Source organism: Wolbachia endosymbiont (group B) of Longitarsus flavicornis (assembly GCF_964028135.1).
GTDB lineage: Bacteria > Pseudomonadota > Alphaproteobacteria > Rickettsiales > Anaplasmataceae > Wolbachia.
In genome coordinates this window covers 1,672,246-1,729,916 of the sequence record NZ_OZ034758.1, presented here as the reverse complement: position 1 = coordinate 1,729,916, position 57,671 = coordinate 1,672,246, and the positions used below count along the sequence as shown (strand labels likewise).

Annotated in this window: 50 protein-coding genes, 1 tRNA gene and 12 pseudogenes (2 of these 63 only partly in view); 38 read left to right on the top strand and 25 right to left on the bottom strand. The window is 34.4% G+C overall.

Annotation, left to right across the window (positions count from 1 at the left end; genetic code table 11):
• From ABWU45_RS08290 to tnpC, 3 genes are all read left to right on the top strand, one after another.
• A protein-coding gene (locus tag ABWU45_RS08290; protein WP_353278508.1) for an alanine/glycine:cation symporter family protein crosses the window boundary here: on the top strand, window positions 1-1,345 show its 3' portion. The gene continues 122 nt to the left of window position 1, outside the view; only the last 1,345 of its 1,467 coding nucleotides appear in the window; its start codon lies beyond the left edge, outside the window; its stop codon occupies window positions 1,343-1,345.
• A gap of 12 nt (window positions 1,346-1,357) precedes the next feature.
• Complete coding sequence (gene plsY, locus ABWU45_RS08285; RefSeq protein WP_052264701.1) at window positions 1,358-1,933, top strand: glycerol-3-phosphate 1-O-acyltransferase PlsY; 576 nt, start codon at window positions 1,358-1,360, stop codon at window positions 1,931-1,933.
• A gap of 118 nt (window positions 1,934-2,051) precedes the next feature.
• Window positions 2,052-3,404, top strand: a complete 1,353-nt coding sequence (tnpC, locus tag ABWU45_RS08280) for an IS66 family transposase (RefSeq protein WP_353279066.1) — start codon at window positions 2,052-2,054, stop codon at window positions 3,402-3,404.
• A 181-nt stretch (window positions 3,405-3,585) separates the two neighbouring features.
• On the opposite strand, the gene ABWU45_RS08275 is transcribed toward tnpC, so the two are convergent.
• The gene (locus ABWU45_RS08275) at window positions 3,586-3,711 is read right to left on the bottom strand and encodes a hypothetical protein (protein ID WP_019236432.1); all 126 of its coding nucleotides are present in this window, start codon (window positions 3,709-3,711) and stop codon (window positions 3,586-3,588) included.
• 76 nt (window positions 3,712-3,787) lie between these two features.
• Between ABWU45_RS08275 and ABWU45_RS08270 the strand changes: the two genes are divergently transcribed.
• Window positions 3,788-3,925, top strand: coding sequence for a hypothetical protein (locus ABWU45_RS08270; protein WP_019236431.1), 138 nt, complete (start codon window positions 3,788-3,790; stop codon window positions 3,923-3,925).
• 406 nt (window positions 3,926-4,331) lie between these two features.
• On the opposite strand, the gene ABWU45_RS08265 is transcribed toward ABWU45_RS08270, so the two are convergent.
• Window positions 4,332-5,354: a virulence RhuM family protein gene (locus ABWU45_RS08265; RefSeq protein ID WP_353278506.1), complete on the bottom strand. Its 1,023-nt coding sequence runs from the start codon at window positions 5,352-5,354 to the stop codon at window positions 4,332-4,334.
• Between the two features lie 514 nt (window positions 5,355-5,868).
• Between ABWU45_RS08265 and ABWU45_RS08260 the strand changes: the two genes are divergently transcribed.
• The 10 genes and pseudogenes from ABWU45_RS08260 to ABWU45_RS08215 form a co-directional block, all read left to right on the top strand.
• A complete protein-coding gene (locus ABWU45_RS08260; RefSeq protein ID WP_353278505.1) occupies window positions 5,869-6,327 on the top strand; it encodes a crossover junction endodeoxyribonuclease RuvC in 459 nt (152 codons plus the stop codon).
• 103 nt (window positions 6,328-6,430) lie between these two features.
• Window positions 6,431-7,669, top strand: a complete 1,239-nt coding sequence (locus tag ABWU45_RS08255) for a DNA modification methylase (protein ID WP_353278504.1) — start codon at window positions 6,431-6,433, stop codon at window positions 7,667-7,669.
• Between the two features lie 28 nt (window positions 7,670-7,697).
• Window positions 7,698-8,182 (top strand): annotated as a pseudogene (locus ABWU45_RS08250) (hypothetical protein).
• A 19-nt stretch (window positions 8,183-8,201) separates the two neighbouring features.
• On the top strand, window positions 8,202-9,668 hold the full coding sequence (locus ABWU45_RS08245; protein WP_353278503.1) for an ankyrin repeat domain-containing protein: 1,467 nt from the start codon (window positions 8,202-8,204) through the stop codon (window positions 9,666-9,668).
• On the top strand, window positions 9,665-11,494 hold the full coding sequence (locus ABWU45_RS08240) for a phage terminase large subunit family protein (RefSeq protein ID WP_353278502.1): 1,830 nt from the start codon (window positions 9,665-9,667) through the stop codon (window positions 11,492-11,494). Before ABWU45_RS08245 ends, ABWU45_RS08240 begins: the two co-directional genes overlap by 4 nt.
• A complete protein-coding gene (locus ABWU45_RS08235) occupies window positions 11,487-11,711 on the top strand; it encodes a gpW family head-tail joining protein (RefSeq protein WP_353278500.1) in 225 nt (74 codons plus the stop codon). The genes ABWU45_RS08240 and ABWU45_RS08235 overlap by 8 nt, the downstream gene beginning before the upstream one ends.
• Window positions 11,712-13,110: pseudogene (locus ABWU45_RS08230) on the top strand (phage portal protein). It begins immediately after the preceding gene.
• Window positions 13,110-14,144, top strand: coding sequence for a S49 family peptidase (locus ABWU45_RS08225; RefSeq protein ID WP_353279070.1), 1,035 nt, complete (start codon window positions 13,110-13,112; stop codon window positions 14,142-14,144). Before ABWU45_RS08230 ends, ABWU45_RS08225 begins: the two are co-directional and overlap by 1 nt.
• A gap of 141 nt (window positions 14,145-14,285) precedes the next feature.
• Window positions 14,286-14,660 (top strand): head decoration protein, encoded by a 375-nt coding sequence (locus tag ABWU45_RS08220; protein WP_353278498.1) that lies wholly within the window; start codon window positions 14,286-14,288, stop codon window positions 14,658-14,660.
• 25 nt (window positions 14,661-14,685) lie between these two features.
• Window positions 14,686-15,210: pseudogene (locus ABWU45_RS08215) on the top strand (major capsid protein); the annotation flags it as partial.
• A gap of 20 nt (window positions 15,211-15,230) precedes the next feature.
• Here the strand turns inward: ABWU45_RS08215 and ABWU45_RS08210 are convergent.
• The 3 pseudogenes from ABWU45_RS08210 to ABWU45_RS08200 all read right to left on the bottom strand — a co-directional run.
• Window positions 15,231-15,683, bottom strand: a pseudogene (locus tag ABWU45_RS08210) (IS66 family transposase); the annotation flags it as partial.
• Window positions 15,684-15,923: 240 nt separating this feature from the next.
• Window positions 15,924-16,846: pseudogene (locus tag ABWU45_RS08205) on the bottom strand (IS110 family transposase).
• Between the two features lie 150 nt (window positions 16,847-16,996).
• Window positions 16,997-17,974, bottom strand: a pseudogene (locus ABWU45_RS08200) (IS66 family transposase); the annotation flags it as partial.
• A gap of 106 nt (window positions 17,975-18,080) precedes the next feature.
• Between ABWU45_RS08200 and ABWU45_RS08195 the strand changes: the two are divergent.
• The 12 genes and pseudogenes from ABWU45_RS08195 to ABWU45_RS08140 all read left to right on the top strand — a co-directional run.
• Window positions 18,081-18,569, top strand: a pseudogene (locus tag ABWU45_RS08195) (major capsid protein); the annotation flags it as partial.
• Between the two features lie 85 nt (window positions 18,570-18,654).
• On the top strand, window positions 18,655-18,960 hold the full coding sequence (locus tag ABWU45_RS08190; RefSeq protein WP_143688821.1) for a hypothetical protein: 306 nt from the start codon (window positions 18,655-18,657) through the stop codon (window positions 18,958-18,960).
• A 1-nt stretch (window position 18,961) separates the two neighbouring features.
• Window positions 18,962-19,462, top strand: coding sequence for a phage tail protein (locus ABWU45_RS08185; protein ID WP_353279101.1), 501 nt, complete (start codon window positions 18,962-18,964; stop codon window positions 19,460-19,462).
• Between the two features lie 9 nt (window positions 19,463-19,471).
• Window positions 19,472-19,678 carry a PAAR domain-containing protein gene (locus ABWU45_RS08180; protein WP_353278496.1) on the top strand — a complete coding sequence of 69 codons (207 nt, stop codon included), beginning with the start codon at window positions 19,472-19,474 and terminating at the stop codon, window positions 19,676-19,678.
• A 2-nt stretch (window positions 19,679-19,680) separates the two neighbouring features.
• On the top strand, window positions 19,681-20,016 hold the full coding sequence (locus tag ABWU45_RS08175) for a GPW/gp25 family protein (RefSeq protein WP_264375260.1): 336 nt from the start codon (window positions 19,681-19,683) through the stop codon (window positions 20,014-20,016).
• A 2-nt stretch (window positions 20,017-20,018) separates the two neighbouring features.
• A complete protein-coding gene (locus ABWU45_RS08170; protein ID WP_353278494.1) occupies window positions 20,019-20,795 on the top strand; it encodes a baseplate J/gp47 family protein in 777 nt (258 codons plus the stop codon).
• Window positions 20,795-21,954 (top strand): annotated as a pseudogene (locus ABWU45_RS08165) (phage tail protein). The gene ABWU45_RS08170 and the pseudogene ABWU45_RS08165 overlap by 1 nt, the downstream one beginning before the upstream one ends.
• Before the next feature lie 168 nt (window positions 21,955-22,122).
• Window positions 22,123-22,833 carry an ankyrin repeat domain-containing protein gene (locus tag ABWU45_RS08160; protein WP_353278492.1) on the top strand — a complete coding sequence of 237 codons (711 nt, stop codon included), beginning with the start codon at window positions 22,123-22,125 and terminating at the stop codon, window positions 22,831-22,833.
• Between the two features lie 38 nt (window positions 22,834-22,871).
• The gene (locus ABWU45_RS08155; RefSeq protein WP_341823839.1) at window positions 22,872-23,345 is read left to right on the top strand and encodes an ankyrin repeat domain-containing protein; all 474 of its coding nucleotides are present in this window, start codon (window positions 22,872-22,874) and stop codon (window positions 23,343-23,345) included.
• Window positions 23,346-23,349: 4 nt separating this feature from the next.
• Window positions 23,350-23,781 carry a DUF2924 domain-containing protein gene (locus tag ABWU45_RS08150; RefSeq protein WP_341823838.1) on the top strand — a complete coding sequence of 144 codons (432 nt, stop codon included), beginning with the start codon at window positions 23,350-23,352 and terminating at the stop codon, window positions 23,779-23,781.
• Window positions 23,782-23,791: 10 nt separating this feature from the next.
• On the top strand, window positions 23,792-25,267 hold the full coding sequence (locus ABWU45_RS08145) for a recombinase family protein (protein ID WP_338406612.1): 1,476 nt from the start codon (window positions 23,792-23,794) through the stop codon (window positions 25,265-25,267).
• 238 nt (window positions 25,268-25,505) lie between these two features.
• Window positions 25,506-25,637 (top strand): hypothetical protein, encoded by a 132-nt coding sequence (locus ABWU45_RS08140; RefSeq protein WP_264731795.1) that lies wholly within the window; start codon window positions 25,506-25,508, stop codon window positions 25,635-25,637.
• Window positions 25,638-25,659: 22 nt separating this feature from the next.
• Here the strand turns inward: ABWU45_RS08140 and ABWU45_RS08135 are convergent, their stop codons facing one another.
• Window positions 25,660-27,591: an ankyrin repeat domain-containing protein gene (locus tag ABWU45_RS08135; RefSeq protein WP_353278489.1), complete on the bottom strand. Its 1,932-nt coding sequence runs from the start codon at window positions 27,589-27,591 to the stop codon at window positions 25,660-25,662.
• 963 nt (window positions 27,592-28,554) lie between these two features.
• Here ABWU45_RS08135 and ABWU45_RS08130 point away from each other — a divergent pair.
• The 3 genes and pseudogenes from ABWU45_RS08130 to ABWU45_RS08120 all read left to right on the top strand — a co-directional run.
• Window positions 28,555-29,862, top strand: coding sequence for a hypothetical protein (locus ABWU45_RS08130; protein WP_338406631.1), 1,308 nt, complete (start codon window positions 28,555-28,557; stop codon window positions 29,860-29,862).
• A 28-nt stretch (window positions 29,863-29,890) separates the two neighbouring features.
• Window positions 29,891-31,240 (top strand): hypothetical protein, encoded by a 1,350-nt coding sequence (locus tag ABWU45_RS08125; protein ID WP_353278487.1) that lies wholly within the window; start codon window positions 29,891-29,893, stop codon window positions 31,238-31,240.
• 53 nt (window positions 31,241-31,293) lie between these two features.
• A pseudogene (locus tag ABWU45_RS08120) lies at window positions 31,294-31,833 on the top strand (IS4 family transposase); the annotation flags it as partial.
• 197 nt (window positions 31,834-32,030) lie between these two features.
• Here the strand turns inward: ABWU45_RS08120 and ABWU45_RS08115 are convergent.
• The 4 genes from ABWU45_RS08115 to ABWU45_RS08100 all read right to left on the bottom strand — a co-directional run bounded on the left by ABWU45_RS08115 (window position 32,031) and on the right by ABWU45_RS08100 (window position 35,678).
• On the bottom strand, window positions 32,031-33,308 hold the full coding sequence (locus ABWU45_RS08115; RefSeq protein ID WP_353277926.1) for an IS4 family transposase: 1,278 nt from the start codon (window positions 33,306-33,308) through the stop codon (window positions 32,031-32,033).
• A gap of 307 nt (window positions 33,309-33,615) precedes the next feature.
• The gene (locus ABWU45_RS08110) at window positions 33,616-34,893 is read right to left on the bottom strand and encodes an IS4 family transposase (RefSeq protein WP_353277926.1); all 1,278 of its coding nucleotides are present in this window, start codon (window positions 34,891-34,893) and stop codon (window positions 33,616-33,618) included.
• Between the two features lie 159 nt (window positions 34,894-35,052).
• The gene (locus tag ABWU45_RS08105; RefSeq protein WP_125855783.1) at window positions 35,053-35,418 is read right to left on the bottom strand and encodes a histidine phosphotransferase family protein; all 366 of its coding nucleotides are present in this window, start codon (window positions 35,416-35,418) and stop codon (window positions 35,053-35,055) included.
• The gene (locus ABWU45_RS08100; RefSeq protein ID WP_012481935.1) at window positions 35,403-35,678 is read right to left on the bottom strand and encodes a hypothetical protein; all 276 of its coding nucleotides are present in this window, start codon (window positions 35,676-35,678) and stop codon (window positions 35,403-35,405) included. Before ABWU45_RS08100 ends, ABWU45_RS08105 begins: the two co-directional genes overlap by 16 nt.
• Before the next feature lie 137 nt (window positions 35,679-35,815).
• Here ABWU45_RS08100 and purM point away from each other — a divergent pair, with 137 nt between their 5' ends.
• Complete coding sequence (gene purM, locus ABWU45_RS08095) at window positions 35,816-36,853, top strand: phosphoribosylformylglycinamidine cyclo-ligase (protein ID WP_264730070.1); 1,038 nt, start codon at window positions 35,816-35,818, stop codon at window positions 36,851-36,853.
• Here the strand turns inward: purM and purC are convergent.
• Window positions 36,850-37,572, bottom strand: coding sequence for a phosphoribosylaminoimidazolesuccinocarboxamide synthase (gene purC, locus ABWU45_RS08090; RefSeq protein ID WP_264377528.1), 723 nt, complete (start codon window positions 37,570-37,572; stop codon window positions 36,850-36,852). The genes purM and purC overlap by 4 nt on opposite strands.
• 65 nt (window positions 37,573-37,637) lie before the next feature.
• Here purC and trmD point away from each other — a divergent pair, with 65 nt between their 5' ends.
• From trmD to ABWU45_RS08070, 4 genes are all read left to right on the top strand, one after another.
• The gene (gene trmD / locus ABWU45_RS08085) at window positions 37,638-38,336 is read left to right on the top strand and encodes a tRNA (guanosine(37)-N1)-methyltransferase TrmD (protein ID WP_353278485.1); all 699 of its coding nucleotides are present in this window, start codon (window positions 37,638-37,640) and stop codon (window positions 38,334-38,336) included.
• On the top strand, window positions 38,333-38,725 hold the full coding sequence (gene rplS, locus ABWU45_RS08080) for a 50S ribosomal protein L19 (RefSeq protein ID WP_353278484.1): 393 nt from the start codon (window positions 38,333-38,335) through the stop codon (window positions 38,723-38,725). The genes trmD and rplS overlap by 4 nt, the downstream gene beginning before the upstream one ends.
• 237 nt (window positions 38,726-38,962) lie before the next feature.
• The gene (locus ABWU45_RS08075) at window positions 38,963-40,213 is read left to right on the top strand and encodes a PstA family ABC transporter permease (RefSeq protein WP_353278483.1); all 1,251 of its coding nucleotides are present in this window, start codon (window positions 38,963-38,965) and stop codon (window positions 40,211-40,213) included.
• Window positions 40,210-41,007, top strand: a complete 798-nt coding sequence (locus ABWU45_RS08070) for a phosphoribosylformylglycinamidine synthase subunit PurQ (RefSeq protein WP_064085770.1) — start codon at window positions 40,210-40,212, stop codon at window positions 41,005-41,007. The genes ABWU45_RS08075 and ABWU45_RS08070 overlap by 4 nt, the downstream gene beginning before the upstream one ends.
• Window positions 41,008-41,106: 99 nt before the next feature.
• On the opposite strand, the gene pdxH is transcribed toward ABWU45_RS08070, so the two are convergent.
• A complete protein-coding gene (gene pdxH, locus ABWU45_RS08065) occupies window positions 41,107-41,700 on the bottom strand; it encodes a pyridoxamine 5'-phosphate oxidase (protein ID WP_353278481.1) in 594 nt (197 codons plus the stop codon).
• Window positions 41,701-41,715: 15 nt separating this feature from the next.
• Window positions 41,716-42,522, bottom strand: a complete 807-nt coding sequence (gene mutM, locus ABWU45_RS08060) for a bifunctional DNA-formamidopyrimidine glycosylase/DNA-(apurinic or apyrimidinic site) lyase (RefSeq protein ID WP_353278480.1) — start codon at window positions 42,520-42,522, stop codon at window positions 41,716-41,718.
• Between the two features lie 128 nt (window positions 42,523-42,650).
• On the opposite strand from mutM, the gene ABWU45_RS08055 reads away from it, so the two are divergent.
• Window positions 42,651-42,723, top strand: a tRNA-Thr gene (locus ABWU45_RS08055).
• 141 nt (window positions 42,724-42,864) lie between these two features.
• On the opposite strand, the gene ABWU45_RS08050 is transcribed toward ABWU45_RS08055, so the two are convergent.
• Window positions 42,865-43,296, bottom strand: a complete 432-nt coding sequence (locus ABWU45_RS08050; RefSeq protein ID WP_353278478.1) for a hypothetical protein — start codon at window positions 43,294-43,296, stop codon at window positions 42,865-42,867.
• 244 nt (window positions 43,297-43,540) lie between these two features.
• Window positions 43,541-44,818, bottom strand: coding sequence for an IS4 family transposase (locus tag ABWU45_RS08045; protein WP_353277926.1), 1,278 nt, complete (start codon window positions 44,816-44,818; stop codon window positions 43,541-43,543).
• 83 nt (window positions 44,819-44,901) lie between these two features.
• Between ABWU45_RS08045 and ABWU45_RS08040 the strand changes: the two are divergent.
• Window positions 44,902-45,726, top strand: a pseudogene (locus tag ABWU45_RS08040) (IS4 family transposase); the annotation flags it as partial.
• A gap of 204 nt (window positions 45,727-45,930) precedes the next feature.
• Here the strand turns inward: ABWU45_RS08040 and mlaD are convergent.
• Entirely contained in the window at window positions 45,931-46,386 is a 456-nt protein-coding gene (mlaD, locus tag ABWU45_RS08035; protein ID WP_264682820.1) for an outer membrane lipid asymmetry maintenance protein MlaD, read from the bottom strand.
• A gap of 2 nt (window positions 46,387-46,388) precedes the next feature.
• Complete coding sequence (locus tag ABWU45_RS08030; protein WP_264682819.1) at window positions 46,389-46,694, bottom strand: NADH-ubiquinone oxidoreductase subunit NDUFA12 family protein; 306 nt, start codon at window positions 46,692-46,694, stop codon at window positions 46,389-46,391.
• A 64-nt stretch (window positions 46,695-46,758) separates the two neighbouring features.
• Here ABWU45_RS08030 and ABWU45_RS08025 point away from each other — a divergent pair, with 64 nt between their 5' ends.
• A complete protein-coding gene (locus ABWU45_RS08025; protein WP_353278476.1) occupies window positions 46,759-48,207 on the top strand; it encodes a proton-conducting transporter membrane subunit in 1,449 nt (482 codons plus the stop codon).
• Window positions 48,208-48,252: 45 nt separating this feature from the next.
• Window positions 48,253-49,356 carry a rod shape-determining protein RodA gene (rodA, locus tag ABWU45_RS08020; protein WP_353278474.1) on the top strand — a complete coding sequence of 368 codons (1,104 nt, stop codon included), beginning with the start codon at window positions 48,253-48,255 and terminating at the stop codon, window positions 49,354-49,356.
• A gap of 48 nt (window positions 49,357-49,404) precedes the next feature.
• Here the strand turns inward: rodA and ABWU45_RS08015 are convergent, their stop codons facing one another.
• From ABWU45_RS08015 to ABWU45_RS07980, 8 genes and pseudogenes are all read right to left on the bottom strand, one after another.
• Entirely contained in the window at window positions 49,405-50,652 is a 1,248-nt protein-coding gene (locus ABWU45_RS08015; protein WP_353278472.1) for an IscS subfamily cysteine desulfurase, read from the bottom strand.
• 216 nt (window positions 50,653-50,868) lie between these two features.
• A pseudogene (terL, locus tag ABWU45_RS08010) lies at window positions 50,869-51,207 on the bottom strand (phage terminase large subunit); the annotation flags it as partial.
• Window positions 51,208-51,439: 232 nt separating this feature from the next.
• The gene (locus tag ABWU45_RS08005) at window positions 51,440-51,832 is read right to left on the bottom strand and encodes a hypothetical protein (RefSeq protein ID WP_353278470.1); all 393 of its coding nucleotides are present in this window, start codon (window positions 51,830-51,832) and stop codon (window positions 51,440-51,442) included.
• Window positions 51,833-51,939: 107 nt separating this feature from the next.
• Window positions 51,940-52,587, bottom strand: a pseudogene (gene terL, locus ABWU45_RS08000) (phage terminase large subunit); the annotation flags it as partial.
• A 197-nt stretch (window positions 52,588-52,784) separates the two neighbouring features.
• Window positions 52,785-54,062 (bottom strand): IS4 family transposase, encoded by a 1,278-nt coding sequence (locus tag ABWU45_RS07995; protein ID WP_353277994.1) that lies wholly within the window; start codon window positions 54,060-54,062, stop codon window positions 52,785-52,787.
• Between the two features lie 49 nt (window positions 54,063-54,111).
• On the bottom strand, window positions 54,112-54,345 hold the full coding sequence (locus tag ABWU45_RS07990; RefSeq protein ID WP_353278469.1) for a hypothetical protein: 234 nt from the start codon (window positions 54,343-54,345) through the stop codon (window positions 54,112-54,114).
• 65 nt (window positions 54,346-54,410) lie between these two features.
• Window positions 54,411-55,637 (bottom strand): hypothetical protein, encoded by a 1,227-nt coding sequence (locus ABWU45_RS07985; RefSeq protein WP_353278467.1) that lies wholly within the window; start codon window positions 55,635-55,637, stop codon window positions 54,411-54,413.
• Between the two features lie 663 nt (window positions 55,638-56,300).
• Window positions 56,301-57,671, bottom strand: partial view of an acyl-CoA carboxylase subunit beta gene (locus ABWU45_RS07980; RefSeq protein ID WP_353278465.1) — the 3' portion only. Its footprint extends 156 nt past the window's final position; the window shows 1,371 of its 1,527 coding nt (coding positions 157-1,527); its start codon lies beyond the right edge, outside the window; it ends in the stop codon at window positions 56,301-56,303.

The following is a 57,671-nucleotide window of genomic DNA, read 5'->3' as shown; positions in this document are numbered from 1 at the left end:
AGTGTTGTTTTTCAAGATCTTTCACGTACCATTTATAATTCTTCTATTGGCTTTTGGTTATATATTTCTAACACTACGTTTTAAATTTCTCAACATAAGGATGTTTAAGCATGCATTCGCTATTTTATGTGGAAAATATGACACAGATCATCACGATGGTCACATTACTCATTTTCAGGCATTTGTAACCGCGCTATCAAGCACAGTAGGTCTTGGAACTGTTGCCGGTGTTGCAATTGCAGTTTCAATGGGAGGACCAGGAGCGGTACCTTGGATGATGATTACAGGCTTTTTTGGTATGTCAGCAAAATTCGCTGAAGTGACTTTAGCATTCAGGCACAGAACAGAAGGTCAAGAGCAGTTATTTAGTGGTCCTTTTCAATATATAAGAAATGGGCTAGAGGAATTTGGATTTAAAAAACTTGGTATCGTACTGGCTGCAATATATGCAGCGGTTTTTGTATTATCAGGTCTTGGTGGAAGTGTAGCGTTTCAAACTAACCAAATGGTTTCAATATTATCTGGTTATTCAAATTGGATAGATGGTCATCCTTGGTTTCTCTCTTCCATAATTTCTACGTTACTTGCTCTGGTGATTATCGGTGGAATCAGGAGAATAGCTAAAGTCTCTTCTGCGCTGGTGCCTATTATGTCACTCATATATATTTTGAGTTGTTTCACGATTATTGCATTCAATATTCACAATTTTAGCAATACATTAAAAATATTGTTTTCCAGTATGATAGACTTCAATGCTGTTGGTGGTGGAGTAGTAGGAGCATTTGTCGCTGGGATTCAAAGGGCAATTTTTGCCAGTGAAGCAGGTGTTGGTTCTGCTGCAATTACTCACGCTGTAGCTAAAGATGAGGAGCCGGTTAGGACTGGTCTAGTTGCTATGATAGAACCATGCTTCGATACAATGTTAATTTGTTGTTTGACAGGAATAACAATAGTAATAACAGGCGCATACCAGACTGGCATTGGCGAGGGAATATTGATCACCCAAAAAGCATTTGAAACAGTTTCTTCTTGGTTTCCTATACTTTTAACCATCGCTGCGCCTTTGTTTGCGTTTTCCTCAGTAATTTCATTTGTATATTGTTGTGAAATGGGATGGCTGTATTTGTTTGGTGTAAAAAGTGTAGTAATATATCGTATAGCGGTAGTGGTAGTTGCATTTTTGTCAGGTTTGTCTAAAGATATAATGGCTATTGCTAATATTGGTGGGGCTTTATTCTCTTGTTTAGCACTCATCAATATGACAGCACTTATACTGTTTAGCAATCAGATTAATGATGAAGTTCAATGCTATCTAAAAAGACTGAGGAATAACAAGATCAACTAGATTTTTAGTATAATGGAGAAATATATAATTCTTATATTATCTTACGTAATCGGTTCAATACCGTTTAGCTTAATTATTGCAAAAATAAATGGTATAAATTTAAGAGAAGTAGGTTCAGGAAACATTGGTGCTACAAATGTTGCAAGAACAGGAAATAAGAGACTTGCTGTCCTCGCATTATTTTTAGACTCTTTGAAAGGATTTGTCGCGGTTTATACAGCACAACAATTTTGTGATAATAACGATTTTTATATATATGTATCTGCAATTTTAGCAGTTCTAGGGCATATGTTTCCTATTTGGCTAAGGTTCAATGGAGGAAAAGGGGTTGCAACAACTTTGGGAGTTTTGATAGCACTTAACATTTCTATAGCATTAGCATTTGTATTTGTCTGGCTAATAGTATTTTTTATCTTTCGGTACTCCTCTCTTGCTTCCTTGGCTGCTACTGCAGCAGCTGTTATAGCATCTTTCTTTTTTCAAAAGGAGTTATTCCTTATACTACTCACTGTAGCGATATTAATTTTCTTGAAGCATTACAAAAATATTGCAAATCTTCTGCAAGGCAGAGAACGTAAGTTTTTATGAGCTATGTCTCATGTATCCGTTCAGAGGTATGGTAAGGATAAAAAAGAATTGACATAACATATCAAAGTAATAATAACAGAAAATGTTGATAGTAAGGTAAGGCTAGATGCTTCAATTGTTGATCAGTATTGTAGAGTTATGTAAAAACTTAGAGCAAAAAGTAGCAAAGCTTGAAGAAAAAAATAAAATCTTAGAAATAGAGAATGCTGAACTAAGAGAGAGACTTGGCTTGAACTCAAGGAATTCATCTTTACCAAGTTCAAAAGAGCTGTACAAAATAAAAAAAGACACACCAGAAGATAAGTCAGAGGGTGGCAGGAAGATAGGGGGTCAAGTTGGTCATAAAGGAAATTATCGGATAAAAATGGAAGCAGATGAAGTAATTAGAGTAAGATTACATGATACTTGTGAATGTGGTGGAGAAATTGCAGTATGCAACAAACCCTATATTCACCAGAATGTTGATCTCCCAAAAATTAAGCCTTACGTAGTGGAATACCAACTAGAACATGGGCGCTGTCGTAAATGCGGAAAAAGAAGGAGTAGCAAATTACCAGAAGGAGTTACACCTGATACCTTTGGTCCTAGAGTTAAGTCAGTAGTTGCATCACTAAGTGGGTTTTATAAGAATTCAAAGCGAGAAATAGCGAATATCATGAAAGACATCTTTAACATGAGTATAAGTGTTGGTAGTGTGTCCAATAGCGAAGCAAGGGTCTCGTCAAAATGTAAAGAAGCCTATGAACAAATAGAGGAAGAAATGAAAGCAAGCGAAATTTTGCATATTGATGAAACCAGTCACTATAACAAAGGTAAATTGGAATGGTGCTGGATGTTTGCCAACAATAAAGCAAGTCTTATGAAGTTAGCAGATACAAGAGGAATGAAGTTTTTAAAGAATAGTGCATTTTGTGATTACAAAAATCGGGTAATTACCGACAGATATGGAGTTTACAACCACTTCAGTGATGAAAAACGACAAATTTGTTGGGCTCACTTATTGAGAAATTTCGAGAGGTTATCTCATAGCTGGAATAGTGAAGTAATGAGACTTGGCCATTGTTTAAAAGATGCAGCTAATGGATTATTTACATTAAAAAACGCTTTGTCAGAAAATGAAATTAGTATTTCAAAGTTCACTAAGCAAGCTAAAGAGTTACGAAGATTTATGCAGTACTGCATGATAAAAATATCTTATATACTTGAAGCAAAAGGAGCTTCACGAACGGTAAAGGGTATTATAAAATCCGAGCCAATGATGTGGACATTTTTGGATGATCCAGAGAATATTCCATTAACGAATAATCATGTTGAGCGACAAATACGGCATTATGTTGTCTATCGTAAGAATTCATATTTTGCACAGTCAGAGCGAGGGAATAGATTCCTTGAGCGGATAATTTCGTTGTATCTCACTTGGAGGCAAAAAAAGTTAAATCCATTTCAAAACCTTCTATCTATTGTCTCTTAAGCCACACCTCTGAACGGATACGAACGGATACTTTTAATGCGGATTTAAAACGATTCTATGACTTTGGGGTACAATTATACCACCAAGACCTAAGTTGCTTACGTAGAATAGCTTAAAACTCAATTACAAGGGACTTCTAAATTATTTTCTACTTTAAATTTTTACTTGTTATAAAAAAACTTCACTTTAGTTTATCACGTCTTTTATTCGTTGTAAAATATTTTTTCAAACAGGCAAAGTAGTCATCAACTGATGTTTGAATTACGTATGCTATTCCATCAAAATATAAATCAATAACTGCTGGCATATCAGAGGCTTATAAATATGGTCATAAGTTAGATGCAGAACGTTCTCGTAGACATTTTTACACTTGTGTTGAAGGTATGGAAGAGAAAGTTACAAACCAACTAAATAAGGATATTACAGTGTATGAAAAGATTTTACCAACCGATTACAAATCGCCAGAATATGGAAGTATTGTGCCAGTTGAAGATTCAAACATTTGGCTTTACTATAATTAGATCTCAGCTACAATACCAGACTCCAGAACTCTTCAGTCTTGGCAGAATCTGGTGCAGTTTATGAGATCTGGTACTTTCTGCTAGCAAAAAAATGATGTATTTTCAATAGTTTAAGGGTTGACAGATTTCTGAGCTGCAATCTGGTTTAGGTGGCAAAAAACTTAGGAATATTGAGGGGTTTTGACCAGTTTTCAGTCTCTAAAGTTTTCTATTATTATATAATAATAAGTAGTATGAATTAACATATACTACTTTCATCTTACTACTCAAAAAACTTAACTTCTGCAAAAAGGTAAAAGCCACTACAATTAAGTTTCAAAGCGATTCTACAACCCACCAACAAGATAGCTTAAAACTCAATTAAAAGGCATTTCTAAATTGTTTTTTACTTTTATGAAATTTAGCTCTAAGTTTTTACACTTTTTTGATCAAGACTTTTCTTTTCTTCCACCAATTTATCAAAGTCTGACTTATATGACTTATCCTGTGTTTTTCTAAATACCTCATATTCTTTTGTAGCTAGGGCAATTGCTACTTCATGAGAGGTTTTGCCATAATTCTGTAATATATCTTGCTCATTAAATCTTAAAAATGCATCGAGTTTCTCTTTCCAATCCTTCATATACATTACTTTACCCCTGGCAGCTTGAAACTCTGCGTAATCTATATACATATTTACTATTCTGTTTAGCTGAGCAATTTCATTTTTATCTAAATAGTTTTTTGCTACTTGCGTGTCAGAAAGAAAGATTTTTCCCTTAGGTGCCTTACGCCAATTTGTTAATCCCATATTAGGTTTACTTCTATCCACTCTGTTTGCAATAATTTCTGCTGCTGTATTTCCAGTAATAGCAAAATGCAATTTATTCTGCACTACAGCAAAGAAATTTTTCGTTTCAGTTGAACAGCTTACATAGTCTACTGAAGTTGCGTAAATATCTGTGATTTTCTGATAAGCCATACGCTCACTTGCACGAATTTCTCTAATTTCTTCAAGCAACTCATCAAAAAACCGAGTGTCAAATCTAGAGCCATTTTTAAATCTATTGCTATCAATCACGAAACCTTTGAAAATATACTTCTTTAGCTTATCAGTTGCCCATGTACGAAAAGCAGCACCACGCTCTGAATTGACACGATAACCAACTGATATCACAGCCTCTAAATTGTAGAAAACCACATCACGTTTTACTTCTCTTTCTCCCTCTTTTTGAACTATCGAGGATTCCTCGGTAGTTGAGTTTTTATCTAGTTCTTTACATAGATAAATGTTCTTTAGGTGCAATGAAATATTATCAGTTGAACAGCCAAATAACTCAGCCATATGTTTCTGAGTAAGCCATAGATTTTCATTTTCAAATCTAACTTCAATACATACCTTTCCATCATCTGTTTCATAGAATAAAATTTCATTATGATTCCTGTTCATACACTTCCTTTAACACCCTTTGAAAAGCAAATAAAAAGTACTATTAATGATTAGATTGATATAAGTAAACTTACACGTAAGTTTAACATTTTTTTATCCATTGTAAAGAAAAAATTTATATGAAGGAGAAAACTCACTTTGCAATAGCTTTCATAAGTTCCTTGTATCTCTCATCTTTTTTTATTGAGTGTTCTCAGAAAACCTTTAAACTAGCTGATAGCAAGAGAAACAAAGTGTTTGCTAAGTTGCGTAATTGAGAAGAAATAACTTAACTCAAACAAAAAAATTTAGTGCAAATCAAATTTCCAACCTCATTTCTAGTATATATCTGTTAAGAGGTAGTTGAAAGAGCTACTATAACGTAGACAACCTTAATCCATATACTTCTTAGGAGTAGCACATGATTCTCGAATTTCCGTTGTTGGCCAACAAAAAAACTATAAACCGCTTTTTGATAGTACGTTCGAGGAACCAAACGATATTTTGGAATCAGTGCTACTTATAGTTTTAAATAATGTCAATCCTAACACTGGACCTCGGTAAACAGACAGGCTGGGCAATTCTAACCAATGGAGTAATTGAAAGTGGAAGCAAAAGTTTTCATGGTAGCCGTTTTAGCGGAGGTGGCATGTGCTTCTTGAATTTTCGTAATTGGCTTAATTCTTTGAAACATGAGTTCACTGCAGTGTATTTTGAAGAAGTGAGAAGACATCTAGGAACTGATGCAGCTCATTGCTATGGTGGTTTTCTTGCAGTGCTGTCTGCTTGGTGTGAAGAACATCATGTGCCATACAAAGGTGTTAATGTTAAAACTATAAAACGCTTTATAGCAGGCAAAGGCAATGCAAGTAAGAGTGAAGTTATTGAAGCGATACGTGAAAAAAGTTTTTTACCTAGAGATGATAATGAGGCCGATGCTTTGGCATTAATGTTCTATATTAGTAAAGATATTAATAAGACGAAAAATCCATAAAAAGTGGGTCCTTTCGGCCATACTGGCGGATTTGGTGGGTTTGACCCCAGGCCTTCTTTAGCGTCAGAGATATTTTAAATATTAACTTTTTAATTATTAAGATATGAATTTAGCAATCCACTATTATCCTACTCGAAACCTAGTTGAATATGAGCGTAATCCACGTAAAAATGACGATGTAGTCAACAGAATGTGTGCTTCAATCAGGGAATTCGGCTTTCGTATACCAATAGTTGCAAAAAGCGATGGTACTGTAGTTGACGGTCATTTAAGACTTAAAGCAGCAAGAAAACTTGGTATGGAGAGTATTCCAGTGGTCTTAAGTGATAATCTAAATGAACCACAAACTAAAGCTTTTCGATTACTGGCAAATCAATCAGCTAATTGGGCAAAGTGGGATGATGATCTTTTGAAGGTGGAAATTCAAGAGTTAGAAGATTTGGAGTTTGACCTTAAAATGACTGGATTTGAGCTAGAAAAAGTCCAGCGCTTTCTTGATAATCTTGATGGAAGGGAAGAACAAGAGGAAAAGGGAGAAAAATTTTCTGATTTAGCTGGTGATGACAAAAAAGTGGAAATAACAAAACCAGGTGATCTATGGATTTTAGGTGGTCATCGAATCTATTGTGGTGATAGCTCTTTAGTTGAATCATATAAAGCGGTATTAGATAATAAAATGGCAGATATTACCGTATGTGATCCTCCATATAACGTTGATTACGGTAGCAGTCAGGAGAGAGAAGAGAAAAAAATATTAAACGATAATCAAGGTGAAAAGTACGAACTTTTTCTCTACGACATCTGTTCCCATATTTTAGCATATACGAAAGGTGCAATTTACATCTGCATATCATCATCAGAGTTTTCAACGTTGCAAAAAGCATTTGAAGAGGCAGGAGGAAAATGGTCAACATTTATCATTTGGGCAAAGAATCATTTTACGCTAGGCAGGTCTGATTATCAAAGACAATACGAAGCAATGCTCTATGGATGGAAAAGGGGCAATAAACGTGAGTGGCATGGGGGTAGAAATCAAAGTGATCTGTGGTTTTATGATAAGCCAACACATAACTCATTACATCCAACAATGAAGCCAGTAGAGCTAATGGAGAGAGCAATAGTAAACAGCAGCAGATCAGGAGACATAGTACTTGATCCATTTAGCGGTTCTGGAAGTACACTGATTGCATGTGAGAGAACAGGAAGAATTTGCAGGACAATAGAGCTAGATTCAAAATTTGTAGATGTAACCATAAAACGTTGGCAAATATATACCGGAAGAGATGCCCTTTTAGCCAGTACTGGTAAAACTTTTGCGGAAATTCAAGAAGAAAATTCGTAAAAAGGAGCAAAAAGAGAGGAGGAAAAGAGTGGAAAAAATCACGCAGACGGAATGGGCAAGAGAGATAGGAGTATCAAAGCAATATGTCTGTTATTTAGTAAAAAAGGAATAGTTAAGTTGGAGGATGGTTTGATCGACCGAGAACAAGCAAATGAAGCGGTAGCAGCAATAAGAGATCCAAGTCAGCCACTGAGGAGGAAAAATCCAGAAAACGAAAATACAAGTAACCTTTCCACAATGTTGCTTAAAACTCGAATAAAAAATGAAATGGAACGAGGTAAACTACTTGAGGCGAAAGCTAAGGCTGAGATATGAGAACTTGTAGCAGTAGAGGAAGTAAAGCGCGATGCATTTAACGTAGCAAGAGTTGTCCGTAATAATTTGCTTAATATTCCAAATAGAGTTTCAGCACTGCTTGCATCACTGAGTGAGACTGAAAAGATTCATATGGCGCTAACTGAAGAGATTACAAACTCACTCGAAGAATTATCTAACGCTAAATTTCAAATATAAAAAAGATTTTGAATATAAAATGGCTGATAACTTAAGCTTAGAGTTAATAAAGTGTCTCATTAATCAACCAGGAGTGGATGTAAATGTTAGAGGATTAAATGGAAAGACACCGCTGCATTATGCAGTAGAAATTAACGAGTTTGGTATGGTTGCACTCTTACTGAACAGGAAAAATATTAATCCACTGATCACTGATGATGATGGTAAAAGTGCGCTAGATTGTGCAAGAGAAGAAATATTACAAGCGCTAATTAATAACAAATACGGATCAGAGGAAGATAGCTTACTTCACTTAGCTGCGATGTTGAATGAAGCAAATGCTGTAAGGTTTTTACTCGACAAAGGGGTTAATGTTAATGAGCAGAATGCTCTACTACATACAGCATTACACTTAGCAGCAGGAGCTGGAAATGAAGAAATAGTAGAAATTTTAATTAGAGAAGGAAATGCGGATAAGGACATTCTTGATGCGAGAAATCACGCAGCAATTCATTATGCAGTAAACAACAAGAGAATAGGAGTAGTAAAAAAACTAGTAGACCTCGATGCAAATGTAAATAGGACCGGTAGTGGAGAAAATGCAACAAAGTTATCACCTCTTCACAATGCTGTAAGCGTTAGCAATTATGATGAACGAGATTTGTGTTTGGATATTGTAAGGTGTTTAACAAATGCTCCAAACTCCAAGGTTAATTTACAAGACTATGAAAATAAAACACCATTACATTATGCTGAAAGACTTAAAACAATAGAGGTTTTACTAACGCGAGAAGATATAGATCCTTTGATTAGAGATGATAAAGGCAAAACACCATTTTGTTATGCAAGAGAAAGGAATAAACAAGATATAGTGGAAATTTTAGTGAGTAGTAAATATGGAGAAGATAAAAACAGTTTACTTCATTTAGCTGCAAAAAAAGGATATGAGGAGTTCCTAGAAGAGATTTTAGAAGAGGGAGTTGAAGTAGATATTTTAAACAATAAAGGAGAATCAGCGATATATCTTGCAGCAATAAATAGACATTTTAATATAGTAAAATTACTGCTAAAGAAAAGAGCAGATGCTACAGATGTTTTTCAGTACGCAATAACAACAAATAACATAAAACTGATAAAGTTATTAAGCAAAGAAAAAGATATAGTTTTATTTGGAAAAAATGACAACTTTCCGACATTTCATTTATTGAGCAATAAATATTTTGAAGAAAGGAAAATAGCAGACAAAAAAATAAAGAAATACATCAATATCGTCTGTGTCTCTATAACAGTATGTGCAATAGCGATAGTGGCTAACATTATAGCTGCGGTAATGGTAGGAATAGTTGCGCTCATAGCTGCAATAATAATGAGTAATTTAATTCAGAAGTATATAGAAGAAGCACTTGAAAAGAAAATGTTTACTGAACTTGAAAGTGAGAAAACAAGTAGTCCTAATTTAAGTGATGTGGAAATATCATCTAATGATGGTGAAGAGCTAGTGATATGATATACGCCACATCATTTTCTGAAGGTTTAAGACCAGACCCGCAACTTAAAGTATCAGAGTGGGCGAATGAGTATCGAGTTTTAGCAGCAACTGCAGCATCAGAGCCAGGTAAATGGAGAACAGAGAGAACTCCTTATTTAAAAGAAATCATGGATTCACTATCTCCGTCCTCACCAGCAGAAAAAGTAGTATTCATGAAAGGAGCGCAGATTGGAGGAACAGAAGCAGGTAACAATTGGATTGGCTATATTATCGATCAAACACCAGGTCCAATGCTGGTAGTACAGCCAACAGTTGAAATGGGAAAGCGTTGGTCAAAAGGAAGATTTGCGCCGTTAATAGAGAGTACGCCATGTTTAAAGAGTAAAGTAAAAGACCCAAGGTCAAGAGACTCAGGCAATACTGTACAAAGTAAGGAATTTCCAGGTGGAATAGTAGTAATAACCGGAGCAAATAGCAGTGTAGCACTGAGATCTATGCCAGTAAAATATCTCTTTCTTGATGAAATAGATGCCTACCCAGGAGATTCAGGAGGAGAAGGAGATCCAGTACTGCTTAGTATTGCTCGAACTAATACATTTGCACGGAGAAAGATTTTTTTAGTATCAACACCAACGATTCATGGAATAAGCAGAATTGAGAAAGAATTTGAAGCAACAGATAAGCAGTACTTTTTTGTACCATGTCCGTATTGTAATTACTATCAAGTTCTAAAATGGTCACAAATTAAATGGGAAAACAACGACTCAAGAACAGCACATTATGTCTGCACTGAATATAGCGGCAAAATAGAAAATCACCAAAAGACAGAGATGCTAGACCGTGGAGAATGGAGAGCTACAAATCAAGTACACAATAGCAAAGTAATAGGATTTCACCTTTCAAGTCTTTATAGCCCAGTTGGGTGGTATAGTTGGCAACAAGCAGTAGAGGATTTTCTGCATGCAAAGGAAAGTGAACAATTACTGAAAGTTTGGATCAACACAACGCTTGGAGAAACCTGGGTAGATAAGGGAGAAGTACCAGACTGGAAGCAATTATTTAACAGGAGAGAATTTTTTCCCGTAGGCACAGTACCAAAAGGCGAAGTAGTTCTCACAGCAGGAGTAGATGTCCAAAAAGATCGTTTAGAAGTAGAAGTTGTAGCATGGGGAAAAAGTCGTGAAAATTGGTCAATAGACTACCAAGTATTTGAAGGAGATACAGGAGGTGGAGAAGTATGGAAAAAGCTTTCGGAGCTCCTCAATCATCATTTTATCGGTGAAAATGGGCTTGAATACATGATAAGCATGATGGCGGTTGATGCAGGGTATGCAACGCAGGAAGTTTACAACTGGGTGAGAAGTCATCAAGGGTCTGGAAGAGTAATGGCAGTGAAAGGTGTAAATAAAGCACTAGTACCACTTAGCAGCCCAAGTAGAGTAGATATAACAGTTGGTGGTCAAAAGCTGAAAAGAGGAATAAAGCTCTGGCCAGTAGGAGTATCGATATTAAAGTCAGAGCTTTTTCAATTACTTAATGTTTTAAAAGAAGGTGAAGAAGCTCCAGCAGGATATTGTCATTTTCCTGAGTATGCACCTGAATATTTTAAGCAGCTAACAGCAGAGCAATTAGTCAGCAAGGTAGTAAAAGGATACACCAAACAGGAGTGGCAAAAGGTAAGAGAAAGAAATGAAGTGCTAGACTGCCGAATTTACGCAAGAGCAGCATCAATAGCACTGGGAATAGACAGATGGCCAGAGAGTAAATGGAATAGTTTAAGTGAAAAACCAGAAAGTAAAAAGCCTAAAAAAGTAAGACAGAGTAAGTGGTTGGAAAATGTATAACGAAGAGTATTTGTTTCAAGTTGAGAAAGCAATTCAAAAACTGCAAAGCGGAGAAAGAGTTGTCTCAATTGCATATGGTGATCATGTTGTGCGGTACGGGGAAGTTCAAATAAAGGATTTATTGAATTTAAGACAACGAATTAAGGCTGAGTTAAAAGTTGCAGGTATGAAGCCAAAGAGGAAAATTGTTTTTTCAACGAGTAAAGGAATTTTATAAATGCTGCTAAAAACCTTCAAGCAATTGTTTAACAAACCAAAAATCAAAAGTTCTGCTTGGGATGCAGCAGGCTCAGGGAGAAGGGTAATGTATTGGCAAGGAGAAACAGGAAGCATAAATAATTTACTTTCTCAGAGCCTTGAGCACTTACGTAGCCGCTCTCGTGACATGGTGAGAAAAAATCCATATGCAGCAAATATCATTGATACCATAGTGAGTAACTCTATTGGAACAGGAATAAAACCGCAATCAAAAGCAAGAGATGGAGAATTTCGAAAGAAAATACAAGAATTATGGCTAAAATGGACAGATGAAGCAGATAGTAACGGAGTAAGTGATTTTTATGGATTACAAGCTCTGGTATGTAGGAGCATGATAGAAGGTGGAGAGTGTTTTGTACGCCTCCGACATCGTAAACTCGAAGATGGATTTTCTGTACCATTGCAACTTCAAGTATTGGAATCAGAGCATTTGGACAATAAGAGCAATCAAACACTAGCCAATGGTAATGTAATAAGAAACGGGATTGAGTTTTGGGCAAAGAGAGGCATATTACTTATTTAGAGAACATCCAGGAGAAGGCTCATTTGGAGAATCAGTGAGAGTACCAGCAAACGATGTTTTACATATCTATAGATCACTAAGACCTGGTCAGATAAGAGGAGAGCCATGGCTTTCTAATATACTGCTAAAGCTTTATGAGCTTGATCAATACGATGATGCAGAGCTGGTGAGAAAGAAAACTGCAGCAATATTTGCGGGATTTATTACAAGACTTGATCCAGAAGCAAATATTTTAGGTGAGGCGCAAGCAAATGAGCAAGGAGTAGCACTATCTGGACTGGAACCTGGAACAATGCAGCTTTTAGACCCAGGAGAGGACATAAAATTTTCAGAGCCATCAGATGTTGGAGGAAGTTATGAAGCATTCATGAGACAGCAACTGAGGGCAATAGCAATAGGCACAGGAATAACATATGAGCAGCTAACAGGAGATTTAACAAGCGTTAATTATTCATCCATTCGGGCAGGGTTGATAGAGTTTCGCAGAAGGTGTGCAATGTTACAGCATAACGTGATAGTGTTCCAGTTTTGTAGACCTATTTGGAATAGATGGCTAGAATTAGCAGTGCTTTGTGGAGAACTGAGTATAGATGAAAAAGTAGTAAAAGCAGCGAAAGAAGAAGTAAAATGGATACCACAGGGATTTGATTGGGTGGATCCACTGAAAGACCAGCAATCGCAGCAAATGGCAGTAAGGAATGGATTTAAGAGTCGATCGGAAGTAGTATCAGAAATGGGTTACGATGTTGAAGAAATAGATCAAGAAATAGCAGAAGATCAAAAACGTGCAAATAGTCTCAACTTAATGTTTGACTCTGATTGTAAAGGATTATGATGCTCTTAGGAAAACCATTAATGCTTGAACCAAGGAGTTTTGAGCTATTGTCATTAAACAATCAAAAACATCCCACGTTTAAAAACATAAAGCACTCCATCAAAAGTAACGTAGAAAGAACTGCAATTATACCAATTCATGGAATTTTAACTAAAAAACCGGGTGCGTTTGATGAAATGCTCGGGATGACATCATATGAGCAAATAGAAGTACAAGTAAAGCAAGCATTAGAAGATAGTAGTATAGAGACTATTTTACTGGACATAGATAGTCCCGGAGGAGAGGTAAACGGTATTTTCGACTTAGCTGATTTTATCTACAGTGCAAGAGCAAAAAAGAGAATTGTGGCAATAACAAACGATGATGCGTACTCTGCTGCATATGCTATAGCTTCTAGCGCTGAAAAGGTATATGTGAGTAGAACTTCAGGAGTAGGAAGTATTGGAGTAATAGCAAGTCACATAGATCAAAGTGGGTTTGATGAAAAGCAAGGTATTAAGTACACCACAATCTTTGCTGGTAGTCGAAAGAATGATTTAAACCCACATGAGCCAATGACGTCTGAAAGTCTGGAAAGCTTACAAAAAGAAGTAGACCGACTATATGAAATGTTTGTGCAGCTAATAGCACGTAATCGAAACCTTTCTATAGAAGCAATCAAATCAACGGAAGCAGGGCTATATTTTGGCGAGAAAGCAGTAGAAATAGGTCTAGCAGATGGAGTTACAACATTTTTTGAATTTATCAATAATCATAAAAGTAGGAGTGTTAGTATGACAACTAATGAGTTAACTGAGGAAGGCTACGAGAACTGTCGTAGAGAAATTTTAGAGATAATAAGATTATGTAATGTATCAAAGATGCCAGAGAAAATAGGAGAATTTATTGAGCAAGGCGTAAGTGTTGAGCAAGCAAGGGAGGTTTTAATGGAATTACTTGCAGAGAGAACAAAGAAGACAGAGATTTTAAATACAATACCACAGAATTCTCCGGAAGATTTGATGATGCAGGTAGCGAAAAGTCGGTGCATTTAAATTTTATAACCGCCGTATATAGTGCTCTGTGGTAAACAAGTGTTCAAAATGCCCCATAATGGCTAATTATAAGGTAATAACCGCGGTGTATAGCAATTGTAAACGCGGCGGTAAAAAAATAAAAAAAGGAGAGAAAAAGGTATGACAAGTATAACTGAACAAAATAACCTTGGTGACCTATTAAAGTATGAAGCATCAAGTCTATATTCAAGAGACCAAATAACAGTAGCTAAAGGTCAAAATATTAAACTTGGTGCAGTAGTTGCCAAAAAGACAGAAGATGGTTTTATTAGAGTACTTAATCCCATTGGAACAGATGGCACACAAACAGCAATAGGTGTAATAACAAGTGATGTAAACGCAACGGAAAACACCAAAGCAGTAATCATTACTCGTATAGCAATGCTAGCAGATCATGCAGTTGTATGGCCAGCAAATATCACTGAAGAACAGAAAGCTGAAGCAATAAAGCAACTTGAAGCACGAGATCCGCAAGGGAGCTTAAAAAACTATTAAAAACACAAAAGGGGGAAAATAAAAAATGCAAAATCCATTTACAAATACAGCATTTAGCATGACGGCACTAACAAATGCGATGAATATATTGCCGATAAATTATGGACGGGTTGAAAATTTAAATTTATTTCCAAATAGGTCAGTAAGATTTAGACATATTACCATAGAAGAACATAACGGAGTTTTAAGTTTACTACCAACGCAAGTTCCAGGAGCACCAGCAACAGTAGGAAAAAGAGGAAAAAGAAAGGTAAGAACGTTTACGATTCCGCATATTCCACATGATGATGTAGTGTTACCAGAGGAAGTACAGGGAATAAGGGCATTTGGATCAGAAAGTGAACTGAAAGCGCTGGCAGACGTAATAACTGACCATTTACAGCTAATGAGAAACAAACACGCAATAACATTAGAGCATTTGCGAATGGGAGCGCTGAAAGGAATAATTCTGGACGCAGATGGCAGTGAATTATTAAATTTGTACAACGAATTTGAAATCACACCGAAAGTAGTAAATTTTGCCCTTGGAACAGCGACAACTGACGTAAAGTATCCGTTCAGAGGTGTGGCTTAAGAGACAATAGATAGAAGGTTTTGAAATGGATTTAACTTTTTTTGCCTCCAAGTGAGATACAACGAAATTATCCGCTCAAGGAATCTATTCCCTCGCTCTGACTGTGCAAAATATGAATTCTTACGATAGACAACATAATGCCGTATTTGTCGCTCAACATGATTATTCGTTAATGGAATATTCTCTGGATCATCCAAAAATGTCCACATCATTGGCTCGGATTTTATAATACCCTTTACCGTTCGTGAAGCTCCTTTTGCTTCAAGTATATAAGATATTTTTATCATGCAGTACTGCATAAATCTTCGTAACTCTTTAGCTTGCTTAGTGAACTTTGAAATACTAATTTCATTTTCTGACAAAGCGTTTTTTAATGTAAATAATCCATTAGCTGCATCTTTTAAACAATGGCCAAGTCTCATTACTTCACTATTCCAGCTATGAGATACCGTCTTGTTAGTCAACATAAAAATTTCCTAAATTGCATCATAAAACCAAAAAAAATACTTCCAATTCACAATCTGTGTAGCAGTACACAGATTATAGTTAGTGTATATGTTGATAAGTAAATTTCTGCTGTTGTGTATATGTAAAATCAATTTACTTATCAACATACACTAACCAGCAACATTAAATAAATTTGTGTAAGATACTATTTCACATAAGATGTGATGGAGCACTTTTTGACTTTAAACTTCAGCTAATCTTCTAGCCTTATAATTCTTGATATGATCTGGATCAAAAGCCTTCCTTGAACTTAAAACACCAAAAACTATATGGAGTAACTTGCGCATTGCAGCTCCTACAATGGCCATGTTATGCTTGCCTTTCTCTTTTAACCTCTTACAAAAAGTCATAATAATAGGATTATGCTTTATGTTATATTCCGTGGTATAGTTCCAGCATATGATGCCAATTGCCTGGCATTTATAAAAACTTTTATATCAGAAATTTCAGCTAAAATAGCTACTGCTGATTCCTTTCCTATGCCTGGAACAGTTAATAGTAGCTGAAAATCTTCCAACAATTCTTTGTGTTGTTTTAATAGTTCATGTATGGAGTTTTTTATTGTTTCTATTGATTGCTCTATGTTCACTGAAAGATTTTCCCAAACATTTACAACTTTTTCAGGCAGTCTCTCTTTCTTTTCTAAATGATTATTTACTAATGTTAATTCATTTTTTAACGCAGCTGAACAACGATAAAGATGTTTTAATTTTTTCTTTTCAGAAGAAGGTGGTGTCCAACGTGTAGGTTCCTGTCTTTGACAATAATCTGCTATAATCTCTGCATCGCTCTGATCATTCTTTTGTCGCACAAGCTTACTCCTTGCATAAGATTTTATGCAATAAGGATTTACTACACTAACAAAATATCCAGCATTGTGTAGAAATTCAGCCAAAGCTTCACTATAACAACCTGTAGCTTCCATACAGATTGTTACTTGCTCCACATTATGTTTTTGTAAAAAATCAAGTAGACCTTGAAACCCAGAATCATCGTTTTTAAAATTCCTTTTCTTAGTTTCGCGTTTCCCTTTTTTACTTATGAAAGAAAGAAAAACATCAAAGCGATCTTTTGATATGTCTATACCTAAAAAGTTGTTGATCATTTATAACTCCATACGTTACCATTTAAAATGAAAAGTAAGGCTAACCTTGTGCATACAGAATTAGAACCATTTAGGTCTTTCTAAGATACCGTCCAACCTCTACTTTTGAGAAGGGAACTCTTTTCTCTTGGACAGATTTTATATCTAAGATAACATCCAGAGTTCTTCCCTTCTCCACCTAATGCTTAAGCTTAAAACATTAGATGCTTTTTTCAAGATACAAGATAACCTCTCGAAATTTCTCAATAAGTGAGCCCAACAAATTTGTCGTTTTTCATCACTGAAGTGGTTGTAAACTCCATATCTGTCGGTAATTACCCGATTTTTGTAATCACAAAATGCACTATTCTTTAAAAACTTCATTCCTCTTGTATCTGCTAACTTCATAAGACTTGCTTTATTGTTGGCAAACATCCAGCACCATTCCAATTTACCTTTGTTATAGTGACTGGTTTCATCAATATGCAAAATTTCGCTTGCTTTCATTTCTTCCTCTATTTGTTCATAGGCTTCTTTACATTTTGACGAGACCCTTGCTTCGCTATTGGACACACTACCAACACTTATACTCATGTTAAAGATGTCTTTCATGATATTCGCTATTTCTCGCTTTGAATTCTTATAAAACCCACTTAGTGATGCAACTACTGACTTAACTCTAGGACCAAAGGTATCAGGTGTAACTCCTTCTGGTAATTTGCTACTCCTTCTTTTTCCGCATTTACGACAGCGCCCATGTTCTAGTTGGTATTCCACTACGTAAGGCTTAATTTTTGGGAGATCAACATTCTGGTGAATATAGGGTTTGTTGCATACTGCAATTTCTCCACCACATTCACAAGTATCATGTAATCTTACTCTAATTACTTCATCTGCTTCCATTTTTATCCGATAATTTCCTTTATGACCAACTTGACCCCCTATCTTCCTGCCACCCTCTGACTTATCTTCTGGTGTGTCTTTTTTTATTTTGTACAGCTCTTTTGAACTTGGTAAAGATGAATTCCTTGAGTTCAAGCCAAGTCTCTCTCTTAGTTCAGCATTCTCTATTTCTAAGATTTTATTTTTTTCTTCAAGCTTTGCTACTTTTTGCTCTAAGTTTTTACATAACTCTACAATACTGATCAACAATTGAAGCATCTAGCCTTACCTTACTATCAACATTTTCTGTTATTATTACTTTGATATGTTATGTCAATTCTTTTTTATCCTTACCATACCTCTGAACGGATACGACGTAAAACGTAAGTGTCTGGAAGTACTCCGGCATATAGAAGATAATCTAAGTGGTGAATATATGACTGGAATTCATGCACTGGTAAGCCCTGAGTTTTTTGATGCACTAACTTCTCATGCTAAAGTAAAAGAAGCATACGAGAGATGGCAAGAAGGAGCAGCGCTTCGAAATGATATGAGGTCAGGGTTTACATTTTGTGGCATAACGTTTGAGGAATATAGAGGACAAGCAACTGATCCTGAGGGAAATGTGAGAAGGTTTATAGAAAGAGAAAGTGGAAACTGTTTTCCAGTAGGAACAGCGAGCATATTTACAACATATTTTGCACCAGCAGATTTTAATGAGACAGTAAATACACTAGGAAAACCACTTTATGCAAAACAAGAGCCAAGGAGGTTTGATAGAGGGACTGATTTGCATACACAGTCGAACCCTCTGCCAATGTGCCACCGCCCGGCCGTTTTGGTCAAGGTCGTTGCAACATAAAAATACTGATAGAGCAACAAAAAGGCAGTTAGTATTCTATCAGCATATAGCGTACTGATGAAAACTTAATGAATAAAATAGAAGAATGCAAGAGAGTATTAAGCGATTATTTAAAGATTGTCTTATCCATTTAGGGGAGTTAGCTTTATATGAGTCAAAGAATAAGTCATATATGGTACAAGTATTAAAGCAACAGCCAGATAAATTATACGAGATTGGTGAAGGACAATTTGTGGGAGAGATGCTTTTTCTTGAGGTAAGCATTTTTGATATACTGAGGCCAATTGTAGGAGATATTTTTGTTATAGGTGATTGCAAATACAAAATACACACACCACCACTTAGAGATAAATCTGGAATGGTCTGGCGAATCGAAGCGTATGGGGTGTAAAATGTCTGTGCATATAGAAGTTAATAGTAATGAGGTAATAGAAAGTGTAAATGCTAAAAGAAAAAAAATAGAATTAGCAATAGTGAGAGCGTTAAACAGAACAGCACTATGGCTAACATTGAAGACAGCAAAAGAAATTAGTGAGGAAAAGAAGATAAAATTAAGTTTGATAAGAAAGAGATTAAGAATTTTTAAAGCAAAAACAAGCAGATTAGAAGTGTTAATTAGAGCAAATCTCTACGACATTAGAGCATCGACAATTGGTAAAATACAAAAAACAAGAAGAGGATCGAAAGTAGGAAAGCATGAGTTTATAGGAGGATTTGCAGCAGTTATGCCAAAAGGAAATAGCGGTATTTTAAAACGTGAAGGAAGAGCAGCATTACCAATAAAGGAAGTTAAGTTGCCACTAGAACCTGAGGCTTCAAGGATAATAGGGAATCTTGTTAATTATGAAGTTGAAAAGGTATTTGAAAAATATTTTATACATTACATGAGTTAAATTATATGCATGACAAAGTTCTGGCAAGATTTACATCAAACAATTTGCAGCACACTGAAGGAAGAAATACCGTCTATACAGACATGTGAAGGAAAAGTAATGATTCAAGGATCAAAAATAGTGTTTGCAAATGGTCTTAGTGTAGGAAGAGTAGGAGATATAGTTTCATGTGGGTTTAAAGTAATAAAAGGCAGTGAAAGCGTCTTTGCAAAATAGAAATGAAGGGTATGGATGCTAAAACAGGAAAGACGTTAGAAGGAATAGAGCACTTAAAGCAGTCGATAATTGATATACTGACCACTCCAGTAAACAGTAGAATCATGAGGAGAGATTATGGGTCTAGGCTATTTGAATTAGTGGATAAACCAATCAGTAGAGATTTAACTATGGAAATCTATGCAGCAACAGCAGAAGCTTTGGAAAAATGGGAAAAGAGATTTAAGTTAGAAAAAGTAAAAGTTGAAGGAGTAAAAGAAGGGAGAGTAACATTGAATTTAGAAGGTGTCTATCTTTCAGAAGGTAAGTTCATAAATATTAATGGAGTAGTTGTTTAAAAATGCAGCAGCCAAATATTATCGAACCACTGAACTTTGAAGAGATTTTTGCTCGGATGAAGGAAGAGTTAGTGAAGCGTGATGCAAGCTTTACAGGATTGGTGGAAAGTGATCCAGCAATGAAGATATTAGAAGTAGCAGCGTGGCGAGAACTTTTACTCAGACAAAGAATAAATGAATCAGTAAAGAGCAATTTACTAAAATTTGCGACAGTTGATAATTTGGCTGAGTTTTATGGAGTAGAGAGACAAAAAGAGGAAAATGATGAACGATTTAGAAAGAGGGTAAAAGCAAAAATAAAGGGGTGGTCAACAGGAGGAAATTATCGTTATCATGCACTTTCGGCAGATAGAAGAGTAAAGGATGCGCTAGTAGAATCACCTATACCAGGGAAAGTACAAATTTCAATCTTATCAACAGAATTATCCACAACTGGCATAGTGTTAGAAGAGCTACTTGAAATTGTAAGAAAGCAAGTTACTAGAGATGATATAAGGGTTTTAACCGATACAGTAACAGTAATTGGTTGCAATATTACGGAAATAGATATTCACAGCAGAATGAGCATAAGTCCTGTAATATCAGAGGAAGAAATCAAGAAGCAGTTCATCAAGAAGTTTGAAGCAAGCAAAAGGTTGGGATGGAACGTAACAAGATCATGGATAATAGCGAATTTATTTGTAGATGGTGTAGAAAACGTAGAATTAATCGAGCCAAAAGAAGATGTTGTGGTTCTGGGAAATGAATGTGCAAATTTGAGAAATTTAAAGATTGAGTAATGTTACTGCCACCAAATGCAACAAAACAGGAAAAAGCGCTGGTAGATGCGATAGATTATAAAGTAGATCCAAGCTGTATCAGGGGATTTAAGTTTAGATTGGAAGAAGAAACATTGCCGTGGTTGATTGAGGAATATGGTTTAGAAGAAATACTACGCTGGGTAAAAGATAGAAGAAAAGCCATAGTAGAAGGAGTAAAATTTCAAAGACTACGTGGAACACCTGCCTCACTCAAAATAGCACTCAAGTGGGCAAATATAGAAGATATTACAATCATCGAAGAACCACCTGGTAAACATTTTTTGAGTTGCAAGTAGGGATAAAAGAGGTACCAAATGACTTCTTCGTAGATGCAGTAGTAGAGCTGGCAAAACTATCACTGCCTGTAAGATCGAGATTGATAAGAATTTTTAACGATTATTATAATGCGCAGAGATTTATATTGGATGAGAGTTTATTTGGAAGTTTGTTATCAGACTACTCTGGTATAAAAGTTGAAAAGAATGGGCCAGTGTTATCGTTTGGAAGAATAAATTTTTTCAGTTCTAGAGGTCCGTTAGTAGAGATTGTAGACAACTATTTAAGAGAGCATTATGAACAAACATTTAGTAATGACATATATCGATTAGATGTAGCAGTACTTGGAGAAACAGAGCTTCACACAAAGGATTACAAAGGCATTTATGAAAGAAGTCATCAGTGGTATAACTTAAAAGCCCTGTATCCTCTAACTCAAAGCTTATTACCATCGATTAAATTTGCTAAAGCGCAGATAGTATTATCGGACAGTTGGAACTTAGGAGAAACAAATGCGTGCTTTCCGGTTGGTAGCATAGAAGAAGAAGGAAATAAATTTGTATTGGGAAACGATAAACTTTCAGGGCAACGTTGGAATTTAAAACACAAACCAATTTTAGAAAGGTTTAGCGTTACCCATGATTACAAAGTAGAAAATCATACCGATCAAAAGATTACAAAATACGCTTTAGCAGAGCACAATATTCATTTTGAAAGTGAATTAGATTCAGAGCAAAAAGATTCGATACACGAATTAGAAAATTACATTTTAGTATTTTACCCAGGAGTACTGAAGTGGCACGAACATCGACATTTGCACAGAAGTTGGAAAAGTAGTCAAGTTATATCTATAATAAGTTAAGTACTTATATTTAGATCCTCATATATTATATTAATAATAGGTAAAAGTGTATGAAATAAAAAGAAAAGGACTTGCTTTCTCATGCTAAAAAGGACATGACTTGAATAGCAGCAGGTAAATATAAGAAATTTGTCTGGCGCTAGAAAAGCTAATTTTGTGAGGTATGAAATGAGTTTTAGCAAGAGTAAGTTTTTTAAAGAAGTATCAAGTAACGGGTTTAAAAACATTAATAAAAGAAATGAAGAAGGAGAGATGATATTGCATCAAGCAGTAGAAATCTCTGATTACAAAACAGTGAGGTTATTAATAAAAAAAGGAGCAGAGGTAAATGCAAGAGATAAGAAGGGTTATACACCACTGCACTGTGCAGTATTTGCGAAAAGCTTAGAAAATGTAAAGGTGCTGATAAGGTCGGGAGCGGAAGTAAATGCCACTCAATATGTCACTGGATGTACGCCACTGCACTCTGCATGCAAAATAGGAGGAGCAGGAGTTGAAATAATAAAAGAGCTAGTAAAGGCCGGAGCTGAAGTTAATCAACTGAATAAGTACGGTGCAACACCAATGTATTACATCTGGGAAAGTGAAAAGTATCGTCTATGTGATAGCAAAGAGAGTGAAAAGGCGAGCAAATTTCTGAGAGAAAAAGGTGGAGTAACAAAAAGTAGAGAACTGACGTGCTATGGAATAGAGAGGCTAGTGGGAGAAATAGCAGACATGTTGAATGGGAGTTATTTGCCGGAGTTAAAAATAATAGAGATAGAAGAAATAAGGAAGAGAGACAAATCACTGATAAAGGAAGAATGTAAAAATTTAGCAAGCAAAATAATGAGCCAAGTGAACGAAATGATAGATGAGGTAGCGAAAAGGAAGGTTTAAAAGAGGGATTTAAATTTAAAGAAAAGGTGAGGTGGATTATGTTAAAGCTTGGTAACAAAGAATCATTTAATAAATCGCTATTAGAGAACTTATATAAAAATATTTATGCAAGAGACAAGAATGGAAGAACAGCTCTACATTATGCAGTAGAGGTAAAAACAGTGGAGTTATTAGTCGAAAAAGGAGCGAATGTGAATGCTAAAGATATAGAAGGATATACAGCACTGCACCTAGCGGTAACGGAGAAACGTCTAGAAACCGTGAGAGAATTGATAAAATCAGGAGGGAATGTAAATGCTGAAGAGTATGGCAATAAATGCACTCCATTGCACCTTGCATGTATGGTGGGGAAAGTAGAAATAGTAAAAGAGTTAGTGGAAGCAGGAGCAGAAATAGAGCAAGAAGATAAGTTCGGAATGACAGCAATGGATTATGCGAAAAATAGTAAAGAGATAACCGAGGTATTAAAGAAAGAAACAGACAGAATTGAAAAGCTATTTATGAAGGGCTAAAAATATGGAGAAAGAAATAGAAAAGAAAGTAATGAATTTAGAGAAAAAAACGTTAGAAGAGCTAAGGAGAGTTTGGAAGAAGGTATATGGAGAAGAAGCGCCTAGATACTCAAAGAAATACCTGATACCGAGATTAGCATATAGAATACAGGAGGAAGCATATGGAGAAATGTCAAGAAAAGGGTCAAAAAGACTAGATTATTTAGCAGATCGACTAGAGAAGGGAAAAAGAATAAGTAGCGATAAATTACCAGTAGAAGGGACAGAATTGATACTAGAGAGAGGAGAAGAGACTCACGCGGTAAGGGTAACAGATAAGGGTTTAATCTACCGAGAAGAATTTTTCACGTCATTGTCAGCAGTAGCCGGAAGAATAATGGGAATGAGTTACAACGGACCTTTATTATTTGGAATGCGTGATAAAAATGGGAGCTGAAGAGGAGAAAATGCTGAAAGAGGTGAGATGCGCAATATATACGAGGAAGTCAAATGAAGACGGTCTAGAACAAAAGTTTAATAGTCTTGATGCGCAGCGAGTAGCATGTGAAAAGTACATAAAGAGCAGAGAAGGCTGGGTAGCATTGGCAAAAAGGTACGATGATGGAGGATTTTCAGGGAAAAATTTAGAAAGACCAGCAATAAAGGAATTATTTGAAGATGTAAAGGCAGGAGAAGTAGATTGTGTAGTAGTATATACGCTAGATAGGCTCTCGAGAGAAACAAAAGATAGCATTGAAGTAACATCATTTTTTAGAAGGCACCGAGTAAATTTTATAGCAGTAACGCAGATATTTGACAATAATACGCCAATGGGAAAGTTCGTACAAACAGTGTTATCAGGAGCAGCACAACTAGAAAGAGAAATGATTGTAGAAAGAGTAAAAAATAAAATAGCAACATCAAAGGAGCAGGGGTTATGGATGGGTGGAACTTTACCGCTTGGATATGATGTAAAGGATAAAGAATTAATAATAAATGAGAAAGAAGCAAAGTTGGTAAAGCATATATTTGAGAGGTATATGGAGCTGAAGTCAATGGCAGAGTTGGCGAGAGAGTTAAATAGCCAAGGTTACAGAACAAAATCAGATATCTTTAAAAAAGCAACGGTGAGAAGAATAATAACAAATCCAATATATGTGGGAAAGATAAGACATTATGACAAACAGTATGAGGGAAAGCATGAAGCAATAATAAAAGAGGAAAAATGGCAAAAAGCGCAGGAATTGATAAAGAATCAACCATATAGAAAAGAAAAATATGAGGAAGCATTGCTTAGGGGAATAATTAAGTGCAAGAGCTGTGGTGTAAATATGACACTAACGTATGCAAAAAAAGAAAATAAAAGGTACCGATATTACGTGTGCAATAACCATTTAAGGGGAAAAGGTTGTGAATCAATAAACAGAACTATAGTAGCGGGAGAGGTGGAAAAAGAAGTAATGAGAAAGACAGAGCAGCTATATGAAAAATGGGGAGAAGAATGGAAAAATTTAAGTTTCAGAGAACAGAAAGAAGTAGTGAAAAAGTTAATAAAAGGAGTAATGATAAAAGAAGATGGAATAGAGGTGAGTTTAGAGGATAAGGTGGAATTTACACCAATAAAAAAGAAAGGAAATAAATGTACAGTAGTAGAGCCAGAAGGAAAAACAAATAATGCGCTACTGAAAGCAGTGGTGAGAGCCCATTCCTGGAAACGTCAACTAGAGGAAGGAAAATATGGGAGTGTGAAGGAGCTGAGCATTAAAATTAATATAGGTACAAGACGAATACAACAAATTTTAAGATTAAATTATTTAGCACCAAAAATTAAAGAAGATATAGTAAATGGGAGGCAGCCAAGGAGTTTAAGGTTAGTGGATTTAAAAGAAATACCGATGTTATGGAGTGAGCAAATAGAAAAATTTTATGGATTAGCAATGTAACGTTTATAAAAGTAACAATATGAAAAAACGTTGAAAAAAGTATGTGCCAGAAAATTAAAAAAGGTTATTACAAAAGGAGCTACTACAAAGGGCCACACAAAAAGATGCTGAAATTGATATAGAAAAGTATAGCTTTTCTTATAGTAGTCCGAACAGGGTAAGATATGTGTTTATGGCTATAGTAGGCCAGTAGCATATTATGATTTATTTGGATTATTGTGAAAAGAGCTATAAGTCAATGTTACAGAATCAATTATGTGAAAATATCAATATAAATAATGAAGATTTTAGCATACTGGATGCAACAATGGTAGAAAATGATCCAAAATCTATAAATTATAGTAGTTTATATTTAAATAATAATCTTTAACCTTTATGGCAAATTAATCTACCTAGAAACTTCTCCCCCTAGAATCAGAAGTTCTTCTTAACTCTTCACGTCCTGTCCATTTGTTGTTAGACTCGCTTATTACTTCAGGACGCATTAATCCACCAGATCTAGCAAAAACACCTTGATCTATAGCTTCAATAACCGATAAACCTCCCAATAAGCAATTTTGCCCTATTTCTTCATGACTTGCTATTTCTTCAAATAGATCTTCATCGCTCACTTCTACTCTTATCAATTTTTTATTGTTCTCATCAGGATATAATCTAACTTCTAATTCTCCTAAACTAGTATAAAAAGTTAATACTATACCGCTGCCTTCTGTAAGGTCTGTGTAATTCCTTTTGCCATCTTCAGTTTTAATTTCTACTTCACTATTGCCGATCTTTACTATATTTCTTCCACACTTTACATCTCCATGGGTTAGTCCTAAATCCCTTGTTCCATCTGTAATCTGCGCAACATCTATTATACTGTCTTCTGAATATTCTAAGTAAAAAGTAGCGTTATCCATTTTTGCACAATTTAACTTGCCGTTGGTCGCATTTTTTGCGATTTTCAGAAATTTATGAGTACGATCAACACACTGTTCATGAGCTTTTATCATATTAGCTTTGTGCTCTTTAAACTCCAGTTCTATTTCATCAATAACGTTTAAACTATTCCAGTCACTTAACCTTGCTCCTTTTGATATTAATGTACATACTATATTGCTAGCAACTTCATGGTTTTTTTCTAGTTGGTCAATTCTTTCTAGTATGTAATCTGTGAAACACTGACCTCCATCTTTAGTAAGATTCAATCCCACTCCAGACATGATAGCCTTATCGACAACTTTCTGTAATTCAGCTATGTTTGCAGCTTTTGGTATTTCACTTACAAACTGATTTAGTTGCCTTAGTTGATCTGTTAAACAAATGTCCAATAAACATTGATGTGGTACATAAGTTTCCTCTGTCTCTTGCTCAGTTACCATTAATTGTGATTGAGTTGCCGAGAGTAAATTTATCACTTCAGTATACATATAATCTTTAAGTATTTCTAAATTATTTTCTTCATCCCTAATACTCAAAATCATCTTTAAATCTTCATTGTTTTTATTTTTATCTAAGAACTTTTTCAGGTCCTCAACACCTTGAACGTTATATTTGGAAGAACCATTCTCAAGTTTAGATGTACCTTCAATTAGCTTGTTTAATTCTTCATACAATTTCTTTTGCTCTAAATTAAAGAAGCACTCTGCAACATCCAAAGTACCTTTATCAATTGCAATTTGTAGAGGAGTTTTTCCATTATTATCCTTTATATTCAAATCAGCTCCATAGCTTACAAGAGAATCCACATATTTCTTTTCAACAGGATAAGTAACAGCATAGTAATGTAGAGGTGTTTTTCCCTTATAATCTTGTATATTTGGTTCAGCTCCTGCTTTTAAGAGACAATCCACTAAAGTACAACTATCAAATGAATTTAGGATTGTTGGAAGTATATGTAACAATGTTAACTCTGACGCCCCTACTTTAAGATCGAGAACAGTTTTTAGATCTGGATTACTCTTAGTTTTCTGTAAAAATTGTTGGAGTGTTGAAGTATCACGACTATTAATAATATGAAATAACTTTTGAATTAACTTCTCCTGATTCTTTGTTAATTCTGATCTATGCGCTTTAATAACCCATTCTTTTTCTAATAAGCTCCAATTACTTGTATTATCCATTAAGTTCATATTAATCCAAAATAAACTTTGTTTAATGAGTTCGTAGTAGTCATCTTTACTACTTGTTGGTAATTGAGTTATTTCTAATTCCTGGTCATCTGTGCTTGGCCATCTTTGCCCAGTGCTTGGTTTCCATTTCGGTTCCTGCTCATTTGTTTGATCACTTTGCCGATTGGTAAGTTTTATAATATGTTCTACAAATTCTTTAGTCTCAACCACAGCTACCCCCTAATTCTAAATATAGGATGTATTATGTATAATATATAATATTGGTCAAGCTAATTTCAACATAATATTTTTACTACTCATATTTTTGTTAAGTTTTTATGGTGAGTACTACTACTAGGTTAAAAGTTGTTTATTACTGGAAGTTTTAGCCAGTTTTACTATAGATCAAAAAAATTGAGAACACCAGCTATATTTAATATTACTATTATAGGAATATGATGCTTTAAAGGAGTACGGAAACTGCTGAAGTTTTTTTACAACAAACTTGTACGGAGCAACTTCAGCAGAATAAACAAACACATGCCAGTATTAGTAGAGAATTATTTATAAGTCAACTAACTTTTTCAAAAAATATTTTAGTGAAGATACCATGCTAGCTAGTGTTATAAAGAATTGAATTATTGACTCTTCCTAAGATTGCAAAAAAGGTCGTATATTTGTGAGAACAAGCCGCGTAAAAATAAAGTTACAAAAATAGAAGATTTAAATTATTTCCATAAGTTTAGGCAAATCAGTTCGTATGTAAATGTGGTTGAAGTAGGCTGGTATAGCTAGTTTTGCGGTATAGTAAAATCGTTATATAGAAAAGTTCGTACGGATCACGTGGTAGACCACACGATCCCAAAACGAAATGTTCTCACCGCCCTTGTTTTTTGGTGCTGGAAATGGTTGCTTTATTTGAGATCTTAATAATATATCTTGCTAAGTTAATAATAATTTGTTTGTGGAAGAATTAAGATAAACTTATAAAAAACAGAATTTAAAAATAAATAAAATATCATATATTCAGCCTATTAAAAGGCTTTCATTGAAAATTACTTTGGGTTAGAAAGTTTTTCTAAAATAGTGATTGACAGGTTACAAAGATGTAGTACGATGTTAAAAATGATATAGAATGTATAAATTATCATAGTTCTATATCTTAATACGCTTTTGTTTGTGGAGGTAAGAATTATGGACTTAGATGACCTAACCAAGGCAGCTTTCTCTATTATTAAGGATGACGATCCTTATAAAGAATCTAAACAACTTCAAATAAGGAATTGGGGGCGTGGGTACTTGGAGACTATTAATACCGGAAACCTTCCTTTTTTCCTTGATATATTGTCAGATGAAGAATGTTGGGAAAAAACCGATACGATACATGGTATCAAACTCAATAGAAGAATAGTGGCTAAAAAGATGATTGAACCCAAGAGTTGGAAAGGTACAAATAATCCGCTAGATGATTTTGATCGTTACCAAATTGCATGTTGGTGTTGCTTAGAAGAAGACATCATTACCCTATTTGAGCATTTTAAACGGGAAGATGAAATAAAGGATGGAGATTCAGATGCATTAAAAAAGTTAGTCAAATCAGTAAGTGGAAGTTGGTATACAGATGCGATGATGCAATTTTGGTCGCATTTCGTTAGTGGATACATTGCAGAGTTAGATCTAAAAGATCAGCATCCCTATGTGCTTGGTTTACACCGTGCAGCAATAAGTATGCGTAGAAAACGTGTAGAAGCAGTAGAGTTCTTTTTGAATAAGATAAAATCATTACCTGAAAGTGAGTTAAGTGCTCAGGAAAAAGATAAGGTTTTTATGAAAATTGCAGTGCATGCAGCACACGATAATGGATATCCTGATGTGTTTGAATTTTGTTTAAGCCAAATAAATCCTGATAGATATCCAGAGCTTTTGAAAAGAGATTTGGAGAAAAATGGTTATTATGGTTCTCTAGGTAGAATGTTAGAAATGTTTAACTTTGATCAATTTCAAAAGTTATTCGACTGCTTAAAGCCAAGTGATGTGGTGGTGGGTAGTTATTATTGTACCTGGTTAAGAAATATAAAAATTGGAGGTTGTTCTGGGCAATACTTAAATGTAGGTGCGAAGCTTTTGATGCATATGTTGATGAAAGATGGATTCGATAGTCATCGTACCTTAGCATTAAATGGAGAAGTGATGAACAATTCTACTTTTCAAGGAAGTTTATTAGTACCTTTGGTTGAGAAAGGTTGTATGGAGCAAGTGTGGGCAATATTGGACAAAACTAATTCTAAACAGATTGAAGAATTTATGAGTTCTAAGCGAGCAGGTTACATATGTTCCATCTTAGAGCAAGGAGATCGCGCTTCATTAAATAAGTTTTTATCTTATAGTGGTTCTGTTGATGTAGATCTTGACCAAAAGAGTATACCTGGTCCAAGTGGTGATTTATCTGATGTAAAGCTTAACAAAATGCATGATAAATCTCATATAAGGTTAGGTGAATAAAAAGTTATTATATAATTTAGGGGGCTATATGTTAAGTCAAGAAAAACCACAAGATTTTGAATTAATAGAGCTGTTAATTCGAGAAACAGCGGGAGTTAGTCAACCTGGCCCAAGTACTTCAACCCAACAAAAAAGTGATTTTGAATCTTTCAAAGCAAGGTTTCAATCATACATTGACCAGGTTCCATCATATTTACATTCGGTAGGTAAAGAAGGGTTTTTTCCGCATTTCTTTTTAGGAAGCTTTTCTATTTTACCAGATACACAAATTGCGGAAAGATTAGGTGTTAAAAAAGTTTATTTTCGTTTTGACACTGCAAAAACATTAAAGGTAGTTGTTGTTAAAAATAGTCAAATTAAAAGTGATGTAGATGCTATTGAAGGTATAGAACTATTTTCTATTTCAGAAGATGGTAATTCTGGTCATCAATTTACTTCTGGTGAACTGGAATATATATTAAAAGAAAATTTGCATCCTGACACTCAACAAAAGATCGGTACGGCACGAGGCATTAAAGATAGAATTAAAGGTAGGATTAAATCTAAGTTAGTGCAAATCAACAAAAATGAAGAAAATATTTTTGTTGAAACACAAGATAAAGAAATACTTGACTCTGCTATTAGTCATAATTTTTACGAAATTAAAAAAGAAGAGGAAATATGGAAAGATCAAAATGATAATACAAAAAGCAAGCCCGAGGATTATATAGCTGAGTTAACTAATTCTGATGCAAGTAAAGTTGAAGAATCTTCCAAGAAAGTCATTGATAGAATCAGTAAAGTTCACTCAAAATACAAGGGTTCGTTTACTTATGCTGATAAAGCACGAGAAGCAGCACATCATGGGTTTATAGCAGGTGCTTTAGTAAATTTCCGCTATAGACATAATCTTAGGGTTTACTTGGAGCAATTTGCAGGAAGAGGTTATGCTGATATTGTTCTAGTGCCTCGTGGTAAGGATAGATCATTAAATGCTGTTCCAATTATTATAGAACTGAAAGCTGCCACTAAAGAAGAGTTAAAAGAGTTAGAGAAAGGAGGTAAAGTAAAAGATGGGAGTCAAACTACACCAGCTATTGCATTAGAGCAAGCAAAAGATTATGCAAAAGGCTTTCAGCCAAATACAATGCGTGTTTTGACTATTTCAGATAATGTACTGTGTGTAGGGTTAAATTTGGATTCAACTGAAGGTGAAAAATTTTCAATGCATATATCACCTCGTGAAGACAGAGAAATTGCTCTACCTACAATGCAAGCACTCTTGAAGGAAGCTTCAGATTGGGATGGAAGACAAGATACGGTCACTAATGTTAAAGAAAAAATCAAGCAGCCACTGGAGCGTGTTTATCACACCATACGCGTCAAGTTAAGGAAATAAAGGTATGAAAGAGATAGAATAATAAGGTATAAGTTCTCCCAGATATACTTTTAGTGAGAGAACCAATGAATAAAATAACTAGCTTATCAAAAAAGCTCAAAGAATTTTTTAATGAAAAAGCAGAGAAAATCTCAATTACAACAAGGTTTATAAAAAGAAAGAGAAAGCTAAAAGGTTCATCATTCGTAAAAGCCATGGTCTTGGGTAATATAGGAGTTGATAATTGTAGCGTAGAAACAATGTGTCAATTACTAAACGAGGACTCGATAGATATAACAAAACAAGGTTTGGATTTTAGATTTACTGAAGAAGCAGTGGAATTTATGAAAAGGATGTATAATGAATCTGTGATTCTCTTTAAAAATATCTTGCAAGTTGATTGCAAAATCTTACAGCAATTTAATAGTGTTAAATTATTGGACAGTAGCTATATTACTCTACCTAACAGTATGGAAGAGATGTATAAAGGTTATGGTACTAGCTACAGTGGCTATGAAAGCAATACTAAGTATGGAATAAAGTTACAATTAGTTTTCGACTACATGAATCAGATAATAGACCAACTTAATTTAACGGAGGGGGTAAGATCAGACCCACTGCCATTAAGTTAAGGGAAAGAGAAGTTAAGATTGGACAAAAAATTTGAAGTGATTGATAATTATGGTAAATACTAGGGTGAATTTTTAAGAAAAGGGAGTCTGAAAAGTGCAAGTTATTTAAAAAAGTAATAATTGCAGGTTATTTTGCAAAGAATGTACTAATGCAATGATACTGAAAAGATATCTTGAATTTAAAACACATGTTTTCTAGCTCTTTTCTGGTAGTTGAGTGAACGAATATCAGATATCTTATGACGATCAACTCTTCTCCCTTTTCTCACCACTAAAGTGTTCATCAAAAATAACTGTGATAGTCGATCCATAATGCAGTCTATGTCTGACTCTGTAGAAAAAATATCAAAGGCTAAGTTTTTAATCGCATTAAATGAGACAGATTTATTGATGCTTTTTTTTAGTTTACTATTCTGTGAGCTCAATGTCTCTTCATCATCTTCTATCATGATACTTTCTAGATTACTGATGAAGATAGTTGACCAAAAATCCTGCTTGATAGTTTCAATACTTTTTCCTGTGAAATTCTCTAAATTTAATCTTCCCTTCAGCCTAGAAAAAAATGTTTCTACTCCCCAGCGCAAGTAATATAATCTCTCAAACTCTTCAACTGTAAAACGTTTCTCATCTAACAGAGATGTTACTAACACTTCAACTTCGCCAGAAGAAAGTATTATTTTGACTAACCTGAATTTCATCTCATCAGGTAATCCTAGCTTTCGTAGCTGTCTTGCTACTTTAATAGGTGCGGTAGACACTACCACCGTACTAGATGGGCTTTCCGGCTTAAACATAGCGTTTATTTCATTGAAAGACGAACTTGAACAGCGAATTATATAATTGATTTTCCTTCCTGTAAGCTCAGCAAGAAATCGATAAGATACGTATCCTCTATCACAGATTAACAAATCGTCTGATTTTATGGATTCAAGCATACCGATTGCTAAATCAACCTCATAGCTGTCACCTCTACTTAGCACAGATTTTATTGCAATATTATTTAGCATATCGTAGCAAACTTCAAAGGTTGCACTTGTATAGTCTTCAAATCTCTGGATTCCATTCCATACTGCTCTTGAGCTAAACTCACCTATTATTTTGTCGCTCTTTGGCAGAATCAGTATTGAAGCATCAAATGCAAGTACTCTGAAGCCATGGTGGGTTTTAAATTCCTGATCTTGGTAGTATAGGGAAACTATATCATCATTTAACTCTGAAAACGCAGTATGTTTTAGCTTCTTTCTTGCTTGAGTAAATGCACTTGCCGTAATTGTATAATCTTTTCTTGTATGCAGAACAAACTCATTAAGCATCACTTGTAATGACTTTACACTCTTTCTAAAAATCAGGAGAAATACATTAACGAAGGGCAGCTTTCTTTTTCGTGAGAAGTCTTTTGAGGATGCTCTGTGTGCGTTTATAAAGTTTAAACTCATCAATTTATTTTTTATAAACATGATTATTCTTTTTTTTACTCATGTCATTACTTCTTTTAATTTGTGAATCTTACCTGATTTTATAATACAGTTCATCACTTTTCCTTAACTTAATGGCAGTGAGATCAGACCCACTGCCATTAAGTTAAGGGAAAGAGAAGTTAAGATTGGACAAAAAATTTGAAGTGATTGATAATTATGGTAAATACTAGGGTGAATTTTTAAGAAAAGGGAGTCTGAAAAGTGCAAGTTATTTAAAAAAGTAATAATTGCAGGTTATTTTGCAAAGAATGTACTAATGCAATGATACTGAAAAGATATCTTGAATTTAAAACACATGTTTTCTAGCTCTTTTCTGGTAGTTGAGTGAACGAATATCAGATATCTTATGACGATCAACTCTTCTCCCTTTTCTCACCACTAAAGTGTTCATCAAAAATAACTGTGATAGTCGATCCATAATGCAGTCTATGTCTGACTCTGTAGAAAAAATATCAAAGGCTAAGTTTTTAATCGCATTAAATGAGACAGATTTATTGATGCTTTTTTTTAGTTTACTATTCTGTGAGCTCAATGTCTCTTCATCATCTTCTATCATGATACTTTCTAGATTACTGATGAAGATAGTTGACCAAAAATCCTGCTTGATAGTTTCAATACTTTTTCCTGTGAAATTCTCTAAATTTAATCTTCCCTTCAGCCTAGAAAAAAATGTTTCTACTCCCCAGCGCAAGTAATATAATCTCTCAAACTCTTCAACTGTAAAACGTTTCTCATCTAACAGAGATGTTACTAACACTTCAACTTCGCCAGAAGAAAGTATTATTTTGACTAACCTGAATTTCATCTCATCAGGTAATCCTAGCTTTCGTAGCTGTCTTGCTACTTTAATAGGTGCGGTAGACACTACCACCGTACTAGATGGGCTTTCCGGCTTAAACATAGCGTTTATTTCATTGAAAGACGAACTTGAACAGCGAATTATATAATTGATTTTCCTTCCTGTAAGCTCAGCAAGAAATCGATAAGATACGTATCCTCTATCACAGATTAACAAATCGTCTGATTTTATGGATTCAAGCATACCGATTGCTAAATCAACCTCATAGCTGTCACCTCTACTTAGCACAGATTTTATTGCAATATTATTTAGCATATCGTAGCAAACTTCAAAGGTTGCACTTGTATAGTCTTCAAATCTCTGGATTCCATTCCATACTGCTCTTGAGCTAAACTCACCTATTATTTTGTCGCTCTTTGGCAGAATCAGTATTGAAGCATCAAATGCAAGTACTCTGAAGCCATGGTGGGTTTTAAATTCCTGATCTTGGTAGTATAGGGAAACTATATCATCATTTAACTCTGAAAACGCAGTATGTTTTAGCTTCTTTCTTGCTTGAGTAAATGCACTTGCCGTAATTGTATAATCTTTTCTTGTATGCAGAACAAACTCATTAAGCATCACTTGTAATGACTTTACACTCTTTCTAAAAATCAGGAGAAATACATTAACGAAGGGCAGCTTTCTTTTTCGTGAGAAGTCTTTTGAGGATGCTCTGTGTGCGTTTATAAAGTTTAAACTCATCAATTTATTTTTTATAAACATGATTATTCTTTTTTTTACTCATGTCATTACTTCTTTTAATTTGTGAATCTTACCTGATTTTATAATACAGTTCATCACTTTTCCTTAACTTAATGGCAGTGCTCCCTCATCTACTGCACAGCTTCAACACTTTCCGTGTTTCTACGGCGCACAGCCATCTCAAGTTATAGTTAAACCTATATTCAGTGAATTACTTTCACAAGTGCAATTGATTTTAGTGTTATACTGTTCTAACAGTAAAGAAGTCATATAGATAATAATGTCTTTTGTATCCAAACGAATATCATTTTTTTTTGTTAATTTGCTCACTAATAATGTACTTATTGATTTATGTTCATTTACTACTTTTATAGTGAGTAGTGTTTTATCTTCTGTTTTAGTCAGTAAAATAGAAACTAATTCAATTTGTGCCACTGCACTGATTATAGTTATCACCATATTGGAAATTATCTTATTTATTTTTTCAATTAAGTTTTCTGTAGGACATTCACTTACTCTCCACTGAAGCTTTACTTTTTTTTTAATAAATAATTTTCTATATTGGATTTAGTCTTAACAAAGCTGCAATTATCTGATGAATGAGAATACGCTTGCTTCATAACTTTATATTTATATATTAAATCATCGGAGCTTTCTTTAAGCAATGACAATGCTTCGTTTTGCATATTAGGGTTGTTTTCTTCAAGCTCTTCCAATCCACCCACTATTCCTTGCATAGAACTAGCAAAATCATGAAGAATTCGTCCTGATAGGCACTCTGTTATTAACATTATGTTTTTATTCATTGGATAAAAGTATAAATGATTTAAGTTAACCCTATATTGGTAGGCATGTAGTAGTCAATTTAAGAGAAAGTTTCGTTGCGCTTTTTGTGTCAAAGCATTAATGTAGTATTAATAATTATAAGATTTATGAAGGCGTTATGAATACTTATGCTAAATCTGGAATAGACCTTAAACTATATAATGAACTAATAAAAAAAGTTAAACCTATTATTGAAAAGACTAAAGGAGAAGAAGTAATTAGTGAAGTAGGATCATTTTCCGCATTGTTTGACTTTTCTTCGCTGAGTAAGAAATACGACCATCCAGTACTTGTTTCCTCAACTGATGGAGTGGGCACAAAACTATTAATAGCTCAAGAGGTGAATAAGCATGATACTATAGGTATAGACTTAGTTGCAATGTGTGTAAATGATTTACTTGCACAAGGAGCAACACCTTTATTTTTCCTTGATTACTTTGCAACAGGCGTTTTAAACAAAAACGTTTTATTGTCTGTAATCCAGGGCATTGCAGAAGGGTGCAAGGAATCTAAAATAGCATTAGTTGGTGGAGAAACTGCAGAAATGCCTGGAATGTATGGTAACAATCACTATGACCTTGCAGGGTTTGTGGTTGGTGTTGTTGATCGAAAGCAAATTCTTCCAAATTGTAGTATAATGAAAGCAGGTGACTGTGTAGTTGGTTTAGAATCAAATGGAATTCACTCAAATGGATTTTCTTTGGTGCGCCATATTTTTAAAAGCTTAGGTATAAATTATAATGATATATCTCCATGGAATAATAAATCTTGGGGTGAAATATTACTTAAGCCAACAAAGATATATGTTGATTCTTTGTTGCCTATTATGCCAAAGGTAAAAGGCATTGCGCATATAACAGGTGGCGGGTTAATAGACAATATTCCAAGAATTCTCTCAGGAAATTTATTTGTAGACATAAATATTAATTCTTGGAAATGGCCAGATATATTTTTATGGCTGAAAGAAGAAGGCAAAATAGAAAAGAGAGAAATGTTAAAAACATTTAATTGCGGCATAGGTATAGTACTGATTGTAGATCCCGATAATATGAAGGATGTGGAAAGCCATTTCCAAAAGCGTGGAGAAAAAATTGAGATTATTGGAAAACTTGATGAGGCATGTAACCCTCCACTTGATAGAGTAGTATTTAGTTAGTCTAACTTTACTGACAGTCTTTTTGCAACTTCTGAGTATGCTTCCTTTAAGTTTCCTAGATTTAAACGGAAAACATCTTTGTCTAGCTTTTTATGCGTATTTTTATCCCATAGCCTACAATTATCAGGGCTGATTTCATCGGCTAAAATGATTTTAGTGCTGTTGTTTATCAATTTGCCAAATTCTAACTTGAGATCAACTAAATATATATTTGCATTTGAAAATAGGTCGACTAAGATTTTGTTGATCTTTAAAGTTGTAGTTTTAACTTCTTCCATTTCTTTATGGGATAACCAACCAAAATATAGTATGTGATTTTCATTCACCATTGGGTCGGCTAGGTCATCATTTTTGTAAAAAAACTCGATTATAGGAGATGTAAGTGTCTCACCTTCTTTGATATTAAAACGTTTGCAAAAGCTGCCAGCTGCAATGTTTCTAACCACTATCTCAAGAGGTATTATCTTGAGTTTTTTGACTAGCTGTTCTCTTTCGTTTAAAGTGTTTATAAAGTGCGTGCTAATTCCTGCTTCTTCAAGCTTTTCCATGATAAAAGCACTAACATGATTATTAATTATTCCTTTGCCCTCAATAATTTCATATTTTTCCTTGTTGAACGCTGTAACATCATCTTTAAAGTACTGTATAACAGTTGATGAGTCTTCAGTTTCAATAATGACTTTGGCTTTACCTTCGTATATCGTTTTATTCAGTGACATGATTGATTTAGCTGTATACTATAAGATAATATCAAATTGCTGCTTAGTTTACTACAAATTTGCTAATGACGTTTAGTGTTACAGTGTTAACCATATTTCCAGAAATGTTCCCCGGGTTTTTGAACTATTCTCTTGCCGGAAAAGCGTTAGAAAAAAAAATATGGAACCTTGAAGTAATAAATATTCGTTCTTTTGCAAAAGATAAACATTCAACTGTGGATGATGTTCCATACGGAGGTGGAGCAGGGATGGTTATGCGCCCAGATGTGATTGGTAATGCAGTTGATAATGTGCTTTCTGCTCATAAAAATACTAGATTTATTTATATGACTCCATCTGGTACAAAATTTAATCAGAGCATTGCAAAGGAGTTAACAGAAATTCCTCATGTAACAATATTGTGTGGTCGATTTGAAGGTGTTGACCAAAGAGTAATTGATGTGTATACTCCTTATGAGTTAAGTATTGGAGATTATATACTTTCGGGAGGTGAGCCAGCTGCAATGGTAGTTCTTGATACATGCGTTAGGCTTCTTCCAGGTGTAGTAAGTAATTCCGATAGCGTTACTGAAGAAAGTTTTAGTTATAGTGGTAGTATGCTTGAATATCCTCAATATACTAGGCCTGAGCAGTGGAGTAGGTACAAAGTTCCTGAGGTTCTCTTGTCTGGCAATCACAGAAAAATAAGTGATTGGAGAAGGGAACAGTCATATGTTAGAACAAAGGAACGTCGACCTGAATTGTTGAATGGAGATGATAAATGACAAACTTGCTTGAAAAATTTAACGAACAACAAATACAAAGATTAGCCAAAGAGATGCCAGCTTTTTGTCCTGGCGATGATTTGAAGGTCACTTTTAAGGTAGTTGATAGTATGGGTGAGCGTATACAGATATTTGAGGGCGTATGTATATCAAAAAGAAATCGTGGATTACACTCTTCTTTTTCAGTTAGAAAGGTAAGTCATGGAGAAAGTATAGTATCACAATTTTTTGTTTACTCTCCTGCATTAATTTCAGTACAAGTGATAAGAAAGGGAAAGGTCCGTAGAGCAAAATTATATTATCTGTGCAAGCTATTTGGGAAAGCTGCAAGGATCAAAGAACGTACTACTTATGTTAAAAAAAATCTAAGTAGATACAATAGGGAGTGATGTCAATTGTATCATCTCAAAACCCTCTCTTATTATCCCAATGTATGACGCACAACTGTACTTTGCCTCCTGCTGTGGTGTCATCCCAATGTTTGACACTGGGATCCAGATTCTCCTTTTGGTTTGTGCTTTCATGAGAAATATAAAAATTATTTGCAGGCAAAGCCTGTTAGATCTCAGTGTCAATCACTGGAAAAAGGGGAAAGTTTTTTCAAATCCTCATATAAAGAAAAGTAAATGAGTATAAAGAAAAACTTCCTTAAGTTACTTCAATCTAAGCGCGTACATGCTCGTGTAAAAAGAAAAAATAAAAAGAACAACATTTTATGCTTTTGCTCTTTTACAGCACTGATTGTCTCAATTGGGTGTCCTATATGTATATTACTAAGTATATTAGTTAACTCTTACAGTGCTTTAACAGTAACGAAAATTTTATTGCCAGTTGAAATAAATGCTGATCTTATTTTAACTAATAATCCTGGTGATTTACGATATAAGTCCATTGGCTTACTCAACAATTCTTTACGTAAGGTGTTTGAAGGAACTGATTTTAAAGACGGTGACGAAATTTTAAGTCGTAATTCTTACAAAGAACTAGAGAAATTTTTTCGTAAGAGAGTAAAAAATAGTGGTGAATATGAGATCTGGTTTACCGCATCGAGTGTGATCAATTCACTATATAAAAATAAATGTTTGAATGATCATTATGCTAAATTACTTGATTGGTTAAAGGAGAAGGGAAGAGTAAGAAAATTTTTTAATAAGTCTCTGTTTCTTAAGTCTGATTCTCGTGAGCCTGAGAATGCAGGGATTTTAGGGGCATTTATCGGTTCATTAATGACAATTATAGTATGCTTAGCGTTGGCATTGCCAATAGGAATTATGTCAGGTATCTGTCTTTATGAATTTATGCCTAGAAATAGGCTAATAACCAGTATTGTAGAAATTAGCATGAATAACCTTGCTGCAGTGCCTTCGATAATATTTGGTGTGGTAGGACTGACTCTCTACTTGGGCATATTTGGTTTACCCCGTTCTTCACCGCTTGTTGGCGGGATGACTCTTTCATTTATGATGCTGCCTAATATTATTATTGCAACAAAAAATGCCTTTACAAACGTTCCTATTGCAATAAAAGATGCAGCGTTTGCGCTAGGTGCACCTCACATCAAGGTGATATTGGATCACTCTTTACCGATTGCGTTGCCACGGATAATACATGGTGCAGTGCTTGCAATTGCAAGGATTTTAGGCGAATCTTCCCCTTTACTTATGATAGGCATGGTAGCATTTATTGCTGATACACCTACATCCTTCTTCGATCCGGCAACTGTTTTACCTGTACAAATATACATATGGTCAAGTAGTCCTGAAATTGCATTTATTGAGCTTGCTGCCATTGCAATTATAGCTTTATTGTTAATGCTATTTGCTTTAAATTTAATAGCAAATTTTGTAAAAAGAAAGTTCGAGTTTTTTGATTCATGAAAATTACAATCCTATCTGGTTATGGCTTAAATTGCGAAAAAGAAACTGCATTTGCATTTATGGAATGCAGCAGAAAGCTTGGTATTAATAATATTGAAGTAAAAATCGTTCACATTAATGATATTATAGATAATCCAAGTGAACTGAAATTAAGCAATATACTTGCAATTCCAGGAGGTTTTTCCTATGGTGATGATACTGGTGCTGGTAATGCATTTGCTTTGCGTATAAAAAACAACTTGTTAGACGAATTTCAAAATTTCTTATCTCAGGATAAGCTTATTATAGGGATATGTAATGGTTGCCAGATATTAGTAAAATTAGTTCCAGAATTCTCTAATCTAGCTTTAACCTCTAATGATATAGGTAATTACCAATGTCGTTGGATTAGAGTGAGAGTTAATCCGCAGAGTAGTTCTGTTTGGCTACGGGGCCTGAGTGAGCTATATCTTCCTGTTGCTCATGGAGAAGGCAGGTTTTTTATGGATCAAGATATTTTAAATCAATTGATTGAAAATAATTCCGTTGCACTGCGTTACGTTGATGAAAATGGTGACTATGCAAATTTACAATTTCCTTACAATCCAAACGGATCTATATACGACCTGGCAGCTTTGTCAGACAAAAGTGGTAGAGTTTTAGCTTTAATGCCTCACCCAGAGAGAGGAATATTTTTTACTCAGCAGGACAACTGGCCTCTTGAAAAAGAAAAATGTAAACGTTCAGGAGTGGCTATGCCAAAATATGGTGATGGAATGCTCATATTTGAGAATGCACTAAAATATTTTGCGTAAGTATTACAATACGTTACATACAACAAGCCATAAAAAGTTACTTTCCTTGTTATGACAATAAATCCTTATCTTTGATCTGCAGAGTAGCTTTCTCTAACGTTAGGGATATAATTGTTCCACTTTCCAATTGCTTTTCTCAACAAGAGTATATCTAAATCTAGTGTGTCTCCTATATTCACCTTCTTGCCAAAATTCAATTACCTTTGGGATTACGCAAAATCCCACCCAAAAGTCAGGACGAGAAACTTGTGTATTGTGAAATTCTTTCTCTTTCAATTCTATAGCCTGCTCAAAATCTTGCCAATTTTTCAGAACTCTTGATTGTTTTGAGCACCACGCGCTAATTTGACTATCACGTGCTCGAGAAGAGAAATATTCGTCAACCTTTTTGCCGCTTAGAAGCCTAACTTCTCCTTCAATTCGTACTTGTCTAGAAAATTCTGTCCAATGAAATACGAGTGCAGCTTTGGGATTCTCAGTCAATTCTTTTCCTTTTCTACTGTTTACGTTAGTAAAGAACACAAAACCTTCTTTACTATATTCCTTTAGTAATACCACTCTTGCAGATGGAATGCAGTCTTTGCTACACGTTGCTAGCGTCATTGCAGTTGACTCTTTACATGGAAAATTAAGTACTTCTTGATACCACTTTGAAAACAAATCAAAAGGATCTTTTTCAGGTAAGAGTGTCATATGCAAAAATAAAATTTAATTCTGACATGCATTGCAAAAATAAGTGCTACGACCATTTTGTCGTATAAGTGTTATGATATTGTTGCAGATTCTGCAAGGTTTTTGCACTTTACCATATACGTAAAAGTTATTTTGAAAGTATCCAGCAGATCCAGATGGTTGTGCATAATCTTTCAGTGTTGAACCACCAGCAGCAATTGCATCACTCAGAGTATTTTTTATTTCGATAGCAAGTTTTTCGCACTCTATATATGTTAAATCTTGTGCTAGCCTAAGTGGTGATATGCGAGCTCTAAATAAGCTCTCAGAAGCATATATGTTACCTACGCCAACTATTAGCTTATTATTCATTAATACTGATTTGATATTTGCTTTTCTGTTCTTTAGCAACTTCTGTAAATAATGTCCGTCAAATTCATTCGTGAGGGGTTCTATTCCTAGGTTATTAAAAAAATTTAGTTCTTGCTCTCTGTTTAAAACAATCACTAATCCAAACCTTCTTGGGTCATTAAAGATTAGTGAAGTGTTGTCAGAAAATAAGAATATCACATGATCATGTTTGTTCTGTGCTTGAGCATATATAAGCTTTCCGCTCATGCCAAGGTGTATGATTACAGCCATACTATCATCTGTACTTAAGATTATATACTTACCTCTACGTTTTATATCATTTATGACTCTGCCCTTTAGCAAATCATCAATATTCTTCGTTATTGGTACACGCAAATTACAATTATTGACTGTAACATTGCTTATTTTCTTATTTTTGATTTTATCAAATAAGAAATTAGAGATGACTTCCACTTCTGGGAGTTCTGGCATCTTGTCTACTCTGTTGCTGTTTTTTTCTTTTTAGAATATTTTGCTTTAAAGCTTTTGCCAATCTTTTTCTCTCTTCTTCTTTTTCCTTATTTTTTTTTATGTTATTCATTATCATAATACATGAACTTGCCGTTGTAGCTCAGGTGGTAGAGTACGTCATTGGTAATGACGAGGTCCCAAGTTCGAATCTTGGTAACGGCAGTTTAGAGGACGATATTCATAAAGTCAACCCTCTAGATGCTAATTAGATTATAGAAAAACGTCTAGTAAATACCTTTTATACACTACCATTAAGCTGCTTTTTCAGTATTACTATTCAATAATACCTGCCGTAATTTTTCTTTAGAAAATCCATGCATTAAAAGAAATTGTATAATCCTTTGCCAAAAATCCCTCACAATATACTGAAGGATTATTAAAACTTACGTTGGCAGGGTTAAACCTGTTACCATAACTTCCCCCACCACAAATATTTTCATAACAACACTGCTTACAATCGTCAGGCCTGTTTTCCATATCACTCAAAAAGTTATTAAAAAATTTATCTGATAAGAACTTAGCCCAACTAGTATTGCTTATGTTATATTCAACAAACTTATGAGGGACACATGTTCTCAAATCATCTAGTGGGCCGAGATTACCATTATTGGAAACACATATTAACGGTAATACAAAAGGACTTCTTTTGCCAAATCCTTCAATTCTTGAATAATTACCGTAAAATAGCTCTAATGAAAAGTTATATAGAAATTTCTTTATCCTTTTTGTGATCATTGTCAGTCAGGTTTTCTGTAATCTTATCTGCCCAGCATATATTACCATCACTGCCATTAAGTTAAGGGAAAGAGAAGTTAAGATTGGACAAAAAATTTGAAGTGATTGATAATTATGGTAAATACTAGGGTGAATTTTTAAGAAAAGGGAGTCTGAAAAGTGCAAGTTATTTAAAAAAGTAATAATTGCAGGTTATTTTGCAAAGAATGTACTAATGCAATGATACTGAAAAGATATCTTGAATTTAAAACACATGTTTTCTAGCTCTTTTCTGGTAGTTGAGTGAACGAATATCAGATATCTTATGACGATCAACTCTTCTCCCTTTTCTCACCACTAAAGTGTTCATCAAAAATAACTGTGATAGTCGATCCATAATGCAGTCTATGTCTGACTCTGTAGAAAAAATATCAAAGGCTAAGTTTTTAATCGCATTAAATGAGACAGATTTATTGATGCTTTTTTTTAGTTTACTATTCTGTGAGCTCAATGTCTCTTCATCATCTTCTATCATGATACTTTCTAGATTACTGATGAAGATAGTTGACCAAAAATCCTGCTTGATAGTTTCAATACTTTTTCCTGTGAAATTCTCTAAATTTAATCTTCCCTTCAGCCTAGAAAAAAATGTTTCTACTCCCCAGCGCAAGTAATATAATCTCTCAAACTCTTCAACTGTAAAACGTTTCTCATCTAACAGAGATGTTACTAACACTTCAACTTCGCCAGAAGAAAGTATTATTTTGACTAACCTGAATTTCATCTCATCAGGTAATCCTAGCTTTCGTAGCTGTCTTGCTACTTTAATAGGTGCGGTAGACACTACCACCGTACTAGATGGGCTTTCCGGCTTAAACATAGCGTTTATTTCATTGAAAGACGAACTTGAACAGCGAATTATATAATTGATTTTCCTTCCTGTAAGCTCAGCAAGAAATCGATAAGATACGTATCCTCTATCACAGATTAACAAATCGTCTGATTTTATGGATTCAAGCATACCGATTGCTAAATCAACCTCATAGCTGTCACCTCTACTTAGCACAGATTTTATTGCAATATTATTTAGCATATCGTAGCAAACTTCAAAGGTTGCACTTGTATAGTCTTCAAATCTCTGGATTCCATTCCATACTGCTCTTGAGCTAAACTCACCTATTATTTTGTCGCTCTTTGGCAGAATCAGTATTGAAGCATCAAATGCAAGTACTCTGAAGCCATGGTGGGTTTTAAATTCCTGATCTTGGTAGTATAGGGAAACTATATCATCATTTAACTCTGAAAACGCAGTATGTTTTAGCTTCTTTCTTGCTTGAGTAAATGCACTTGCCGTAATTGTATAATCTTTTCTTGTATGCAGAACAAACTCATTAAGCATCACTTGTAATGACTTTACACTCTTTCTAAAAATCAGGAGAAATACATTAACGAAGGGCAGCTTTCTTTTTCGTGAGAAGTCTTTTGAGGATGCTCTGTGTGCGTTTATAAAGTTTAAACTCATCAATTTATTTTTTATAAACATGATTATTCTTTTTTTTACTCATGTCATTACTTCTTTTAATTTGTGAATCTTACCTGATTTTATAATACAGTTCATCACTTTTCCTTAACTTAATGGCAGTGAGATCAGACCAGGGATATAGGAAACATTTAAGTAATATATTAAGCAATGATTTGCTAATATCTGATCTCGGTTATTTTGTGCCAAGTTCTTTTAAACAAATCAATGAAATAGGAGCTTATTTCATAAGTCGTTATAAATCCGATACCAACATATATGATGTAGAAACAAATCAAAAAATGGAGTTATTAGAATGTTTAGAGGATAAGTTATTTTTAGAAAACGAGGTATTGTTAGGAAAAGAAGCAAAAATTAGAGTAAGAATTATATGTCAGAAACTAACTGAAGAACAGTCTATGGCCAGAAGAAGGAAAGCTAATAGATTAGCAAGATCGCAGGGATATACATCCTCTAAAAGAAATCAAAAATTGTTGAACTGGTCAATATTTATAACTAATGTTCCAGAAAATAAAATTAGTGCTGAGCAAGTATTAACGATTTACAGAGTAAGGTGGCAAATTGAGTTATTATTTAAATTGTATAAAAGCCATATCAGGCTTGATAAGCTAAAAGGAAAGCCATGCAGAGTATTATGTGAACTATATGCTAAATTGTGCGCAATTCTTATATTTCACGGCATAGTTGGTTGCACAGAAGTGAAAAAGAATACAGAACTTAGCTTAACAAAGGCATTTATTGAGCTAAAAAGGCGGGTTAGAGAGTTATTTTTAGTATTAACCAAAATTAATAGTTTAAAAGCATTTCTTAAAAAACTCACTATAACTTGGTCGCGATTTTCATTAAAAGACAAACGTAGAAGGGCTAGAGTATCCACTTTAACCTCTCTAAATTTGCTCACAATCTCTTAACTTGACGCGTATGGTTTATTTAACACTTCCCTAAGTACGTAAGAAAAAACACTCCTATACTGAAAGTACAAGCATTTGTTGAGATTATTAGGAATGTAAAATCTAGCAGAAATCTTGATAATTCAAACGCTGAACAACTTCAAGCTATTGATAGAAAAATCCCTTAATTGTACATAGGGCAAGTTGGCTTATGTGTTCTTATTCTCACTTTGTAAACATGCCAATAATTTTATCCATTATTCCGCCCATATTTGCTTCAGCTTGAGTGTGTGCTATCTTACCACCGTGTGAAATTAATTTGGGATCTGCGCCAGGTGATATATTAACAAATTTACTACCAACAACTCCACTGCTAGTGATTAGGGCTGAGCTATCAACTGGGAGTTTTATATCCCTACTTATACACATGTCGATTCGTGCTATGTAGGTAGCTTTGTCGAGTGATACACCAGTTATGCTTCCGACTTCCACACCAGAGATCTTGACACTATCACCAACTCCTACACCATTAGCATCAGTAAAAAGGCCATGTATTTTATAACAATCCTTATAGTTTTTCTTTATGTAAGATAATTTATCAATAGCGAAGAAGATAAGAAAAATAGTGAAAATTAATACAAATGATCCAGCAATTATTTCAAGTATATTTGACCTTCGCATCTTTAGTTATTAGGATTCCAGCTTTCATAGTAATTTTTCACCTTTTGCTTTGGGTAGTATGCATCTTTTGTACCCGTTAAATTAGGAGTTTTTCTTGTATTATTATTAATTGGTACTGCATTATCAGTATAATGCAGCCATATATGCCATGCTGGAGGAATTGTTGTAGGCTCAGAAACATTGTCATATATTACCCATCTTTTCCCTTTACTTGACTCATAGTAAGAATTTCCGTTTTCATCCCTACCTATAAGTTTACCTTTTCTCCTTAATAAGTTTGTTACTGAATTATAAATTTTAGATAACATAAAGGTATTAAAACAAAAAGTATTATATATACTAATACTTTAACGATGTATTAACAACAGTTTAATGCAATTACCAATTCTACAAGTTATTATACCAATAATTGCATCGATGTTCTGCTTTCTTACCAGGAAACATAGGGTGTCCTGGTTTATCTCTTTTTTTACAACGGCAGCTACTTTCTTTATTTCATTAATGTTGCTAGTGAAAACATACAATGGTGAAATTATAACTTATTATCTTGGAGATTGGGCTCCTCCATACGGAATAGAGTTGAGAATCGACATATTGAACTCCTTGATTCTAACTTTGGTGAATTTTATAGCGCTGATTAGTGTGCTTTATAGCTTTCATATTAATGAAAAAGAGATTAGCAAAAACAAAATCATTGGTTTTTATTCTCTATTTTTACTGTGCTTGAGTGGATTACTCGGAATTTTAGTAACAAACGATATATTCAACCTTTATGTCTTTTTAGAAATTTCATCTCTTTCTTCTTATGTTTTAGTTTCAATGGGAAGGGATAAGAAAGCTTTAGTTGCAGCATTTGAATACCTCATTAGTGGTACTGTAGGAGCAACATTTTACTTGTTTGGCATCGGCCTTTTATACTCTATGACCGGAACGCTCAACATGTCTGACATGGCTGAAAGAATAGTACCATTATACGATAATAACATCATAAGACTAGGTAAATTATTTATTTTTGTTGGTCTCTCAATCAAAATGGCACTGTTTCCACTCAGTAAATGGCTAGTTAATGCGTATAGTGAAGCACCAAGCTTCATTAGCGTATTCTTTTCAGGTACAGTAACCAAAGTGATGATATATGTTTTTATCAGAATCTTTTACAATGTTTTTCAGCAAAATTTTTTCTTACCACTGCATAATGTGATAATTATCCTCGCACTTTGCGCTATTGTATTTGGATCAATATCTGCAATAATCGAAAAAGATATAAAAAGACTGTTTGCTCACTCCAGTATCAGTCAGATTGGCTATATACTTTTAATGCTGGGTTTAAATTCAAAATCAGGTTTGTTTTCAGCAGTTCTTCACATAGTAAATCATAGCATGATAAAAACGTCTTTATTCATGGTTGCAGGGTGTATTTCTTATAAATTTGGTATGACAAAGATAGAAAATTTGTCAGGACTAAAAAAGTCAATGCCCTATACAACACTCGCATTTACTCTATTTAGTTTAGCATTAATCGGTGTACCCTTGACAAATGGCTTTGTAAGTAAGTGGTATATGATGCAAGCAATTCTTGAATCTCGTGCATGGATTTCCCTTACAGTTTTTGCTGCTGGCTCTTTTCTTGCACTAATATATATGTGGAGAATGGTAGAGAAAATATATTTTGAAAATAGTGCAGCATCAAACGCTGGAATGACACTTAATGAGGTACCATTGCTTATGCTCTTTTGTCTATTATTTATGGCAATTTTAACGGTAATAACTGGGATATATAGTAGTCCAATTCGGTTGGTAATTAATAAATTTGCTTTTTGATTTTCTTATGTTTTATTGTATCTCAAAGTCTGTAAAGTTTTCGCTGTGGATAAGCTGAAGAAGATTCACTTATTATTAGTCATTAACGTAATAGCTCTGTTTTGCGTTGGCATTGTTGTGCAATATTCTTCTGCTGGAGGAAAATGGGCTCCATTTGCAATTCACCAATTGGTCATATTCTCTTTCTTCCTTTTGCTTGCTATAGCTATGTCATTTATAGAGCTAGATTTTTATTTGAAGCACGCTTATTTTTTTTACATAGCAGCAGTAATTGCGCTGTTAGCAGTAAATTTTTTTGGCTCGCACATAATGGGTGCAACAAGATGGATAAAAATTGGGTCAATTAGTTTGCAACCATCAGAATTTGCAAAAGTGGGCTTAATACTTGCACTTGCTTGTTATTTTAATAAACGAAGTGTGTATAAAATGATGGAATTTCAAAGCTTATTTAAGCCACTTATAATTATTTTCTTACCTGTATTCCTGGTGTTGAAGCAACCTAATTTAGGCACAGCTGTGATAATGTTGTTTATAGGAGCATCAATTATATTCACAGCAATAATGGAAAGATCTCATTTAATAATTTTTGGAACGCTTGGCATTTTTGCAATACCAGCTATTTGGCCTTTTTTGCGCCCTTATCACAAGCAAAGGATATTATCATTTTTGGATTCATCAGTAGATCCACTTGGAATAGGTTATAATGCACAGCAATCTCAAATAGCTATTGGTTCAGGAGGTTTGTTTGGTAAGGGGTTTGTTAATGGGAGTCAAACTCAACTTGGATTTTTGCCAGAGAAACGCACAGATTTTGCTTTTGCGGTACTTAGTGAGGAATGGGGGTTCCTAGGCAGCATGGCTTTGGTTTTACTCTATACCACATTGCTTGCTATAATATTCTCCATTGCTTACAGGTCAAAAAATTACTTTTCTAAGTTAATATCTATCGGGGTTTTCGCCTTTTTTGGTGCTCATTTCTTTATAAACATTGGAATGACAATAGGCCTATTACCTATAATAGGTGACCCACTTCCATTTCTATCCTATGGCGGAAGCACAACTGCTGCGAGCTTAATATGTATAGGATTGCTACTTAGTTCCGTGACATCTACAAAGGACTTAAAGCTAAGTTTCCGATTTCACCCATAGAAAGAGCTTAGACAACCATCACTCTGCTAATGGTTAACGTCTTATTCTTCAATGAGAGTCCCATTTTACGGTGCTTAAATCTATTCCCTCTTGTACCATTTCCAAAAGTGGGCTCATCTCTCTTAGCCGTCCAACATTTTTAGTAACAAGATCTGCTGCGTATAGAACTTCATCTTTAGTTGTAAATCGGCCAAGGCCAAATCTAATTGATGAATGCTCAAGATCGTGGCCATTGTTTAGTGATCTTATGACATAAGAAGGTTCAAGAGATGCGGATGTGCATGCAGAACCAGAGCTTACTGCTAAATCCTTGATTGCCATGATAAGAGACTCACCCTCAACATAAGGAAAACTTAAGTTAAGGTTACCTGGAATCCTATTTTCGTAGTCACCATTTAAAACAACATCAGGAAATGCCTCTTTTATTTTGTTGTACAAAATATCTCTCAACTCTTCTAATTTGCTTGCTTCTATTTCCATTTCTTCTTTAGCGATACGTGCCGCTTCACCAAAACCAACTGCAAGGGGAGTAGGAACTGTTCCAGAGCGCATGCCTCTCTCCTGTCCACCACCACTAATTAGTGGCGTCAACCTAACACGAGGATTTTTTCTACGGACATATAATGCACCTATTCCCATAGGTCCATAAATTTTATGGCTAGAAAGGCTCATAAGATCAATGTTCATTTCATTTACGTCTATTGGAACTTTTCCAAAGCTTTGGGCAGCGTCTGTATGAAAAAATATATTATGCTTTCTACACATTGCACCAATTTCTTTGACAGGTTGCATTACTCCGATTTCATTATTTGCCATCATCACTGAAATCAGAATTGTTTTATCAGTGATTGCCTTCTCAAGTTTCAACAAATCTATAATTCCGTTTTGCTTAACGGACAAATATGTAACTTTAAAGCCTTCATTTTCCAGATGTCGACAAGAATCTAAAACGCACTTATGCTCCGTGCAGACAGTTATTATATGATTTCCCTTATTCTTATAAAAGTGAGCAACACCTTTGATAGCCATGTTATTTGATTCGGTTGCACCCGAGGTAAAGACGATTTCTTTGCTGTCTGCATTCACTAAATCAGCAATGTGCTTCCTTGCTTTTTCTACTGCTTCCTCAGCTGTCCAACCAAATGAATGGCTACGAGAGTGTGCATTACTAAACTCACCAAAATAAGGTATCATCACCTCCAAAACACGAGGATCTACTTTAGTAGTAGATTGATAATCGAGAAATATTGGTAATTTTATTTTAGTATCATGTATTTTCTTACTTTCAACATTCATAAAGCTACCAAAGAGACAAAATTTACAACTATTTAATAGCACTAAAGCTTAATTTTTTCAAGATATAATCTTGCCTAAACGAAAGTTGTCAGCGCTCTCTCCTACGTTATTCCAGTGTCCCTGTAATGTCATTTCCTATGATCAGTGTTTATGCAGCTAGGTCAAATATGCGCTAGGCAACCCTACTAGCGCCAGCAGTTTCTTGCTGTCCATTTGTTAAGACTGGTTTATCAACTTGAGTATCAGGCTTGGACAATGCATATGAAGGTATTGCGCAGCGCTATCTACTTGATCGTCTTGGCGGGTTCTTGGGAACATTAAAATTTCATACTCAAAATCGCTGAGCCATATTGCTTGATGCGGCAGAAAAACCTTGCCAGATTCTATTATCGGAACAATCTGGTGGAATCGAGCGAGTTTACCGTTATGCGGCACTATTCCGATAATAGATATTGCCTTGAGCTCTTGAATCAATTGTTGACCGCTTGTTTTTGCTTCGATTAAAATTGCGTGTGGCTTCCACCTTGCAGCTAGTGATAGAACTTGTTCTTTTAGAGTCGCTCTACTAAAAAAGACATATATTAATTATGTTTAGACAAACTAGTGCGAAAGATAAGCTAAATTTTTTAATATACAAAATACCTTAAATGAAAAAACATAACGAATTATATTGAGACGTAATCCAATTTTAAATCACTTAAGAAAGAACTCCTACATTACGCTAGATAAAGTAGGAGAAATATATCTGATTATGTATACATTAATAAAAAACTTGCGAGTAAAATTTTTACAAAAGTGCTAGTACAGTACCGCCAATTGCTAAATCAGAAACACTTGGTAAATACTCATCATATTCCCTGCTTTGTGTTTCTTCTTTATCAGAAGCTAGCAATTCTAAACTGGATATATTTTCTAATTTTTCATTAAGTTCGATTATTTCCTTGTCTAAAGGTATTACTCTGTCCTGAATATCTATAACATCAAAAGCAATGTCTGCATCAATTTTTGCTCTTTCATTTAATTTATGAAATAATTGTTTGAACTCAGATGCTTCTTGATTAAAGGATTTTATTTCTTCACTTAGCATATCTATTGTATTTTTAAAACCTATAACTACATCTTGTTCAAAATAGTCCATTTTTTCTGTAAGCTCTCTTATTTGATTAGTTATGATCAACACCTATTGTTAAAAAAACACTATAATAGGGATAAGTTAAGAATATAATAATAGTGTTTCTAATTGCTTTGTTTTTGTATTAAAAAGATAATTTCCAGTATCAGCTATTTTCACAATGTCCGTATAGCTGCAACTCGCGAGCTACTGTCTTTCATCCACTGCAGATATTGCACGGTGCTGTCGACTTGATCGTCGTGGCGGGTTTCTGGAAACATTAAAATTTCATACTCAAAATCGCTGAGCCATACTGCTTGGTGTGGCAGAAAAACCTTGCCAGATTCTATTATTGGAACAACCTGGTGGAATCGGGCAAGTTTACTACTATGTGGCACTATTTCGATAACAGATAGGTCACTATTTGCCTTTAGCTCTTGAATCAATTGCTGACCACTCGTTTTTGCTTCGATTAAAATTGCGTGCGGCTTCCATCTTGCAGCTAGTGACAGAACTTGTTCTTTAAGTTTTGGATACTCAAGCTTTGCACGGCACACATCGAGTAAATAAAACTTATTATCTACCTTTGTCCAGGTGGTGCAGACACTAAAGCCGCTAGAATCGTTTGTTGAAACTGCAGTATCCCAGCTCTGAGTTATATGCGAGAGATTGTCAGGAAAATTTCTATAGCGTTTCAACCATTCTTGCTTAATTATACCACTTGAAAGCGGCAGAGGATTTTGTTGATATTGAGCAGCAAAAGCGTAACTCCCAAGTTCAGCCTTTATCATTTCAATTTCTCCTCCATCTAGGGGATATAGCAGCCACTGCCATTAAGTTAAGGGAAAGAGAAGTTAAGATTGGACAAAAAATTTGAAGTGATTGATAATTATGGTAAATACTAGGGTGAATTTTTAAGAAAAGGGAGTCTGAAAAGTGCAAGTTATTTAAAAAAGTAATAATTGCAGGTTATTTTGCAAAGAATGTACTAATGCAATGATACTGAAAAGATATCTTGAATTTAAAACACATGTTTTCTAGCTCTTTTCTGGTAGTTGAGTGAACGAATATCAGATATCTTATGACGATCAACTCTTCTCCCTTTTCTCACCACTAAAGTGTTCATCAAAAATAACTGTGATAGTCGATCCATAATGCAGTCTATGTCTGACTCTGTAGAAAAAATATCAAAGGCTAAGTTTTTAATCGCATTAAATGAGACAGATTTATTGATGCTTTTTTTTAGTTTACTATTCTGTGAGCTCAATGTCTCTTCATCATCTTCTATCATGATACTTTCTAGATTACTGATGAAGATAGTTGACCAAAAATCCTGCTTGATAGTTTCAATACTTTTTCCTGTGAAATTCTCTAAATTTAATCTTCCCTTCAGCCTAGAAAAAAATGTTTCTACTCCCCAGCGCAAGTAATATAATCTCTCAAACTCTTCAACTGTAAAACGTTTCTCATCTAACAGAGATGTTACTAACACTTCAACTTCGCCAGAAGAAAGTATTATTTTGACTAACCTGAATTTCATCTCATCAGGTAATCCTAGCTTTCGTAGCTGTCTTGCTACTTTAATAGGTGCGGTAGACACTACCACCGTACTAGATGGGCTTTCCGGCTTAAACATAGCGTTTATTTCATTGAAAGACGAACTTGAACAGCGAATTATATAATTGATTTTCCTTCCTGTAAGCTCAGCAAGAAATCGATAAGATACGTATCCTCTATCACAGATTAACAAATCGTCTGATTTTATGGATTCAAGCATACCGATTGCTAAATCAACCTCATAGCTGTCACCTCTACTTAGCACAGATTTTATTGCAATATTATTTAGCACATCGTAACAAACTTCAAAGGTTGCACTTGTATAGTCTTCAAATCTCTGGATTCCATTCCATACTGCTCTTGAGCTAAACTCACCTATTATTTTGTCGCTCTTTGGCAGAATCAGTATTGAAGCATCAAATGCAAGTACTCTGAAGCCATGGTGGGTTTTAAATTCCTGATCTTGGTAGTATAGGGAAACTATATCATCATTTAACTCTGAAAACGCAGTATGTTTTAGCTTCTTTCTTGCTTGAGTAAATGCACTTGCCGTAATTGTATAATCTTTTCTTGTATGCAGAACAAACTCATTAAGCATCACTTGTAATGACTTTACACTCTTTCTAAAAATCAGGAGAAATACATTAACGAAGGGCAGCTTTCTTTTTCGTGAGAAGTCTTTTGAGGATGCTCTGTGTGCGTTTATAAAGTTTAAACTCATCAATTTATTTTTTATAAACATGATTATTCTTTTTTTTACTCATGTCATTACTTCTTTTAATTTGTGAATCTTACCTGATTTTATAATACAGTTCATCACTTTTCCTTAACTTAATGGCAGTGATATTACCATGCCCTCCACCATCTCTATCAAACTGACAATGGCTACTGTGATTATTTCTACCATGAAAATTATCTGAAAGCTTCTCTATTCTTTTAAGTATAATACTACTGCTAACTTGACCGATATTAGCGCTAAGAAGCTCTAATAATAAATTCACTTGTTTTTCTTTATTGTTTACCATAATTATTTTGCTTTAAAATAGCAAAGTCTAGGTTTACTATAGCTTTCGTCAAGCATTTATCTGAGCTATTTATATATTGGAGTGCTACTCGTTATTTTGTTGGCTTTCAAATGTATAACTTTCGGTATCTTGTTTTCAAGGACTTTTAACTTAATATTACCACTATTAAAGTCAATACTATAACACTTTAGTTCTTGACCATTCTTGAGTCCCATATTATGGCAATCACTACCTAATTTAACCCCACGTATTTTTTGTAGCTCTAGACTTCTGGTTAAGTTAAAGCATATATCACTATACTTATCAGTATCTTGGAAAGTTAAATTTTTATTGAGTAATCTACTAGGTAACAAACTGAGAAGTATGCTAGAATCTCTTATAGAGGCTATGATGTCTTTTATAAAAGACTCTGGTAAGTAATGTTTTAAATGACTTGCAAATAAGTCAACATTAAAATTAACTTGCTTTGAAGTCGCTTCATTTATTATTCTATTTATAATATTTAATAAGTTATATTCTCCATTACTAATCTCATTTAATTTCTCATCAATTATCATTGCAAGAATAAAACCTTTGTTATAGCTCAACATGCTTATGTTTTGATCAAGTAAATGTTTTTTGCCTACCTTTTCAAAATTAATATCAAGTACTAAGGAGTTAAAATATTCTTTTAAAATAGCATTAATTATTTCTAAATATTCATCTTTATTAATAAGTTTCGTGTCAAGTAAGGTTTTCACTCCATAAAATTCCGTAAATCCTTCAAAAAACCACTTATATTTTATTTCATTTTTCTTATCGTTGTCTTGCTCTATTATATGTCCTATATATCTGTGAATTAATTCATGTGATATCACTCTAGTATAATCTTTGATATTTTTTTTTAAGCTTCCCTCAATAATTACATAGTCCTTTCCTGCAGCACCTGTAGTTCTACTAAGATTGGGATTATCAACAAGTACTATATTATACGGCTTACTTTCTAGTATGAATAAGTTATCTTGAGCTAAGATAATTTTATTAATAATATTTACAAGACTGATACTATTATGAGCATTGGTATAAAGCTTATTTCTTTTATCAAGATCAAAACTTCTAAAATTGTCAGTTCTAATAATTTTTTCTATATTATCAAAAGGTTTTCTAAAAGGTAAAAAATCAGGTAAGTTTTTTAAATGTGATGAAGAGTTATCTAAAGCAATAGCAGAGTGCGTATACTGAATGTATATAAGGAAAAAACAAATAATATAATTTAATAGACTGTGTACGTTTTTAAGCTTAATGTTTGCCATAAATAAAACAGGACATTGAAGAAGTGTAAGTAATTACGATTAAGCAAATATAATTTATTGCTAAGTAGGTGATAAGGATAATTTTAATTATCTCTTTAAAACTTTACTCTTCCCATATTATTGAACACCTTATAATAAAGACTGAGAAGAAAGTTATAAAGGATTCCATATTCTTATCATCATAGCGCTGTTACTATAGTAATAACACTAAGAATAACTATAAGTTTCTTTGAATGATAGTTGAATTTTGATTGAAATTTTGAGGCTATAAAAACCGCAGGTACCAGTTGGTTTTTATTAGCTAAAGTAAAGGTCAAGTATCTGGAATTCTGAACATAAAATCCCCCTATGAAAAAAAGATTAGAAAAAAATGCAGTGCACATACGACAGAAATTAAGTATGTGTGTATGCACCCACATACGCTGAAGAGGATACGCTACATTTTTTTATGAGTTTAATAAAAAAAGTCTGCAGACAAAGATAAATTTTTGAGCTCTAAAAGTATCTCTAATTGTAGTTATAATCAGATTTAAAATGTGCGGAAGTAATTTTTAGCTAAAGTAAGAATATATTGTAGAAAAAAGAATCCAAAAGTTAGCGTTATTGGTAATCCAACTTGGTGTAACGGCACTGTAGACCTTACAATAAAGACTGAGAGGAAAGTTACAAAGGAAGATTATCATGCTTCTTCCATATTCTTTCTACTTTCTTGTTTTTAAGTAGCTCTAATGCTTTGTGAAAGTGATGCCTTGTTTTACTTGGCACTATAATGTCATCAATGTATCCATGTGATGCAGCAAAAAATGGATTAGCAAATTTCTCTTTATATTCTTTGATTAACGTTTGCTGGTCTTTTTCATGCCTAAATATAATTTCAACTGCACTTTCAGGGCCCATTACAGCTATTTCAGCAGTTGGCCAAGCATAATTTATATCACCTTTTAAATGCTTTGAGTTCATAACAATATATGCACCACCATACGCTTTTCTAGTGATAAGGCTAATTTTCGGCACGGTCGCTTCAGCGTAAGCGTAAAGCAGTTTCGCTCCGTGTTGTATTATATTATTGTATTCTTGATTTGTACCTGGCAGGAAACCTGGAACATCAATAAGTGTGATGATGGGAATGTTAAATGCGTCACAAAACCTTACAAACCTTGCAGCTTTTCTTGAAGAGTCAATATCTAAGCATCCTGCAAGGTGCATAGGTTGATTTGCAACAATACCGACAGTATTTCCTCCAATTCTACCAAAACCAATTATGATATTACGAGCAAAATCAGGTTTTAGTTCAAAAAATTTCCTTTCATCACACACCTTTTCAATGAGTTCATACATATCATAAGGAGTATTAGGATTATTAGGAACTAGAGTGTTCAAAGATTCATCAACATCATCAATTAAGTCGCAGATTGGTACAGGTTTTGGCAACTCTTGATTGTTTGCTGGCAAAAAGGTGAAGAATTTTCGCATTTCTAGTAGCATTTCAACTTCATTATTGAATGCAAAATCTGCTACTCCTGTTTTGCTCGTATGAATTTTTGCTCCACCGAGATCTTCGTGGCTTACGTTCTCGTATGTAACTTTTTTCACTACATCTGGTCCGGTTATAAACATGTATGAGCTATTTTTTACCATGAAAATAAAATCGGTTAGCGCTGGAGAGTAAACTGCACCGCCAGCACATGGGCCCATGATTAGAGAGATTTGTGGTATAACGCCTGATGCATTTACATTCCTTTGAAAAATTTCTCCGTAACCAGCAAGGGAATTTACTCCTTCTTGGATTCTGGCTCCACCAGAATCGTTTAGTCCGATAATTGGAATTCTGGCATTAATTGCCATATCCATAATTTTGCATATTTTTTTTGCATGTGATGCACCAAGTGATCCACCAAAGACAGTGAAATCCTGAGAATAAACAAAAACTTTTCTGCCATAAATAGTACCATGGCCAATTACAACTCCATCACCTAAAAAATCAGCATTTTGCATGCCAAAATCAGTTGCGTGATGCTTCACAAACTTATCATA

Excerpts from the sequence above, each read along its gene's own strand:
- plsY (WP_052264701.1), top strand. The coding sequence starts at position 1,358 with ATGGAGAAATATATAATTCTTATATTATCTTACGTAATCGGTTCAATA.
- ABWU45_RS08275 (WP_019236432.1), bottom strand. The coding sequence starts at position 3,711 with ATGCCAGCAGTTATTGATTTATATTTTGATGGAATAGCATACGTAATT.
- ABWU45_RS08270 (WP_019236431.1), top strand. The coding sequence starts at position 3,788 with ATGGAAGAGAAAGTTACAAACCAACTAAATAAGGATATTACAGTGTAT.
- ABWU45_RS08265 (WP_353278506.1), bottom strand. The coding sequence starts at position 5,354 with ATGAACAGGAATCATAATGAAATTTTATTCTATGAAACAGATGATGGA.
- ABWU45_RS08260 (WP_353278505.1), top strand. The coding sequence starts at position 5,869 with ATGTCAATCCTAACACTGGACCTCGGTAAACAGACAGGCTGGGCAATT.
- ABWU45_RS08255 (WP_353278504.1), top strand. The coding sequence starts at position 6,431 with ATGAATTTAGCAATCCACTATTATCCTACTCGAAACCTAGTTGAATAT.
- ABWU45_RS08245 (WP_353278503.1), top strand. The coding sequence starts at position 8,202 with ATGGCTGATAACTTAAGCTTAGAGTTAATAAAGTGTCTCATTAATCAA.
- ABWU45_RS08240 (WP_353278502.1), top strand. The coding sequence starts at position 9,665 with ATGATATACGCCACATCATTTTCTGAAGGTTTAAGACCAGACCCGCAA.
- ABWU45_RS08235 (WP_353278500.1), top strand. The coding sequence starts at position 11,487 with ATGTATAACGAAGAGTATTTGTTTCAAGTTGAGAAAGCAATTCAAAAA.
- ABWU45_RS08225 (WP_353279070.1), top strand. The coding sequence starts at position 13,110 with ATGCTCTTAGGAAAACCATTAATGCTTGAACCAAGGAGTTTTGAGCTA.
- ABWU45_RS08220 (WP_353278498.1), top strand. The coding sequence starts at position 14,286 with ATGACAAGTATAACTGAACAAAATAACCTTGGTGACCTATTAAAGTAT.
- ABWU45_RS08190 (WP_143688821.1), top strand. The coding sequence starts at position 18,655 with ATGCAAGAGAGTATTAAGCGATTATTTAAAGATTGTCTTATCCATTTA.
- ABWU45_RS08185 (WP_353279101.1), top strand. The coding sequence starts at position 18,962 with ATGTCTGTGCATATAGAAGTTAATAGTAATGAGGTAATAGAAAGTGTA.
- ABWU45_RS08180 (WP_353278496.1), top strand. The coding sequence starts at position 19,472 with ATGACAAAGTTCTGGCAAGATTTACATCAAACAATTTGCAGCACACTG.
- ABWU45_RS08175 (WP_264375260.1), top strand. The coding sequence starts at position 19,681 with ATGAAGGGTATGGATGCTAAAACAGGAAAGACGTTAGAAGGAATAGAG.
- ABWU45_RS08170 (WP_353278494.1), top strand. The coding sequence starts at position 20,019 with ATGCAGCAGCCAAATATTATCGAACCACTGAACTTTGAAGAGATTTTT.
- ABWU45_RS08160 (WP_353278492.1), top strand. The coding sequence starts at position 22,123 with ATGAGTTTTAGCAAGAGTAAGTTTTTTAAAGAAGTATCAAGTAACGGG.
- ABWU45_RS08155 (WP_341823839.1), top strand. The coding sequence starts at position 22,872 with ATGTTAAAGCTTGGTAACAAAGAATCATTTAATAAATCGCTATTAGAG.
- ABWU45_RS08150 (WP_341823838.1), top strand. The coding sequence starts at position 23,350 with ATGGAGAAAGAAATAGAAAAGAAAGTAATGAATTTAGAGAAAAAAACG.
- ABWU45_RS08145 (WP_338406612.1), top strand. The coding sequence starts at position 23,792 with ATGCTGAAAGAGGTGAGATGCGCAATATATACGAGGAAGTCAAATGAA.
- ABWU45_RS08140 (WP_264731795.1), top strand. The coding sequence starts at position 25,506 with ATGTTACAGAATCAATTATGTGAAAATATCAATATAAATAATGAAGAT.
- ABWU45_RS08130 (WP_338406631.1), top strand. The coding sequence starts at position 28,555 with ATGGACTTAGATGACCTAACCAAGGCAGCTTTCTCTATTATTAAGGAT.
- ABWU45_RS08125 (WP_353278487.1), top strand. The coding sequence starts at position 29,891 with ATGTTAAGTCAAGAAAAACCACAAGATTTTGAATTAATAGAGCTGTTA.
- ABWU45_RS08115 (WP_353277926.1), bottom strand. The coding sequence starts at position 33,308 with ATGTTTATAAAAAATAAATTGATGAGTTTAAACTTTATAAACGCACAC.
- ABWU45_RS08110 (WP_353277926.1), bottom strand. The coding sequence starts at position 34,893 with ATGTTTATAAAAAATAAATTGATGAGTTTAAACTTTATAAACGCACAC.
- ABWU45_RS08100 (WP_012481935.1), bottom strand. The coding sequence starts at position 35,678 with ATGAATAAAAACATAATGTTAATAACAGAGTGCCTATCAGGACGAATT.
- purM (WP_264730070.1), top strand. The coding sequence starts at position 35,816 with ATGAATACTTATGCTAAATCTGGAATAGACCTTAAACTATATAATGAA.
- purC (WP_264377528.1), bottom strand. The coding sequence starts at position 37,572 with ATGTCACTGAATAAAACGATATACGAAGGTAAAGCCAAAGTCATTATT.
- trmD (WP_353278485.1), top strand. The coding sequence starts at position 37,638 with ATGACGTTTAGTGTTACAGTGTTAACCATATTTCCAGAAATGTTCCCC.
- rplS (WP_353278484.1), top strand. The coding sequence starts at position 38,333 with ATGACAAACTTGCTTGAAAAATTTAACGAACAACAAATACAAAGATTA.
- ABWU45_RS08075 (WP_353278483.1), top strand. The coding sequence starts at position 38,963 with ATGAGTATAAAGAAAAACTTCCTTAAGTTACTTCAATCTAAGCGCGTA.
- ABWU45_RS08070 (WP_064085770.1), top strand. The coding sequence starts at position 40,210 with ATGAAAATTACAATCCTATCTGGTTATGGCTTAAATTGCGAAAAAGAA.
- pdxH (WP_353278481.1), bottom strand. The coding sequence starts at position 41,700 with ATGACACTCTTACCTGAAAAAGATCCTTTTGATTTGTTTTCAAAGTGG.
- mutM (WP_353278480.1), bottom strand. The coding sequence starts at position 42,522 with ATGCCAGAACTCCCAGAAGTGGAAGTCATCTCTAATTTCTTATTTGAT.
- ABWU45_RS08050 (WP_353278478.1), bottom strand. The coding sequence starts at position 43,296 with ATGATCACAAAAAGGATAAAGAAATTTCTATATAACTTTTCATTAGAG.
- ABWU45_RS08045 (WP_353277926.1), bottom strand. The coding sequence starts at position 44,818 with ATGTTTATAAAAAATAAATTGATGAGTTTAAACTTTATAAACGCACAC.
- mlaD (WP_264682820.1), bottom strand. The coding sequence starts at position 46,386 with ATGCGAAGGTCAAATATACTTGAAATAATTGCTGGATCATTTGTATTA.
- ABWU45_RS08030 (WP_264682819.1), bottom strand. The coding sequence starts at position 46,694 with ATGTTATCTAAAATTTATAATTCAGTAACAAACTTATTAAGGAGAAAA.
- ABWU45_RS08025 (WP_353278476.1), top strand. The coding sequence starts at position 46,759 with ATGCAATTACCAATTCTACAAGTTATTATACCAATAATTGCATCGATG.
- ABWU45_RS08015 (WP_353278472.1), bottom strand. The coding sequence starts at position 50,652 with ATGAATGTTGAAAGTAAGAAAATACATGATACTAAAATAAAATTACCA.
- ABWU45_RS07995 (WP_353277994.1), bottom strand. The coding sequence starts at position 54,062 with ATGTTTATAAAAAATAAATTGATGAGTTTAAACTTTATAAACGCACAC.
- ABWU45_RS07990 (WP_353278469.1), bottom strand. The coding sequence starts at position 54,345 with ATGGTAAACAATAAAGAAAAACAAGTGAATTTATTATTAGAGCTTCTT.
- ABWU45_RS07985 (WP_353278467.1), bottom strand. The coding sequence starts at position 55,637 with ATGGCAAACATTAAGCTTAAAAACGTACACAGTCTATTAAATTATATT.